Origin of the sequence: Alicyclobacillus tolerans (assembly GCF_900142255.1) — a bacterium.
In the GTDB taxonomy this organism is placed as follows: Bacteria; Bacillota; Bacilli; order Alicyclobacillales; family Alicyclobacillaceae; genus Alicyclobacillus_I; species Alicyclobacillus_I tolerans.
Genome location: NZ_FRAF01000006.1, coordinates 57,672 through 115,342, shown reverse-complemented (window position 1 = coordinate 115,342; position 57,671 = coordinate 57,672). Strand labels below are relative to the sequence as shown.

At 43.8% G+C, this 57,671-nt stretch carries 48 protein-coding genes, 3 tRNA genes and 1 pseudogene (2 of these 52 cut by a window edge); 33 read left to right on the top strand and 19 right to left on the bottom strand.

Annotated features, from left to right (window positions below):
• On the bottom strand, positions 1–168 hold the 5' portion of the coding sequence (locus BUA75_RS04865) for a hypothetical protein (protein WP_072873452.1). It extends 135 nt beyond the left edge of the window; only the first 168 of its 303 coding nucleotides appear in the window; the start codon lies at positions 166–168; its stop codon lies off the left edge, out of view.
• A 38-nt stretch (positions 169–206) separates the two neighbouring features.
• On the opposite strand from BUA75_RS04865, the gene BUA75_RS04860 reads away from it, so the two are divergent.
• Positions 207–677 (top strand): NUDIX domain-containing protein, encoded by a 471-nt coding sequence (locus BUA75_RS04860; protein ID WP_072873451.1) that lies wholly within the window; start codon positions 207–209, stop codon positions 675–677.
• A 3-nt stretch (positions 678–680) separates the two neighbouring features.
• Here the strand turns inward: BUA75_RS04860 and BUA75_RS04855 are convergent, their stop codons facing one another.
• Positions 681–1,547 (bottom strand): 2-oxoacid:ferredoxin oxidoreductase subunit beta, encoded by an 867-nt coding sequence (locus BUA75_RS04855; protein ID WP_072873450.1) that lies wholly within the window; start codon positions 1,545–1,547, stop codon positions 681–683.
• Positions 1,535–3,277, bottom strand: a complete 1,743-nt coding sequence (locus tag BUA75_RS04850; protein ID WP_072873449.1) for a 2-oxoacid:acceptor oxidoreductase subunit alpha — start codon at positions 3,275–3,277, stop codon at positions 1,535–1,537. The genes BUA75_RS04855 and BUA75_RS04850 overlap by 13 nt, the downstream gene beginning before the upstream one ends.
• A 198-nt stretch (positions 3,278–3,475) precedes the next feature.
• Between BUA75_RS04850 and BUA75_RS16510 the strand changes: the two are divergent.
• Positions 3,476–3,817: pseudogene (locus BUA75_RS16510) on the top strand (DUF86 domain-containing protein); the annotation flags it as partial.
• Here the strand turns inward: BUA75_RS16510 and BUA75_RS16505 are convergent.
• Positions 3,746–4,177, bottom strand: coding sequence for a 3D domain-containing protein (locus BUA75_RS16505; protein ID WP_370541571.1), 432 nt, complete (start codon positions 4,175–4,177; stop codon positions 3,746–3,748). The pseudogene BUA75_RS16510 and the gene BUA75_RS16505 sit on opposite strands and share 72 nt — an antisense overlap.
• 453 nt (positions 4,178–4,630) lie before the next feature.
• Between BUA75_RS16505 and BUA75_RS04835 the strand changes: the two genes are divergently transcribed.
• Positions 4,631–5,644: an EAL domain-containing protein gene (locus tag BUA75_RS04835; RefSeq protein WP_207549707.1), complete on the top strand. Its 1,014-nt coding sequence runs from the start codon at positions 4,631–4,633 to the stop codon at positions 5,642–5,644.
• A 32-nt stretch (positions 5,645–5,676) separates the two neighbouring features.
• On the opposite strand, the gene BUA75_RS04830 is transcribed toward BUA75_RS04835, so the two are convergent.
• The 3 genes from BUA75_RS04830 to BUA75_RS04820 form a co-directional block, all read right to left on the bottom strand.
• A tRNA-Lys gene (locus BUA75_RS04830) sits at positions 5,677–5,752 on the bottom strand.
• 290 nt (positions 5,753–6,042) lie between these two features.
• Positions 6,043–7,290, bottom strand: coding sequence for a glycosyltransferase (locus tag BUA75_RS04825; RefSeq protein ID WP_072873445.1), 1,248 nt, complete (start codon positions 7,288–7,290; stop codon positions 6,043–6,045).
• Between the two features lie 15 nt (positions 7,291–7,305).
• On the bottom strand, positions 7,306–8,457 hold the full coding sequence (locus BUA75_RS04820; RefSeq protein WP_072873444.1) for an MGDG synthase family glycosyltransferase: 1,152 nt from the start codon (positions 8,455–8,457) through the stop codon (positions 7,306–7,308).
• A 332-nt stretch (positions 8,458–8,789) separates the two neighbouring features.
• Here BUA75_RS04820 and BUA75_RS04815 point away from each other — a divergent pair, with 332 nt between their 5' ends.
• The 9 genes from BUA75_RS04815 to hpnE all read left to right on the top strand — a co-directional run bounded on the left by BUA75_RS04815 (position 8,790) and on the right by hpnE (position 20,139).
• Positions 8,790–11,186, top strand: coding sequence for an MFS transporter (locus BUA75_RS04815; protein ID WP_072873443.1), 2,397 nt, complete (start codon positions 8,790–8,792; stop codon positions 11,184–11,186).
• Between the two features lie 111 nt (positions 11,187–11,297).
• Positions 11,298–12,386 (top strand): type 2 isopentenyl-diphosphate Delta-isomerase, encoded by a 1,089-nt coding sequence (gene fni, locus BUA75_RS04810; RefSeq protein WP_083574083.1) that lies wholly within the window; start codon positions 11,298–11,300, stop codon positions 12,384–12,386.
• A 114-nt stretch (positions 12,387–12,500) separates the two neighbouring features.
• On the top strand, positions 12,501–13,508 hold the full coding sequence (gene hpnH / locus BUA75_RS04805; protein WP_072873442.1) for an adenosyl-hopene transferase HpnH: 1,008 nt from the start codon (positions 12,501–12,503) through the stop codon (positions 13,506–13,508).
• A gap of 53 nt (positions 13,509–13,561) precedes the next feature.
• A complete protein-coding gene (locus BUA75_RS04800; protein WP_072873441.1) occupies positions 13,562–14,155 on the top strand; it encodes a phosphorylase family protein in 594 nt (197 codons plus the stop codon).
• Entirely contained in the window at positions 14,140–15,153 is a 1,014-nt protein-coding gene (hpnA, locus tag BUA75_RS04795; RefSeq protein ID WP_072873440.1) for a hopanoid-associated sugar epimerase, read from the top strand. The genes BUA75_RS04800 and hpnA overlap by 16 nt, the downstream gene beginning before the upstream one ends.
• A complete protein-coding gene (gene shc, locus BUA75_RS04790; RefSeq protein ID WP_072873439.1) occupies positions 15,150–17,045 on the top strand; it encodes a squalene--hopene cyclase in 1,896 nt (631 codons plus the stop codon). Before hpnA ends, shc begins: the two co-directional genes overlap by 4 nt.
• Positions 17,046–17,057: 12 nt before the next feature.
• Positions 17,058–17,930 (top strand): squalene synthase HpnC, encoded by an 873-nt coding sequence (gene hpnC / locus BUA75_RS04785; protein ID WP_072873438.1) that lies wholly within the window; start codon positions 17,058–17,060, stop codon positions 17,928–17,930.
• A complete protein-coding gene (locus tag BUA75_RS04780) occupies positions 17,927–18,784 on the top strand; it encodes a phytoene/squalene synthase family protein (protein WP_072873437.1) in 858 nt (285 codons plus the stop codon). Before hpnC ends, BUA75_RS04780 begins: the two co-directional genes overlap by 4 nt.
• On the top strand, positions 18,763–20,139 hold the full coding sequence (hpnE, locus tag BUA75_RS04775) for a hydroxysqualene dehydroxylase HpnE (RefSeq protein WP_072873436.1): 1,377 nt from the start codon (positions 18,763–18,765) through the stop codon (positions 20,137–20,139). The genes BUA75_RS04780 and hpnE overlap by 22 nt, the downstream gene beginning before the upstream one ends.
• Before the next feature lie 45 nt (positions 20,140–20,184).
• On the opposite strand, the gene BUA75_RS04770 is transcribed toward hpnE, so the two are convergent.
• Entirely contained in the window at positions 20,185–21,696 is a 1,512-nt protein-coding gene (locus BUA75_RS04770; RefSeq protein WP_072873435.1) for an L-fucose/L-arabinose isomerase family protein, read from the bottom strand.
• A gap of 235 nt (positions 21,697–21,931) precedes the next feature.
• On the opposite strand from BUA75_RS04770, the gene BUA75_RS04765 reads away from it, so the two are divergent.
• The 6 genes from BUA75_RS04765 (at position 21,932) to BUA75_RS04740 (ending at position 29,481) form a co-directional block, all read left to right on the top strand.
• Positions 21,932–23,272, top strand: coding sequence for an MFS transporter (locus BUA75_RS04765; protein WP_083574091.1), 1,341 nt, complete (start codon positions 21,932–21,934; stop codon positions 23,270–23,272).
• A gap of 73 nt (positions 23,273–23,345) precedes the next feature.
• Positions 23,346–23,657, top strand: a complete 312-nt coding sequence (locus BUA75_RS04760; RefSeq protein WP_072873434.1) for an L-rhamnose mutarotase — start codon at positions 23,346–23,348, stop codon at positions 23,655–23,657.
• A 188-nt stretch (positions 23,658–23,845) separates the two neighbouring features.
• Positions 23,846–25,351, top strand: a complete 1,506-nt coding sequence (locus BUA75_RS04755; RefSeq protein ID WP_072873433.1) for a rhamnulokinase — start codon at positions 23,846–23,848, stop codon at positions 25,349–25,351.
• A gap of 16 nt (positions 25,352–25,367) precedes the next feature.
• Positions 25,368–27,416: a bifunctional aldolase/short-chain dehydrogenase gene (locus BUA75_RS04750; RefSeq protein WP_072873432.1), complete on the top strand. Its 2,049-nt coding sequence runs from the start codon at positions 25,368–25,370 to the stop codon at positions 27,414–27,416.
• Positions 27,417–27,451: 35 nt separating this feature from the next.
• On the top strand, positions 27,452–28,672 hold the full coding sequence (rhaI, locus tag BUA75_RS04745; protein WP_072873431.1) for an L-rhamnose isomerase: 1,221 nt from the start codon (positions 27,452–27,454) through the stop codon (positions 28,670–28,672).
• A 50-nt stretch (positions 28,673–28,722) separates the two neighbouring features.
• The gene (locus BUA75_RS04740; protein WP_072873430.1) at positions 28,723–29,481 is read left to right on the top strand and encodes a DeoR/GlpR family DNA-binding transcription regulator; all 759 of its coding nucleotides are present in this window, start codon (positions 28,723–28,725) and stop codon (positions 29,479–29,481) included.
• Positions 29,482–29,511: 30 nt separating this feature from the next.
• On the opposite strand, the gene BUA75_RS04735 is transcribed toward BUA75_RS04740, so the two are convergent.
• The 5 genes from BUA75_RS04735 to BUA75_RS04715 all read right to left on the bottom strand — a co-directional run bounded on the left by BUA75_RS04735 (position 29,512) and on the right by BUA75_RS04715 (position 34,729).
• The gene (locus BUA75_RS04735; protein WP_072873429.1) at positions 29,512–30,177 is read right to left on the bottom strand and encodes a LutC/YkgG family protein; all 666 of its coding nucleotides are present in this window, start codon (positions 30,175–30,177) and stop codon (positions 29,512–29,514) included.
• Positions 30,178–30,217: 40 nt separating this feature from the next.
• Positions 30,218–31,639: a LutB/LldF family L-lactate oxidation iron-sulfur protein gene (locus tag BUA75_RS04730; RefSeq protein ID WP_072873428.1), complete on the bottom strand. Its 1,422-nt coding sequence runs from the start codon at positions 31,637–31,639 to the stop codon at positions 30,218–30,220.
• Positions 31,636–32,385: a (Fe-S)-binding protein gene (locus BUA75_RS04725; RefSeq protein WP_072873427.1), complete on the bottom strand. Its 750-nt coding sequence runs from the start codon at positions 32,383–32,385 to the stop codon at positions 31,636–31,638. Before BUA75_RS04725 ends, BUA75_RS04730 begins: the two co-directional genes overlap by 4 nt.
• Positions 32,382–33,092 carry a FadR/GntR family transcriptional regulator gene (locus BUA75_RS04720; RefSeq protein ID WP_072873426.1) on the bottom strand — a complete coding sequence of 237 codons (711 nt, stop codon included), beginning with the start codon at positions 33,090–33,092 and terminating at the stop codon, positions 32,382–32,384. The genes BUA75_RS04725 and BUA75_RS04720 overlap by 4 nt, the downstream gene beginning before the upstream one ends.
• A gap of 272 nt (positions 33,093–33,364) precedes the next feature.
• A complete protein-coding gene (locus BUA75_RS04715) occupies positions 33,365–34,729 on the bottom strand; it encodes an APC family permease (protein WP_072873425.1) in 1,365 nt (454 codons plus the stop codon).
• Positions 34,730–35,119: 390 nt separating this feature from the next.
• On the opposite strand from BUA75_RS04715, the gene BUA75_RS04710 reads away from it, so the two are divergent.
• From BUA75_RS04710 to BUA75_RS04645, 14 genes are all read left to right on the top strand, one after another.
• Positions 35,120–36,556: an NAD-dependent succinate-semialdehyde dehydrogenase gene (locus BUA75_RS04710; RefSeq protein ID WP_072873424.1), complete on the top strand. Its 1,437-nt coding sequence runs from the start codon at positions 35,120–35,122 to the stop codon at positions 36,554–36,556.
• Between the two features lie 138 nt (positions 36,557–36,694).
• Positions 36,695–37,327: a trimeric intracellular cation channel family protein gene (locus BUA75_RS04705; RefSeq protein WP_072873477.1), complete on the top strand. Its 633-nt coding sequence runs from the start codon at positions 36,695–36,697 to the stop codon at positions 37,325–37,327.
• A 135-nt stretch (positions 37,328–37,462) separates the two neighbouring features.
• Complete coding sequence (locus tag BUA75_RS04700; RefSeq protein ID WP_370541529.1) at positions 37,463–38,425, top strand: NAD(P)H-dependent flavin oxidoreductase; 963 nt, start codon at positions 37,463–37,465, stop codon at positions 38,423–38,425.
• Between the two features lie 115 nt (positions 38,426–38,540).
• The gene (locus tag BUA75_RS04695; protein WP_072873422.1) at positions 38,541–39,932 is read left to right on the top strand and encodes an APC family permease; all 1,392 of its coding nucleotides are present in this window, start codon (positions 38,541–38,543) and stop codon (positions 39,930–39,932) included.
• A 226-nt stretch (positions 39,933–40,158) separates the two neighbouring features.
• Entirely contained in the window at positions 40,159–43,206 is a 3,048-nt protein-coding gene (locus BUA75_RS04690; protein WP_072873421.1) for a glucodextranase DOMON-like domain-containing protein, read from the top strand.
• Between the two features lie 360 nt (positions 43,207–43,566).
• Positions 43,567–44,121 carry a DUF4912 domain-containing protein gene (locus BUA75_RS04685; RefSeq protein ID WP_072873420.1) on the top strand — a complete coding sequence of 185 codons (555 nt, stop codon included), beginning with the start codon at positions 43,567–43,569 and terminating at the stop codon, positions 44,119–44,121.
• Entirely contained in the window at positions 44,114–47,002 is a 2,889-nt protein-coding gene (locus BUA75_RS04680) for a 1,4-alpha-glucan branching protein domain-containing protein (RefSeq protein WP_072873419.1), read from the top strand. Before BUA75_RS04685 ends, BUA75_RS04680 begins: the two co-directional genes overlap by 8 nt.
• A complete protein-coding gene (locus BUA75_RS04675) occupies positions 46,899–48,035 on the top strand; it encodes a nucleotidyltransferase family protein (protein WP_072873418.1) in 1,137 nt (378 codons plus the stop codon). The genes BUA75_RS04680 and BUA75_RS04675 overlap by 104 nt, the downstream gene beginning before the upstream one ends.
• A gap of 214 nt (positions 48,036–48,249) precedes the next feature.
• On the top strand, positions 48,250–49,005 hold the full coding sequence (locus BUA75_RS04670) for an IclR family transcriptional regulator (RefSeq protein WP_072873476.1): 756 nt from the start codon (positions 48,250–48,252) through the stop codon (positions 49,003–49,005).
• Positions 49,006–49,062: 57 nt separating this feature from the next.
• Positions 49,063–49,776: a DUF969 domain-containing protein gene (locus BUA75_RS04665; protein WP_072873417.1), complete on the top strand. Its 714-nt coding sequence runs from the start codon at positions 49,063–49,065 to the stop codon at positions 49,774–49,776.
• On the top strand, positions 49,773–50,729 hold the full coding sequence (locus BUA75_RS04660) for a DUF979 domain-containing protein (protein ID WP_072873416.1): 957 nt from the start codon (positions 49,773–49,775) through the stop codon (positions 50,727–50,729). Before BUA75_RS04665 ends, BUA75_RS04660 begins: the two co-directional genes overlap by 4 nt.
• Positions 50,730–50,754: 25 nt before the next feature.
• Entirely contained in the window at positions 50,755–51,438 is a 684-nt protein-coding gene (pxpB, locus tag BUA75_RS04655; RefSeq protein WP_072873415.1) for a 5-oxoprolinase subunit PxpB, read from the top strand.
• Positions 51,439–52,419 (top strand): 5-oxoprolinase subunit C family protein, encoded by a 981-nt coding sequence (locus tag BUA75_RS04650; RefSeq protein ID WP_072873414.1) that lies wholly within the window; start codon positions 51,439–51,441, stop codon positions 52,417–52,419.
• A gap of 357 nt (positions 52,420–52,776) precedes the next feature.
• Positions 52,777–54,000, top strand: coding sequence for an MFS transporter (locus BUA75_RS04645; RefSeq protein WP_072873413.1), 1,224 nt, complete (start codon positions 52,777–52,779; stop codon positions 53,998–54,000).
• Between the two features lie 148 nt (positions 54,001–54,148).
• Here BUA75_RS04645 and BUA75_RS04640 read toward each other — a convergent pair.
• The 6 genes from BUA75_RS04640 to BUA75_RS04615 all read right to left on the bottom strand — a co-directional run bounded on the left by BUA75_RS04640 (position 54,149) and on the right by BUA75_RS04615 (position 57,307).
• Positions 54,149–54,238 (bottom strand) — tRNA-Ser (locus BUA75_RS04640).
• Between the two features lie 48 nt (positions 54,239–54,286).
• A tRNA-Gly gene (locus tag BUA75_RS04635) sits at positions 54,287–54,361 on the bottom strand.
• Between the two features lie 109 nt (positions 54,362–54,470).
• Positions 54,471–55,250 carry a thiazole synthase gene (locus tag BUA75_RS04630; protein WP_242650246.1) on the bottom strand — a complete coding sequence of 260 codons (780 nt, stop codon included), beginning with the start codon at positions 55,248–55,250 and terminating at the stop codon, positions 54,471–54,473.
• Between the two features lie 52 nt (positions 55,251–55,302).
• Positions 55,303–55,503 carry a sulfur carrier protein ThiS gene (gene thiS / locus BUA75_RS04625; protein WP_072873411.1) on the bottom strand — a complete coding sequence of 67 codons (201 nt, stop codon included), beginning with the start codon at positions 55,501–55,503 and terminating at the stop codon, positions 55,303–55,305.
• Positions 55,504–55,505: 2 nt separating this feature from the next.
• Positions 55,506–56,636 carry a glycine oxidase ThiO gene (thiO, locus tag BUA75_RS04620; RefSeq protein WP_072873410.1) on the bottom strand — a complete coding sequence of 377 codons (1,131 nt, stop codon included), beginning with the start codon at positions 56,634–56,636 and terminating at the stop codon, positions 55,506–55,508.
• On the bottom strand, positions 56,633–57,307 hold the full coding sequence (locus BUA75_RS04615; RefSeq protein ID WP_072873409.1) for a thiamine phosphate synthase: 675 nt from the start codon (positions 57,305–57,307) through the stop codon (positions 56,633–56,635). The genes thiO and BUA75_RS04615 overlap by 4 nt, the downstream gene beginning before the upstream one ends.
• 203 nt (positions 57,308–57,510) lie before the next feature.
• Between BUA75_RS04615 and BUA75_RS04610 the strand changes: the two genes are divergently transcribed.
• A protein-coding gene (locus BUA75_RS04610) for a ThiF family adenylyltransferase (RefSeq protein ID WP_278247837.1) crosses the window boundary here: on the top strand, positions 57,511–57,671 show its beginning. The gene runs 865 nt beyond the window's last position; 161 of the gene's 1,026 nt are visible here — the first part of the coding sequence; it begins with the start codon at positions 57,511–57,513; its stop codon lies beyond the right edge, outside the window.

The following is a 57,671-nucleotide window of genomic DNA, read 5'->3' as shown; positions in this document are numbered from 1 at the left end:
TCCGTCTTGAGGAATACCCACAGCATAATAGGGTCCGTTTATTTCTGAATACAACTCAATCTCATAAGATGTTTTTTCTGTAGTGTACACAAAAAATTCTTTATGAGTTAATCTGTGCCCATCTGGTAATGATTTGAGTAGTTCATCTTCTGTTTTTTTATCTCGCAAATTCTTTCATCCTTTCCTTAATGAATGGAGCATCGGATATGTTCAGTAGAGCCATTGAATGGGAATGGTTCCCGTTTAGTGCAGCTAGAGAACCTGCGGCAATATTGGCTGTTATCCCTTTTTCCGGAGGCTGGATTTGGGTGAAGCATCCTCAGCGTGGCTGGGAATTGCCTGGGGGAAAAAGAGAATCCAATGAGCCTCCAGAACAAGCCTTACGCCGCGAAGTTTTTGAAGAAGCGGGTGCGCTTATTACGAATCCACAATTAATCATGCAGTATTTAGTACCCGTGGAGAAAGATTCTTTTCATGTGAAATGGGTTTATCTCTGTGAACTGGAAGATATACAAAAAAGACCTGCCAGCAGTGAAATTGTTGATGTACGCTGTTTTCGGCCGACTCCTTCACCGGATATGGTAAAGGATCGGCCTGATATGTCTTTTGTAGTCAAAGATGGCGTGTATACTGAACTTTACAGAAAATTGGCGAAGAATTTTTTTGAAAAAAATTAAAGTTTAGGCAAATTCCTTAACAGCTTCTTCAAACAAGGATGCATCTAGTTGCAGTTCACTTGCGGCCAGAGGTGTCGTGGCATAGTTGTGAATCATATCTTCATATGCTGGCCGAGTCGCATCACGATAAATGAGACCCGTTACAAGTCCATGGTGTTCACGTACAAGATTCATGGCGCGACCATAATCAGCAGCATCATAGTCAGGGAGATCGTCTACAGATATCAAATTTTCTTTATACCACTCATAAGTATTCACCTTATTATAAGTGACGCATGGACTGAAGACATTAATCAACGCAAAACCTCTATGTTGAATACCTGCAGCAATCAGATCTACCAGTTTGCCTACCTCACTCGAAAATCCTTGCGCTAAAAAGGAGATGCCTGCTGCCAAAGCCAATTGTGCTGGCATCAGTGGGTATTCAATATTTCCATGCGGTGTTGTTTTGACTTGAAAACCATGCGCAGATGTTGGAGAATGTTGCCCTTTCGTCAGACCATAAATCTGGTTATCCATAACAATATAAGTAATATCCATATTGCGTCTAGCCGCATGGATGAAGTGGTTGAGCCCAATGCCAAATCCATCTCCATCTCCCCCAGCGGCTATGACTGTTAAATTACGGTTAGCTAGCTTGACTCCTTGAGCTGTTGGTAAAGCTCGACCATGAACGGCATGAAATCCGTAAGCATTGATGTAGCCTGAGATTCTCCCAGAGCATCCAATGCCAGAGATAACAGCGACCTCATGCGGTTCTTTATCCAATTGCCCAAGGGCGCGTTGAATAGCTGCTTGTACAGAAAAATCTCCGCAACCGGGACACCAGTTGGGTCTGACTTCGTTTCGAAAATCTTTCATGCTTGCCATACGCTCACCTTCCTCGCGACTTCTTCGGCGATCTCTTTTGGTAAAAATGGGCTACCATCGAATTTTAAAATTGAGTGTAGGGCGCCATTCGTCGAAACGTTAAAAAATCCGAGTAAATGACGAATTTGTCCAGTTGCGTTGTTTTCTACCACAAAAATTTCTTCTTTATGAGCAAATGCTTCTTGAAGGGCTTGAACAGGAAAGGGTAAAAGTTTATGAATATGAACATGAGTGGCGGAGATACCTTGTTTTTCTAATATTTCAACCGCTTCTTCCAGAGCGCCAAAATTAGAACCAATTCCAAGCAACACAGTCTTTGCGTTTGGATTGCCGTGACAGGATACACTGTGATTGAGTTCAACACCCTGCAGTTTTCGCATGCGTTTTTCCATCATTTTTTGCCGATTCAGCGAGGTTTCGTTAGGGCGTCCAATTTCACTGTGTTCTACACCCGTTACGTGATGTAATCCACCTTTCGTGCCAGGCAAAACTCGAGGTGACACGCCATTGGCAGTCAGTTCATACCGCTTGAATTGGTCATGGATGTTTTCAGAAGGTATTTCGTTCATCAAGGTGGAACCTCTTTGTATGGAAATATCGGACAACTTGAGCGGTTCTGTTGTTTGTTTGCTTAATGAAAGTTGCAAATCAGTCATGACAATGACCGGACACTGGTATTGTTCAGCTAAATTAAACGCTTCACCCATCGCTTGAAAACACTCTTCAGGAGTGGCTGGGGTTAGCACAATTTTAGGAATTTCGCCGTGAGTGCCAAAGAGCGCTGCGAGAAAATCAGATTGTTCTTGTTTAGTAGGTAGACCAGTAGAAGGGCCGCCGCGTTGTGTATCAATAATCACAGTTGGCGTTTCAGTCATTCCAGAAAGTCCAATAGCTTCCATCATCAATGCTAACCCCGGACCAGATGTGCAAGTGAAAGCTCGCGCTCCGCCATAGTTTGCGCCTATAGTCATGGTCATAGCAGCAATTTCATCCTCTGTTTGAACCACTGCGCCGCCCACTTTAGGCATCTTTTTAATGAGGTATTCCATCACGTCAGAAGCAGGAGTGATAGGATAAGCAGCCATCACTCTAGCACCAGCAGCTAAGGCGCCAAGACCAAGAGCATCATTGCCCATCATAAAAAGTCGTGGCACACCATCAGCGGGAGCTAGTGGCATGAGCATATCAGGTGTGGCTTGCTCTTTGATGGCATCGTATCCGCTTTGTAGCGCCCGCATGTTTTGCTCAACAACCGCTGCACCTTTGCGGGAAAACTTTTCTTCTATCACGGATCGAAATACATCGAGAGACAACCCGAGTAGATAACAGGAGGCACCGAGTGACACCATATTTTTCATAATGGCCGATCCGTTTTCTTCAGCAAGCTGTGTCAGCGGAATACTGACAAGTTGAACATGTTGGGGAGCAGTGGGCTTAAATTTAGCATCGGCAATCACTATGCCGCCTTCTCTTACATCAGAAGCGTTCAGATCAATGGTTTCTTGGTCAAATGCCAATAAAATATCCGTATAACTAGCAATAGCTCGATGAGGGATAAGACTTACGCGCACTTTGTCGTTAGAATGCCCGCCTTTAATTCTTGAAGAAAAATGACGAAAAGAATAGATATAATACCCTTGACGATTGAGTGCTACGGCAAACGTTTCACCAGTACTCTCAACACCTTCACCTTGTTGACCGCCAACTTTCCAGGACAGTTCAGTTAGCAAGCAGCTTCACTTCCTTAATGAGGTTGTCAAATACAAAGTTTGAAAGGAAAGGTCTTAAAACTTATCTAAATCATCATACAGTCGATAGATTTAGACTATTCTACAAAAACAAGTCTGTGTCCTCCTTTCCATTTGTCGATTTTATTGGGTTTCATTATACTTTACGCGAGTGAACCGAGAAACGGGAGGCTGGAATGAATGTATTTGACGGATGTAATGAAGAAAAAAATCGAAGCTCAATTGGATGATTTAGAACAAATGATTGAGTGGATGGACTCGCAAGTCGAGCAAGGCGAGAAGGAGGAGGATTGGACACAGAAACTTGCTGCCGAGCGAGCCCTCTATATCGCAGTAGAATTAATGACCAACGCAGCTTCAGACATTATTGATGCTATGGTTATGCGTGATCCTGGAGGATACTCAGATATTCTGCTTGTGCTGGTTGAGGAAAAAATTTTGAGTCAATCGTTATTTGAACAACTCCTCCCGCTTATCGATTTGAGAACTCGTTTGCTCAGAGAGCTCGCGCGTATTCCCAATGCGGATATCTTTTTCGCTTTGCAGAGTCAGCGTGGATATTTGCGAAACTTTTGCAAACAACTCCGGAGCTATATGGAGCATCCTTATTGAAGAAACATTTTCTTTCGATGGTTCGGTTGCAATATGAAACCATCTTACTTTTTGATGATGTTTAACTCCAAACTCAATAGCCGCTTGATGGGAGGGCAACAGGACATCGATATGTCTGCCGCGGATAGCGCCACCTGTATCCTCCGCAATACGCCAACCAAGTCCTTCAATATAGACAAGGGTTCCATAAGGAATATAGCGCGGATCAACAGCGATGGTTCTGCCTACGGTTGCCCTAGCTCCTGTTGAGGTTACTCCAAACCCTGGCATGCCAGGAGCTTTGCCCGTACACCCTGCATCTAGAGCGTAAGCGGTGAGTGTAAAATCTCCCTGCCCTTCTTCTTTCAATAAAATTTTTTCCTTTTGTAATGCAGGATGTTTAGGAACTGTACTTTGTAAATGGACATCTGGAGTTGCTTTTAAACTCGTTGCTTGTTTCTCCTGCTTCAGTTTTCCAGCTTCATGAAGTGGATGGGTTTCAAGCGAAGCAGGACAAGCCAATCCACTGCACAAACTGATGATACATGCAATGATGGAATGCATTTTATGAGAAATAATCATGCTTGTACCTTGCCAAAATTAGATGAAGTTTATACATGGTATGAAATAAATTGATTTTAATCGGAATGAATGAGGAAAATGGAGACAAGAGACGAATGATCGACATGAATGAAATTCTGCTTATTTGGGGGGAAGTTCATGCTAGATAATTGTCCGTTATGTATGGGAACTGTAAAGGGATATATGATTGAGGTAGATCGTCCGTCCGTCTTGCAAGAAGTGATTCAATCGCTCTCTCAGCACTCGCAAAAAGAATGGCAGCCTGTTAATCATTCGCAATTATGGGTAGGAAATCGATTATTTTTCGACTGTTTGTCGTTTTGGAGTGAATATTACTCCTTAGAAAATTGGGATTTTTACGAAGCCGTGAAATTAGGCAGTGAAATAGAAAAAATGAATCATGTGACTTTCCATGAGGTGGTAGCCAGAAGACCGGTGCTGTGGGTTGATGAGATTATCCAACGCGATCAAATTCATATGATGTATCAACCGATTGTTCATGTTGAGCATAAGCAAACGATTGGCTATGAAATGCTTGCTCGAGCTCTGAAGCCAGATGGGTCTTTGATTTCACCAGCACTCTTATTTGAATCTGCCCGCAATCAAAGTGAGCTTTTTCGTTTAGATCGAACATGCCGCATCAAGGGTATTCAAGCAGGGCAACAACTGAGTCAAGAACAGTTGATTTTTGTAAATTTTATACCTACGTCTATTTACATACCAGAACACTGCTTACAAACAACAATGAAAGCGGCTTACGAGAACGGAATTGATAATTCACGCATCGTATTTGAAGTTGTGGAGACAGAAAGAGTAGACAATTTGGAACACCTGAAACGTATTCTCCTTTATTATAGAAGAGAAGGTTTTCGATATGCGCTCGACGATGTGGGTGAGGGTTTTAATGATCTATCTACCTTACTCGCCTTAGAGCCAGATGTTGTCAAATTGGATCGAAAATTTGTTAAAAATATACATTTGGATAAAGAAAAACGCGATCGAGCAGAGAAAATTTATCGACTGACTTCTTCTATGAATGCTATAGCTCTGGCGGAAGGGATTGAATCTGCTGAAGAGGCTCGAATTTTAAGGGAAATCGGATACGATTGGCAACAGGGATACTATTACGGTAAGCCGAGTTTCTCACCTTCATCAAATTCTGAAGTATTTTTATGAAAATAAAAAGCCGCATCAACTGTGCGGCTTTTTGGTGAGCCATCCGCGACTCGAACGCGGGACACCCTGATTAAAAGTCAGGTGCTCTGCCAACTGAGCTAATGGCTCGTATCGGGACAACGAGATATATCATATCATGAATGTTGAATGGTTGCAAGTGGTTTTTGCCCATAGTTGAAAAGAAAAATTTTCTTTTTTAATTACTCTGTTCAGAGAAAGGGTGGATGCATCATTCATCCTATATGTTTTAATTTTAATATAGAACAAGCCATGAAAGGTGTAAGTGGGATGGTTCTGTGGAACTCAGTATTACTTCGGAAAGGCGTGATTCCAACTCCAGGATGAGATTCAATCGCTGACGTAAGGGCTTATACTTTGTCGGGCATAGATGCTTCCTATTAAGGATGGCGAGTAGGTTTGTTTGGCATTGGCTGGAATGGTCTGCCTTTCCAAGCATCCGCATGTTGTTGCCAGAAGCGACGCGCTGAATCTATTGTCATGCATGTATAGAAGAAACCACACAGAGGTAATAGAGCCGCCCGCCATGTTTGGACTCGATACCAGCGTAAAATGGGAATAAAACTGATGGACATCAATACCCATGCGCTTACATTTAGAGCGGCGCTAAGCAACAGTTGTGTTCCTGGAATATGTAAAAAATTTTCTGTTGCTGGTAATATCAGCTTTTCTACTATGCGAAACAATGACGTACAAGCTAACACAACCGGACAAACATAGAGTAGCAGCATACCAAGCACCGTACCCAATAAAAGCCAGAGTGAATAACGCAATTGGACAAAGGCTGAACGGGTTACCATTTTCCAAACAGCACCAAGCCCAGGGTAGGCGCGTAGACTTGTTACCTCATTACCCAATCCAAGCCAAAGTTTTCCTCTTCGAGATTGAACGAGTCGCGCTAGTGAGCAATCATCAATCAGTGCTCCGGCTATGGGAGCCAATCCGTCCTCTGTTCCAATGAACGAATGTCGGACCAATATACTGCCACCTGCAGCCGCCGCTTTGGGGTGATGATCACGAGATACCCAACGAAAAGGATATAGTTTAGCAAAAAAGTACACGAAGGCTGGAATCATAAGGGAGCCCCAAAACCCAGTAAAGTGGAGGCGAACCATGATGGAAACGAGATCAAACGACTCGCGACATGCTTTATCCACTAGACGTTCCAGGGAGTGAGGAGGGTGAAAAATATCGGCGTCTGTAAACCATAGAAAATCAGTGTCCACGGGCACATGCAGCAGTCCTGTTTGCATAGCCCACACTTTTCCTGCCCAACCTTCTGGTAAAGGGGGAGCCGATACAATCGTCAGTCGCTCTGGATGTTTTGACAAAACGGCCGTCTTTTTTGCTTCCTGAACAGTCTCATCATGACTTTGGTCGTCCACTAAAATGACTGAAAAGTGTCCTTGATAGGATTGATTGAGCAGAGCACCTAACGTTTGAGGAATCATGTCAGCCTCATTTCGTGCAGGTACAATCGCACATACGCTGGGCCAATTAAACGTCTGATGCTTTTTTGACAATGGCTGCGCGGTCAACTGTAAATGGGTTTGCCAAAATCGTCCGCGAAAGAACAGCAGCCAAAACCAGGCTAGGCATGTAAGCGCTCCTATAGCGATCGTCCACATCTTTGCCCCACCATCCTAGTTACGAGTCATACGATTTATTTTTCCCGCTGCTTCACAAGCGTCGCTGGCAATGCGTCTGGCTGCATGAGGTTTTGCCAAATGTCCAGCGCGTGTGGATAAAGTTATCCGTAGAGCATCATTGGCAAGTAATGTTTCTATTTGCTCGCAAAGCGTCTCCGGTGTTTTGGCTATCACCACTGCGCCACGCTGGGCAGCCCAGCGAGAATTGCCGGATTCTTGCCCTGGAATCGGACGATATATGACGATGGTTCGCTGTAAAGATAAGGCTTCCGACAACGTGATGCCGCCGGCTTTGGTGACAATGATGTCGGAGGCACGCATATAGTCAGCAATATTGTGGACATAGCCTAAAACTTCAATGGGGTGGAATGTGTCTTTTGCAATTAATTGACGAAGTTTCTCGGCTAATGTCGTGTCTCGACCGCAGATGACCACAAGGCGAAAATACTCGCGTGAGAGAAGAAGTTCTTGACAAGCTTCTACCACTCCTCCCAAAGTTCCGAGGGCACTCGACAGAAAAAGCACAGTGGGTACGTCTGGCCAGTTGAGCGCGGCTCGAGCAGCATGTGTATCGATGGTTTCAGAAAATGCCTCCCGTACAGGAATACCGCTGACAATGATTCGTTTGCTGTCGATTCCATGTTCCGATAGTTGTTGTTGCATCCGGCGTGTAGGAACGTAGTAGCGGTCTAAATCCGATTGGATCCATTCTCCATGTAGAACATAGTCTGTAACGACACCAAAGACCGGCGGCACCTTCTCATTTTGACGTCGCATTGTAGAGAGAACTGCCATCGGAAGCGGGTGTGTGCAGATGATAACTTTGGGATAAACCGTCTGGATGAGATGGCGCAAATGACGGCGTCCGAGACTGTATTCAATATGGCTCCACCCCCACATGCCTGCAATTTGGGAAGTCAAGTGATAAACGCCAGCGTACATCCATGGTGAATGTTTCGACATGGCTTTGTAGAGCCCAACAGTAGCTTGACCGATAAAATCAGGTATGTACTCCAGATAATCCATCATGGTAATTTGGCAACCGGGCCAGATTCGTTGTAAATTTTCCTGAATGGCGCGAGCTGCTTGATGATGGCCTTCACCGTATCCGGCACTCAGCAATAGGACGTCAAGTTGCTGTTCCATATTGAAGCGCGCCTCCCATTTACTCTGTCTCCAGTTAGAAACTTATGCCCTTATTGCAGGTGTCAGGCATATTTGATGCAATAAAATCAACATGGATAAGATGAGTCGGAGACCGAAAAGAGGGATATTTCTCTGCTTTTTGTAATTGTTTTTGATGAAATAGACTTTGTCTGAGAGATTTATGTTTATCATATTCAATTCTCTATAATCGTCGCAAATGGTGTTTAAAAAGTGGGAATGGAGAATCAAGAATAGAGTAAGGAATACTTATAACGGTCTTTACATATTTGTCATTCGTCTTTCAGCAGTTTGCCAATGAGAGGAGTGAGGATGTGAAGAAGCACATCTCCCTTGCTGCCTTTTGGTTTACGCTGAGTTTTCAACAAGCCGCACTTCTAACCATTGTAATTCCCGCTACCGTAGCACGGTTGACCCATGCTGGACATATCGTTTTTTTGTCGCAACTCATCACGCTAGGTGATTTCATAGCAATGGTAACTTTGCCGTTGATAGGGGCTTTGTCCGATCGCGTTCGTGCAAAAGGTGGTCAGCGGCGTCAGATGATTGTCCTTGGGTCGGCTGCCAATGTTTTAGGGTTAGCAGTTGGAGGTTCTACACTTCATGTTTGGGTATTTGCTTGCGGCTTTTTATTTGCAATTCTTGGGTTAAGTGCTGCGGGGGCATCTTTTCAGGCTATCATGCCAGAACTTGTCAGACCAGCAGAGTGGGGAAAGGCATCAGGATATATAGGCGTAGCGACATTGCTTGGCAATGCCCTCGGTTTGGCTCTAACAGGCTTTCTCCCAATCTTTGCAGCGTATGTGGCCATGATTTTGGTGACTATCGTTGGCGCTCTCTATACTTTTTTCGGAATTCATGAATCTCCATCGTCAGCCATGCTCTTCAATGTTCGTCCCAGACAAAAACCCACAGCTTTTTATTGGGTCTTCATAGCCCGGTTTTTGGTTATGTTTGGGCAAACTTTGTTGATGACCTATGTTCTTTACTACTTCCAGGATGTGTTGCACACACCTCGTCCTACAGCTAGTACAGCCGAGCTTTCCCTGTTGGCCCTTGTTGGCGCTGCACTCTCATCATTCGTTGTCGGTTCACTTTCCGATCGTCTTCATCGCGCCCATATTGTAGCTGTCGCTACTCTTCCTATGGCAGTAGCGACTATCGCTTTCGCATATACATCTTCTGTCGCTTGGATGCTTGCTTTTGCGGTACTTTATGGTGCTGGATATGGGGCCTTTTTATCCGTTGACTGGGCGTTGGCTCTGGATACCATGCCAAGTTTAGAAAATATTGCCCGACAATTGGGGATTTGGGGAATTGCCGCAACACTTCCAACAGTCATTGCGCCAGCAGTAGGAGGTTTTATGCTTCATCGACCAGTGCCGCTCGCTCATTCTTATTTCTATCTCTTTTGGCTGGCTGGCTTGACCATACTTGCAGGTGCAGTGGTTGTTTGGTTTGCAGGAGGGATTCAGGAGGATAGTTGGTTCACCGTTATACTCAGCCTTACAGTAGCTTCTGTTTTATGTCTTGTTGTAACTCTGCGTTGTCGAGTCCGTCTCACGGGTCATCTGCCCAAGCAGGGTGCTTTGCTCATTGTGTCCAATCATGTGCACGATCTCGATGGTGCTTTTATTCCGCCGCGACTCTATTTGCGTGGAAACTGGCGCTATCCCATTTATACGGTGGCATCGCAAAGGCTTTTTGAGTCGGGCTTCTTGGCTGTGCGCAGTCCCCGCTGGTTAAAAGGATGGATGCGTAGTTTCAATGCCGGACCCATCTTGCGTCTCATTGGCATTCGTCCAATTGAAGATACTCCACGCACGCGACCCTTCTACAGTTGGGCATCGGAAATTCGCAGGATGCAGGGAAATCTTCCACTCGAAGAAGTGTTTGAACATACATTTTTGCATCAAGTTGGCGCAAAAGGTCTTTACCTCTCTCATCTCTATCAACCTCGTTGGCTTCATCTTGCCAATCAACCGGTTTCTTTGCGTGCGATTCAGGAACCGATTCGACAACAACTACGCTCAAAAGTAAGAGATCGAATCAATGAGCAGATATCGTCTGTCTGTCGTTTGCTTGAACAGAAACGAAAAGTATTTGTGACACCAGAAGGACGATTAACGCCAGATGGGCTTATTGGACTGTTTCGCTTTGTGCTCGAACCTTTGCGAGATAAGGCGGATGCTGTTTTTTTATCAGCGGTCGCTTACGACCCTCTTTGTCCAGGGAGGCTTGGCATTGATGCTTCACTTGTTTCATATACCCATACTGTAGACCTGACAACCGCATTGGCTGCCATTCGCCCTATCAATGCCAGTCATACGATAGCCCACGCATTGGCTGTTCTTGGTGGTAAAGGTACAGAGCAAGAAGTTGTCAAACAGGCTATAGCTGAACTTGCCCATTTGCCGTCAGGGGTCCATCTAGCTTTCAAATTGCAACGAGATCGGGAGAAAATACTCACACGTGTTTTTCGTAGACTTGTCCAATTGCAGTGGTTAGAACAGGTTGAAAGTCATGTGGATGTCAAAGCCACCACATTATCTTGGGAGAGTCGCTATCAGGTAGCAACTCCATGGAAAGACAAACGATTTTCGCATGTGAAAGATTTATACAGTTATTTAATTAACCAATGGGAAGAGACCGTAACAGCTCATCGACAATTGGAGAGGTTTGACAAAAAAACTCACGTTGACGTAAACTGAAATCAATCTTGGACAATTCATGACAATTTGCCAAACAACGTTGCGAGTTGTAGTGCTGATCGCAGACTGTTGACTGCACTCTGCTTGCTACTGCGAGGAGGTGAATAGCATTTGCTTGTCCATTCGGATATTCGTAGCAGACGTAAAGCAGAACATCTTGAGGCAGTCAAACAATTGGGAGACACAGGAGGTAGTTCGTGGTTTGAAGATATATCCCTGTTATCCAATTGCGCCCCTGAATTGGCTTGGGAAGATGTAGCATTGGAAACGCATCTCTGTGGCATTCGCCTACCTTCACCCATTCTGATTAACGCTATGACAGGCGGTACCGAAGAAGCTTATGAAATTAATAAAAAATTAGCGGCTGCTGCGCGTCGTCACGGGCTGGCTATGGCTGTAGGGTCAGAAACGGCAGGTCTGAGTAACGATAGGTGGGCGCGTACTTACACCGTTGTCCGTGAAGAGAATCCGGATGGGGTCGTTATTGCCAATGTAGGTATGAACACTGACCCAGATGTTGCCAAACGGGCTGTTCAACTGATTGGCGCACAATTGCTTCAGGTACATTGGAATGTAGCGCAAGAATTATTTATGCCAGAGGGAGATCGCAATTTTCACGGTGCGTTAGTGCGTCTTCATCAAACGGTGCAGAGTGTGGGTGTCCCGGTCATTGCTAAAGAGGTGGGGCAAGGTATAGCTTCCGAGCAAGCGGAGCGTTTTGTTGCTGCGGGAGTTTCAGCTATTGATGTAGGTGGGCGCGGAGGAACCAATTTTATCGCTGTAGAGGCATGGCGCAGGAATCATTTATTGAGTGATCAGTGGCAACAATGGGGATTACCTACACCTGTTACGTTGTGTGAAGTTCTTGGCGCAGTTGGCGGCAAAATTGATGTTGTGGCTTCAGGAGGAATTAGAAACGGTCATGATATCGCCAAATCCATTTCTTTAGGAGCTTCAGCAGTAGGTATTGCTGGGCCTTTTTTGCGACTTCTCAGTCAACCTGAGGGTGAGAAAGCGCTTGATGCTTATATAGAGGAATTGCATTGGACTTTGCATGCTCTTCTTGTCATGACAGGCAGTAAAAATTGGCATGCATTGCGCCAACGGCCCATCGTGATAGGAGGGCGCGTTCGAGAGTGGTTATCCATACGTGGACTGGACAAATGGGTGAGGCGACTGGGGAGACGTGGACAACCATAAATCTTTCAATAAATGGTGATACTTGGAGTGCATCTACATACATTTCGGTTGTAGACCTACTGCCGCTTTCTCTTTCGACAATTCGCCTACAAACGATTTACGGAGGGATGGAGAATGGGTCAGCCGCTCAGCCTGACTATAGATATGGCTAAGTATGTCATGCGCCAGAAACTGCGTGGGCGCAAACGCTATCCAATGGTCCTCATGCTTGAACCTACTGAGTTGTGCAATCTTACTTGTACAGGGTGTGGAAAAATTCGCCAAAGCGAAGAGATTCTAAAGATGAGACTCACAGCTCAGGACTGTTTTGATGCGATTGACGAATGTGGTGCGCCTGGAGTTTCAATTGCTGGTGGGGAACCTTTGGTACATCCTGAAATTGTAGATATTGTAAAAGGAATGCTGGCGCGTGGTAAATTGACAATGCTTTGCACCAACGGCATTTTACTGCATCGAATTCTGGACAAAATCGAACCTCATCCAAGATTCACCTTCGTTTTTCATTTAGACGGACCACGCGAGCATCACGATCGCATGGTGGAGCGCAAAGGTGTTTTTGACATTGTTATGAAAGGTATAGAGGAATCCAAACGTCGAGGATTTCGGGTGACTACAAATACCACGCTTTACAAGGGAGTCAATCCTCAGGAAATTGCCACTTTACTCCAACAGCTTACGGAAATGGGTGTGGATAATTGTCTGCTCTCTCCCGCATTTACTTATGAAGAAGTCAATGGGGCAAATTCGGAAATCTTTTTGCACCGCCGAGAAGTAATAGCCATGGTTAGTGAGATTGTTCGTCTGGCGGGTCCTAAAGTGCGTTATTACAATACACCCATGTTTCTTGATTTTCTTCAGGGAAAACGTGATTTGCGTTGTACACCATGGAGTATGCCCAACCGCAATCCTAAAGGCTGGAAAGGGCCTTGCTACCTACTGACGGACGGACACTACGATACGTTTGAAGAACTTATGCAAAAAACAAATTGGGATGATTATGGATATGGAAAAAATCCGCGTTGTGCGAGTTGCATGATGCATAGTGGCTATGAAGCGTCTGCCGTCGAAAAAATGTCACCTGTCGACATGTGGCGCATGATGCGTTGGATGTTTGCCTCTTAACGTGCTTTCTTGGCAAAGTGAATCATCATTATGGCAAGAGAGCAGGGGAAAAGATGCGTGTTTTGCTTTTGGCCGCCATGCCGTTTGAAATTGCCCCGTTTCGTCGTATGGAGTGGCCCAAACATTTGCAGGTGCAGTTTGCTGTGACAGGAATCGGCCCTAAAGCCGCCCTTTATCAAATAAAGTCATTGATGACTCATCATCAGCCGGATTGGATTGTTGGGGTTGGTGTCTGTGGGGCGCTGGATGGAGAGTATAGACCGGGAGATATCGCAATTCCTTTAGAATTTGTATCTGATGAAGGAAGTGTGTTGTTGAAGGCAGGTCTCCATAAATCCTATGAAACCAGTGGACGCATGCTTTCTGTACGACGAGTTGCAGCGACTCCCATCAGCAAACGCAGTTTACAGGAAGCATATACAGCACATTGGGTGGATCAAGAAAGTTACAGTTGGGCGCTAGCCGCTTCTGATGTCGGTGTACCTTTTTTGGCTATCCGTTCAGTGCTTGATACTGCGGAAGATTATTTGCCCGACTGGCGCCAGCCTTTTTCTTGGCGACACGCTGTTAAGTTGCCTTTGCGTGTTTGGATGGCACAAAAAAATCTCGCCAATGTTGGGAGGCAATGGATATGCGGGCTTTCGTAACTGGCGCATCAGGATTCATAGGTTATCATGTTGCCCGCCTTCTGCTTCGAGATGGTCATGAAGTGCGCGCTTTGGTTCGCCCCGGCACATCCACCCAACGTCTGGAGAGACTCGGAATGGATAAGGTTTATGGAGATTTGACAGATGTTGATAGCTTTAGTGAAGCAATGAGAACTTGCGATGTTCTTTTTCATGTGGCAGCCCACTATTCATTATATCGACGCGATCGTGACAAAATGATGGCTGTGAATGTGGAAGCAACGCGTCGTCTGCTTGAAGCAACACGTAAAACGAAGATTGAACGCATCGTTTATACAAGCAGCACAGCTACAGTGGGACTTATGGAAGATGGCAGAGCGGCCGACGAAACGTTGTTTGCGAATCCCCGGGAAGTAAAGAGCGATTACAAGCGTTCTAAAATATTAGCTGAGGAATTAGTGCTCGATGCTTGCAGAGAAGGAATGGATATAGTCATTGTCAATCCTTCCACTCCTGTCGGTCCGGGGGATATCAAGCCGACTCCGACGGGCCGCATCGTCCTTGATACCATGACTGGGAAAATGCCAGCTTATGTGGAAACAGGTCTGAATCTGGTGGCTGTGGAGGATGTTGCAGAAGGGCATCTCTTAGCCTGGAAACGAGGTAAGACGGGAGAACGTTACATACTGGGCAATGAAAATCTAACATTTGGCGATCTCGTTGGGCGTATCGCTCGAATTGCTGGTTGCGCTGCTCCGCGCTTGCGCATTCCGTTGTGGGTGGCATGGACGGCGGCAGTCATGGATGAGTTTGTCCTATCAGCTTTGTCGGGACACACGCCGCGTGTGCCGCTTGCTGGCGTACAACTCGCCAGACGTCCAATGTATTTTACAGCGCAAAAAGCTGTTCGAGAATTGGGGTTGCCGCAGACATCGATTGATATAGCACTGAAAAATGCAGTGGAATGGTTCCGTAGCGAAGTATTACAGGATATTCCGGAAAGGATGATGAACCTTTGAGCGTTCAACTGTCAGATTCGCTGCTTGCCGAAGAAGTGATACAGGCCGCCAGTCGTTATTTACTCCATCTGCAACATGCAGAAGGATACTGGATGGCGTGGCTTGAAACCAACGTGACGATGGAAGCTGAATATGTATTTTTATTACACTGTATGGGACGGTGCAATCGCGATCGGGAACAAAAACTGGTTCGTCATATCCTGGCTGGTCAGACAGAGGAAGGGGCTTGGACGTTATTTCCTGGTGGACCAGGGGATTTGAATTGTACAGTGGAAGCTTATCTCGCTTTAAAAATGTTGGGTATGCAGGAGCAACATGAACCCCTTGCCAAGGCACGTAATTTTATTCAAAATCACGGTGGCGTAGAGTGTACAAGAGTTTTTACACGTATGTGGTTAGCTTTGCTTGGGTTGTATCCTTGGAAATCCATTCCTGTTGTGCCCGTAGAAATGATGTTTCTTCCGCGTTGGGCACCATTAAATATATACGATTTTGCCAGTTGGGCTCGTTCTACAATGGTCCCGCTTTCGATTGTCATGTCACGACGCCCTGTCTTTCCATTGGAGAACGGGCTTTCTATTGATGAATTGTTTGTCAGGGAACAACCATCACCTCCATTGAGAGGGGAGGACGGATGGGAAAGATTTTTTCGTGGAATCGATGAGTTATTGCACCTTTATCAAAGGTTTCCTTTTCATATAGGTCGAAAGTCGGCTGAACAAAAAGCCATCGACTGGATTCTCCGTCATCAAGAACGGGATGGAAACTGGGCGGGAATTCAACCAGCATGGTTTTATTCTTTACTGGCTTTAAAAGTTGTTGGTATGGAGAAAAGTGAAGCGTTTCGCAAAGGTTGGGAGGCTTTGGAGACTTTTGGGGTGGAAACGGATGATGGTCGCTGGTGGTTTCATGCCTGTATTTCCCCAACCTGGGATACAGGATTGTCCGTACTGGCGCTGACATCTGCTGGACTACCTAGCAATCATCCATCTCTGCTAAATACTGGAAATTGGCTGCTTCAGCAACAAATTTTCGTGCATGGGGATTGGAAAATACGACGCCCCAAAGCGCAGGGAGGCGGTTGGGCCTTCGAGTTTATGAATGATTGCTATCCCGATTTGGACGATACGGCTGTTATTTTGATGGCGCTGAGTAAGCTTCGTCTGCCGGATGAGGAACGCCGCAAAAAGTCCCTCACGGCCGGTTTTCAGTGGATGACTGCTATGCAAAGCAAAAATGGCGGTTGGGCAGCGTTTGACGCTGATAATATAACGAGTTTGCCTTGTCGTATACCGTTTTGCGATTTTGGCGCTGTAACCGATCCGCCTTCAGAAGATGTGACTGCGCATGTCCTGGAGTGCTACGGCATGTTCGGTTACGATGAAGCTTGGCATGTCGTTCGACGAGGCGTAGACTATTTAAAACGGACGCAACAGACAGATGGTTCCTGGTTTGGGCGTTGGGGTGTCAATTACATCTATGGTACAGGCGCTGTATTGCCCGCGTTAGCGTCTGTTGGAGTGAATATGAAAGAACCATGGGTACAAAGGGCACTGGATTGGTTGACAGGGCATCAGAATGAAGATGGCGGTTGGGGAGAGTCCTGTCTCTCTTATGCAGATCCGGCCTGGATTGGACGCGGCGAAAGTACGCCATCACAGACAGCTTGGGCGCTCATCGGGCTTGTGGCAGGAGGGCGGGCTAATACTCCAGCAGCAACGCGGGCTGTAGCTTATCTTCGAAATACACAGAGATCAGATGGCGGATGGGATGAGACATTATACACAGGTACCGGTTTCCCACAAGATTTCTTCATTGGTTACCGGCTGTATGCGCATGTTTTTCCGCTCATTGCACTTGGCCGTTACAAGCAGGCGTTAGAAAAGCGTTAGGAGTTGTGCACCATGCAGGCGTTGACAGCAGGATTGGAAAAGGAATTTGCTTATTGCGCAGATGTGACTGCACAACATTACGAAAATTTTTCAGTCATTTCCTGGTTCATTCCTAAAGATTTGCGACCCCATTTCTGTGCTCTCTATGCTTACTGTAGAGGTGTGGACGATCTCGGTGATGAATGGACGGGGAATAGGCTGGAGGCGCTGGATCAATGGGAGCAACAGCTCGATCTTTGCTACAATGGAAGGCCAACCCATCCAATTTTTCGCGCTTTGCAGATAAGCATTCAAACCTATCATCTTGAAAAGCGTGATTTTCTGGCGTTGATTGAAGCCAATCGCATGGATCAAAGTATCTCCAGCTATGAAACTTTTTCGGATCTGGCCGCTTACTGTGCTTGTTCGGCTAATCCTGTAGGACGTCTGGTATTGCAACTTTTTGGTTATCGAGATGACAGACGTCAGAAGCTTTCTGATGATATTTGTACAGCTCTTCAATTGGCTAATTTTCTTCAGGATCTCAGTGTTGATATTCCACGTGGCAGACTGTATATTCCGCTTGAAGATTTGCGGCAGTTTGACGTTGACCTGACTGATTTACAAGCGGGGCGTTTTAATCGTCAAATTTCTTGCTTGATGGATTTTGAAATACAGAGAACCGAACAGTTTTTTCGTTCTGGGCAGCCACTTGAACATATGGTTCCGACTCGACTTGGAAAGCAATTGCGTCTTTATCGGCTCGGGGGACAGGCCATCTTGGAAGCTTTGCGTCGCAGAGGTGGCAACCCTTTTCCCAGACCTACTGTCAGTGCGCTGGCGAAGGCGATGCTTATTGTGAAACTGTTCATTAGTCCTCGGCACATTGGAGGTGAATCCCATTGACGCTGGATGAAGCCTATTCTGTATGCAAAAGCATTGCTCGCCAGTCAGGCACCAGTTTTTACTATGGTCTTCAATTGCTACCGGTTGTCAAACGTCGTTCCATGTACGCTGTTTATGCTTGGAGCCGATTGTGTGACGATGCCGTTGATGAATTTAGCGGTGAAGAAGCGATGAGCCAGTTAAATCGTATTCAAGAGGTATTGGAACGCGCGCTTGCAGACGATTATGAACAGCAAACAGATGCTATCGTCTATGCGCTTGGAGATTCAATTCGTCGATTTCAATTACCTATCGCACCTTTTTATGGATTGCTGGAAGGCATGCGAATGGACATTCAACCACAAATATATAGAACGTTTGATGAATTAAAAGAATATCTCAAACGAGTGGCTGGAACGATTGGCGAGATGTGCATCGGAATTTTTGGAATTCGTGAAGGAGACGCTTCAGAAATGGCTGTTGATATGGGTATTGCATTGCAACTTACCAATATCCTACGCGATCTGAAAGAAGATGTGGAACGTGGTCGTATCTATCTTCCCCAGGAAGACTTTGAACGGTTTGGGTACTCGATGGGAGATCTTAAAGCATTGCGTCATACACCAGCGTTTATTGAATTGATGTCTTTTCAGGTTTCGCGAGCATACCAATTTTATCATCGTGTACGTCCTCTTTTCTCTATGGTTGAACCTGATTCTCTGCGTTGTATGCGTGTTTTGTATATGGTCTATTTTAATTTGCTGAAACGAATTGAGGAAGATGGCTATAATGTGTTAGCGCGTAGAATTCGCATTTCAACGCCACGTAAATTATGGTTGGTAGGAGAAACGTTATGGCGACCCAAAATGGTATAAACCGCCATATCCTCATTATTGGAGCAGGCTTTTCTGGGTTGGCAGCTGCTTGGCAACTCAGCGAAACTGTAGACCAAGATGTCTCCATTACATTGGTAGACAGCAGGCCTTACGCAGGTGGGCGGGCGTTTTCATTCATTGATTCAAATGGTCTGCATCATCTTGACAATGGACAGCACATCTTGCTAGGTTGTTGTAACCGTTTCTTAGAATTCCTTGCGGCCATGGGTATGCCAGAAGCCGTTCGATTCCAACCCTTGTTGCGCGTACCTGTTTACTGTCAGGGACGCTGGTCTACCATTTCTAGTCTTTCATTGCCTGGTATTTTTCATTTGCTGCCTACCCTCACCAACTATCGCCATCTTTCCTTTCGTGAACGTTTGCAAATGATCAATATGATACGTGCTCTAGAAGAAAATCCGAACGAAATGGAAGACATTTCATTTTTTGAATGGTTACGGATGCACGGTCAAAGTGAACGGTCCATCCATCGGCTATGGGATCTGGTTGGTGTGTCGGTTCTCAATACTAGAGCGGAGCATGCGAGTGCTCGGCAGGCGATACGCGCTTTTCAAACTGGCATTATTAATGGATGGAAGGCTGCAAGGCTCGGTTTTTTTCAGGTACCACTTGGCGATATTGGCAGACAGGCAGTCTGTGCTTTACGTAAACGAGATGTGACTATTCGTTTAAACTGCCCGGTTCAATCACTCATTGTACGGAATGACATAGTTGAGGGTGTCCAATTTAAGGATGGCAGCTATCAACAGGCTGATGATATCATTGCTGCTCTACCACCTGACGCATTGTTGCGTGTATTACCAGAAAATATACGTTCAATTTCATATTTTCATGAACTTCACCATCTATCCTGGAGTCCAATCGTTAACGTTTATTTACATTTTAATCGTCCCATTATCAAGGGAGATGTGATAGCTTTTGCTGAAGGCGTCTGCCAATTTCTATTTAATCGAGGACGGTTGTTAGGAATAGCAGAAGAAGATGGAAAACTCATTGGAGTATCCATTAGTGCAGCTGACCATTTACGACAAGTAACTGCTGACAATTTAATAGAAATGGTCATACATGAGCTTTGTTCAGCAGTGCCTGAGGCAAGAGACGCCACTTTAATCTCGGCAAAAGTTGTTTGGCAGCCCCAGGCAACCTTTTTGCAGTCTGTTGGAACAGGAGCGTTTCGTCGCTCAAGTCAGACACCTGTGAAAGGTTTATGGCTCGCCGGTGATTGGACAGACACAGGTTGGCCAGCTTGCCTTGAGGGTGCCGTCCGAAGTGGTGAATCTGCTGCACGAGCAGTTTCTCAATCTTTTTTTGAAGAAAATGGAAGTCAAAATTGAAAAATTTATTTCCAGATGTACATTTTATTGATTTTTTAACCATTACTATTCCTTATCTAAAATAATATATTGACATCCAAGCAGTTCCGACGTTTTCTGTAATACAGAAGAATGGTGACCAATAGCTAAAGAACAGTGATGGGTAGGGGATTCTTTAAACCATTTTTCCATATATATGTCTGGATGTGATCGAAAACGAATAGGAGTTTGTGTATTACCAATTTTCATAATGGGGCCGTTTATTGACTCACCTTCACCCATAATCATTTTGATATCTCCGTTATGGGTTTGGGTTACATTGAGAGTAGTAATAGGTCCGGTTTTTACTTTTGCTTCAACTGAAATTCCTGATCCCTGCTTACCGTGGTATAGTCCCATACCTCGCAATATAGGTTTTCCATCTGATATGGCTATATGAAATGGTCCATCATGTCCAAGCAAAATGGTTTCATTTACATAATCTACAACAACAATTTCCGAGAAACTTCCCCCAATACCAAGAATATCGCAAATTTTCATGGCAATCGCAGTTTTCAAATCTCCTTCACCCGCACAAGGAATGCCTCGTGCTGTTAACAAAGAATGACCTAAGATGGAACCACTTTGAATTTTTTCATAAGTATTTTCTGGTGACCCGTGGTAGTAATAGGATAAGGCGTCCAAATGGTACTCATCCACCAATTTTTCTTCTGCTGCTGCAACTCTGCATGCCCAGTTCAACTGTTCCATAGTGGGTTTTCTGGCAATTGGATCAGACGGCGAATCATCAGGAATTGTAAACATTTCTAATGTTTCTTCCAGTTTCCTGGCTACTTCGTTTTCAGTAACCGTTTGCAGTAAGCGGTGCAAATCACACATTTCAAGAATTTCTATGTGTATGCCAAACTTGCTTTGCAGAAGAGTAAAATCACTGTACATGTCAAGCATGCCACTATATGTGTTACCTAAAAAACCAAAACGGCAATGTTGAAGCGTGCGTAAGACTGAAGCGGCTTGTAACCATTCTTCAATTTGAAGCCAAGCACGTTTAGCTTGCGAGTGATTGCAGGTTACTTCATTTGACATAGAGATGGCAGAAGTTTCTTCTAAACCAAGTAATCCATTGACTACCCGAAACGGGATTTTAGCGCGGTGAAAAGCGTTAGAGATTTCTGGTACAGGACAAGCTCCACAGTTAGCTAACCATTCTCCAGTTGTCGTATTTTCATATTGAAGTTGATCAGTGGGCTGCAGGTTTAATACGATAACAGGTTTTTTGCAAATTTGATGGATAGGTAAGATTGTTGTGCTCGTTGCATAGGTAGCCGAGTGACAGAAGATTAAATCCACATTTTTCTGGTTAAACCATTCACCAGCTCTTCTTCCTTCTTCTTCAGTGTCAACCATGCCGTAGTTGTGTACTTCCCCGTAACTACTCATTTTTTGTTCAATAAATTGTCCATAACCAAGCAAACGTTCTTTGAGACCATCAAATTGCTTCCAGTATGTTTGGAGTCCGATGGAATATAAGCCAATTCTAACTTTTTTTATGGATTTTTTTTGAAAATGGTTTGCCAATACAGTTCGCCTCCTAATTGAATAGCGTCAACAATCTTCTGAAAAACAACATAAAAAAAGAATAACAAAAATATAATATAAATAATATCAAATAAACAGTAGACAGTATGGGTGAATTAACATACAATTCAAACATGAAAGCCCTTGCAAGATGGTTATCCTTCCGAATGTAGCGTATGGAAGGGAGAAAACTTTCATGAAAAGTCCAGAAATCAATAAAAGAGGAGGAAAAAATATGACACAGCTGGCTACACAATCGGCTATGGTCGCCATAGACGATGTGCCATTATCGCGATCACATTGGAAATGGACAGTTTTGTCAGGGATGGGGGATTTTCTGGATGCAGGTTCCATTGTGGCAGGTGGAACTGCGCTTTTGACTTGGATTCATGCCTTTCACATGAGTACATCGATTGTTGGTATTATCTCTGCATTTAGTTCAAATGGCATTTCTACAGCTGTTGGTGCGCTGGTTGCTGGTTTTCTCGGGGATAAGTTTGGACGAAAGTTTATTTATAATGTTGATTTGCTGCTTTACATGTTAGGAGCGCTCATTATTATTTTTGCCGCTAACGCTCCTATGTTGATTACTGGATATATGGTGCTTGGTTTTGCAGTTGGTGCTGATGTGCCTACTTCCTGGTCATTGATTGCGGAGTATGCACCCAAGAGAAGTAGGGGAAAGCTTATGGGAATGACCAATATATTTTGGTACATTGGACCGATTGTTATTCTGCTTTTAGCACTTGCTTTTAATCCTCTTGGAATTTTTGGTATGCGTCTTTTGTTCGTTGCTTTGTTTATAGCTGCTTTTATTACGTATATCCTTCGCCGTTCATTAGTTGAGTCACCACGTTGGTCAGCAGCTCATGGTAAAAGCGAAGAAATAGAAAAAATGGAACATGCCATTGGGGGGCATATTGACGTTAACTCGACGATTGTGAGTAAGCATTACGGTTTGCGCGATTTATTGAGAGGGAAAAATTTGCGCAAATTGTTTTTTATCATGCCGATTTATGTACTTTGGGGAATACCAGCTGGAACTTACGGCTTCTTTTTTCCTTACATTTTCAAAACGGTTGGTGCTTCAAGCACAGTAACAAGTGATTTAATGGAGATTCTTTATTTTGGTCTTGCCATTCTCAGTGTCGTATTTGTTTTTATGCCGTTAAATGATCGCGTGAATCGACGTGTTCTCTATGCTACCAGTGCTTTTTGCTGTGGTTTGGCCTTTGTTATACCGCTTTTTGCTCCTATTTCTAATCCTGTAGTTGCACTTGCTAATGTTGTGCTTTTTGGTTTTGGGCAAGGTATTGGTTTGTGGCCATTGCAACGTGTATGGTCGGTTGAACTTTTCCCTACGGAAATTCGCAATACTTCACAGGGAGTTCTCTGGGGAGCTATGCGTGTCATACTTGGTTTATGGAGTCTTTTTACACCGTTGATTCTGGGAGCATTAGGCGGTTTCAAGGCGGTAGCACTGCTTATGGCATTGATGTTTGCCTACAATTTCATTGTGGGTGGATTGTTTGGCCCCAAGACTGGAGGAAAATCGCTAGAAGAGATAACTCAGTAACTAATCAGTCGTTTTGATCTCATCTATTCTTCGGGACATATTTCTGTTGGTGAGATAGAAAGGAGAGTTTGGTTTGGCTCGTTTGGGTTTCAAATTGCAAATTCGCCCCGGTGCTGAGGAAGAATATAAGCGCCGCCATCAAGTAGTTTATCCAGAATTAATTGAAGCTTTTCAAGAAAACGGAATTCAAACATACAGCATATTTATGGATGGAACAACACTGTTTGCTTATCTGGAAGCCGAGGATATTGAACAATCGATGCAAGCCATTGAAAGACATCCTGCTAACATACGTTGGCAGAAGTATATGGAAGATATCCTGATTGCTGATATGGAAGGGAAGACAGTTCATATTTTGTCAGAAGTATTCCATTGTAAGTTTTAAATTGGATATCTTCTATATGTAATGTAGTAAAAACTCCCACACAATCTTTGAGTTGGTTGTGTGGGAGATATCTTCTCTAATCATGTTTTACTTGAAGAGAATTGACATTTCAAAAAAATATGGCCATATTTATCAAATAAAAAAATATAAAACAACATAAACAAAAATAAGAGGAAGGAGGGGCACTGTTGTTTCATTCTGCTGCTATCGATATTGGCGCATCTAGTGGCCGAGTAATAAGAGGGAGTTTTGATGGTAATCAATTACAAGTGTGCGAGTTATATCGTTTTTCCAATCAACCAGTTACTGTTCATGGCAGAATGTATTGGGATATCTACCGTCTCTATGCAGAAATCAAAGACGGTCTTCGTCGCTTGGCTGCAGAAAGCAAGAGTGTGAAGAGTGTGGGTATCGACACCTGGGCTGTAGATTATGGGTTGTTAGATAAAGATGGTTTATTGATGAACCTGCCTCGTCATTATAGGGATAGTCGCACTCTAGGTATGATGGAACGAGTCGAAGAACGAATTCATCGCAATCAATTATTTGCAAGAACAGGCATTCAACGTATGCCTATTAACACGCTCTATCAGTTAATGGCCGAACAGGTTGAGAGCCCTGAACGTTTATCTCGAGCTACTCATTTGTTGCTGATTCCTGATTTATTAAATTATTTTCTGACTGGTCAAAAATGGACGGAATTTACCAATGCGACTACAACACAATTACTTTGCGCAGGTACGAAGCATTGGGATATGGATCTATTACAGCAACTTGACTTGCCTTCACACTATTTAGGAAAGATAGTGTCCCCTGGAACTCCGCTTGGTCATTTGTCCGATCTCGATTTACTTCAGGATAGTCGGGTTGCAGCAGCTTCAGTGATTCATGTTGCTTCCCATGACACCGCTTCAGCAGTTCTTGGTATTCCTGTACAAAGCGAATCATTTGCCTATATTAGCTCTGGTACTTGGTCTCTATTTGGCACGCTTGTATCAGAGCCGATCATCAATGAACGGACCGCCGAAATGAATTTTACCAATGAAGGTGGTTATCAAAACTATCGACTCTTAAAAAATATTATGGGACTTTGGTTGCTCCAGCAAACAGAATTATCCGAACAAAAACGTGGAAATATTTGTAGTATCCCAGATATGCTCCGCTTGGCCCAAAATGGGGAACCATTCGCTTTTTACTTTGATACTGAGGACACTCGATTGCTTCCTCCTGGAGATATACCTTCAAGGATCTATGAAATTTGTCGAGAGAATAGTCAAAACCCACCTGTTGATTTAGGTACGCTGGTGCGCGGCATTTTAGAAAATTTAGCTTTTCAATATCGTTATGTACTCGACCAACTCGAAGAAATTTTACAAAGAAGAATTCAAGTCATCCATATTGTGGGGGGTGGAGCACAAAACGAATTACTTTGTCAATTTACTGCTGACGCAACGGGTCGACCTGTTATAGCAGGACCTATAGAAGCGAGCGCAATAGGTAATCTAGGTATGCAATTACTAGCGCAAGATGAACTTCGCAGCAGTTCAGAGTTGCAAGAACTTGTCAAAAGGTCTGTAATCACAAAACTCTATGAGCCTTTATTGGAAAAAAGATGGGAAGAAGCATACAAATTATATCTCGAAAGTACAGGGAAACGCCTGTCAAATCGTGCTCGACAAAATATTTGTTCATAGAAAAGGGGATAGTGATATGCAAATAACAGAAGCCAAAAAGCACACTTTAGCGCAACTCGTAGAGCGTTCCAATCAGTTGGGTGCCGATCGTAGCGTTTGCAACTGGGGAGGTGGAAACACCTCGATGAAAAGTAAAGAAATAGACTTTCGCGGTAAGCTGGTGGATGTTTTATGGGTCAAAGGTAGCGGTTCAGATCTGGCTGAAGCGACAGATCAAAATTTTACTGCATTGCGTTTGGAAGATATTTTGCCGCTAATGGACAGAGAAAACATGACCGATGAGGAAATGGTAGATTATCTTTCTCACTGCATGATGGATAGTCGTCATCCTCGTTCTTCCATCGAAACTCTGCTACATGCCTTTCTGCCATTTACTCATATCGATCATACCCATCCAGATAGTATCATTTCGCTTTGCTGCACTGATCATGGCAGAGTGATAGCGGAGCAAATCTTTGGCGAACGGATGGTATGGGTACCCTATATTCGACCAGGATTTGAACTATCCAAGAAAATTGCTTTGGCTGTGCAGGCTAATCCTTCTTGCGAATTGGTCCTTATGGAAAAACACGGTTTGATTACTTGGGGTGAAACTTCTGAAATTTGTTATCAACATACTCTGAGCGTCATTCAGGAAGTTAGAGATTATATTGCAAAGCGTATCCATCCAGAAAAGGTATTTGGTGGTCAACGCTATACGCCACTCGCTGCAGAAGAACGTATGCAAATAGCTGTAAAAATATTGCCTGTCATTCGTGGCATTGTCTCAGAATATCAGCGTATGATCCTTACTTTTGATGACTCTCCAGATTTTTTGGAGTTTGTAGGCAGTCATGTTGGACCCGCTTTATCGCAGGTAGGAGCAGCTTGTCCAGATCATCTCGTGCATACGAAAAGAGTACCTTTGTTTATAGACTGGAATCCACAGTGTGAAAATGTTGAGCATTTGATTCAAAAATTAAAAGCTGGTCTTGCTGATTATAAAGAAAACTATCAAGTCTATTTTGAAAAAAACAAAAACTTTGGCGATACAATGCATGATCCTTATCCGCGAGTCATTTTAATCCCAGGTATTGGTGCAATTGGAACTGGAAAAAACAAAAAAATGTCTAGTATTGCTTTAGCACTCTATCATCGAGCCGTTGCTGTCATGAAAGGAGCAACGACACTAGGAGAATTTGTCTCTCTGAATGAGAAAGAATCTTTTAACGTAGAGTATTGGCCGCTTGAACTGTACAAGTTGTCTTTGGCTCCGCCAGAGCTTGATATGGCTCGTAAAGTTGCGTTTGTCACTGGTGGAGCGGGGGGGATTGGCAGTTCTACATGCCGTCGCTTTGTTCAAGCGGGGGGTCATGTTGTAGTGGCCGATCTCGCTTTTGAGAATGCGCAAAAATTAGCTGCCGAACTTGTGGAAACACATGGTGAGGGTGTTGCTACGGCTGTAGCACTCGATGTCACACAAGAGGAAAAAGTACAACAAGCTATGGAACAGGCCATCTTAGAGTATGGAGGCATCGATTTACTGGTTTCTAATGCAGGTTTAGCAAGTTCTGCTCCTATCAGTGAAACCAGTCTGGCTGAGTGGAATAAGAATGTGGCTGTGCTAGGTACGGGCTACTTTCTTGCTGCACGTGCGGCATTCACTGTCATGCAAGACCAGGGAATTGGCGGCAACATGGTCTTTATTACATCGAAAAATGCGGTATACGCTGGTGCTAATGCAGCAGCATACAGTGCAGCTAAAGCCATGGAATCCCACCTTGCGCGCTGTCTGGCTGTTGAAGGTGGTCCCTATGGGATTCGAGTGAACTCAGTCATGCCGGATGCTGTATTGCAGGGTTCTGCCATTTGGAACTCGCAGTGGCGTGAGGAACGAGCTCGTACTTACGGTATCGAACCGCACCAACTGGAAGATTATTATCGCCGGCGCACTTTGCTGAAAGTCAATGTATTTCCCGATGACATTGCCGAGGCCATACTCTTCTTTGCCTCTGAAAAATCTGCAAAAACGACTGGTTGCAGTTTGACAGTAGATGGTGGTGTTGCGGCTGCATTTACACGTTAAAAAGAGATCAGACTATATGGGAAAGGATGAAGCAGGTGAGTGATAAAGCCTATTATTTGTTTGAAGAAATACAAACTAATCGAGGTATTCGTATAGATAAGGTAAAGGAGAAAATCAAAAAACTTGCAATAGAGACGCCTTCTTGGGGGTATGGAGATTCAGGGACTCGATTTAAAGTATTCCAAAAAGCTGGGATTCCGCGTAATGCGTTTGAAAAAATCGACGATGCCGCCATGGTGCATCGACTGACGGGTGTTTGCCCGTCAGTTGCCATCCATATACCATGGGATAAAGTGGAGGATTATGGCCAGTTGGCCGAACATGCCCATCATCAGGGTCTACGTATTGGTGCAGTCAATCCGAATTTGTTTCAAGACAATGATTATATGCTTGGCAGTGTCTGTAATGTTGATCCGATTGTGCGTAAAAAAGCGCTCGCCCATCTTCTCGAATGTGTTCAAGTCGCAAAAGAAGTTCAGTCAGATAACATAAGTTTGTGGTTAGCAGACGGTACAAATTATCCTGGTCAAGCCAATTTGCGTCAGCGCAAACATTGGCTCTATGAGTCTTTAGCGGAATTATACTCATCGCTTTTACCTCAAATGCGCTTATTCATTGAGTATAAGTTTTTTGAACCGGCCTTCTATCATACAGACTTGGCAGATTGGGGTATGGCATTTCACCTGGCCAATCAGCTTGGTCAACAGGCACAAGTATTAGTGGATACAGGCCATCATGCACAGGGAACGAATGTAGAACATATTGTTTCCTACTTGCTGGATGAGCAGAAGCTGGGCGGATTTCATTTTAACAGTCGTAAATATGCAGATGATGACTTAATTGTTGGAACCATGAATCCATATGAATTGTTTTTGATATTTTATCAGATTCTTGATGCTGAACAAGATGTTGACGCAGGGGTTCGGAAAACAGCAGAGAATATTGCCTATATGATCGATCAGAGTCATGTAATTGAGCCTAAAATACCAGCTATGATTCGGTCTGTCATGAATGTACAAACACAATATGCCAAGGCACTTTGTATTGATTTTGTCAAAGTACGCCAGGCACAATTGGAAAATGATGTACTTGGTGCAGAAAATGCTGTGCGAGAAGCGTTTGAGTTCGATGTGTCGCCCTTGCTTCGTGTTGTTCGTGAAGAAATGGGTGTTCCTGTCGATCCGTTGCAAGCTTATGAGGCAAGTGGTTATCCTAAGCAGATTCTTGAGCGTGGTGTTGGCGGGGCAAGTTGGTAAATCCATGACCCTGGCAAAGCCTGCGTTTGAGTAAGGAAGGATGTCATCCTATGTTGCCTGCTGAAAGACAGAGGGCAATTGTGCAATTGGTGAACACAAGAGGCAGCGTTCGTGTCAAAGAGTTGAGTCAAATATTTGAAGTCACTGAGGAAACGGTCCGACGAGACTTGGACAGTTTAGAGATGGATGGGAAATTGCGCCGCAGTCATGGCGGCGCGGTTCGCATATACGAAGAACAGAGCGAAATACCATATCTGGAACGTGAAATTGCTCATGTAGCAGAAAAACAGGCCATCGCTAGAGAAGCTGTACGACACATTTTTCCTGGAGATCGAATTATACTGGATGCCAGTACCACAGCTTGGCATTTGGCTGCCGCTTTGCCTGATATTCAACTTACCGTTCTTACCAATTCTTTGAAAGTCGCTTTCGAACTGAGTCAGCGTGATAAAATAGAAGTCATTTCAACGGGTGGCATTTTGCGAACCAGTTCGTTGTCTTATGTAGGCCCTATGGCAGAAGAAGCACTCGATCAATTTCATGTGGGGAAGGCATTTCTATCCTGTAAAGGACTGCATTCTCATTATGGCATCAGCGAATCCAATGCTTTGCAAGCATTGGTTAAGCGCAAAATGATTGAAATTGCCGAGCGTGTTTATATTCTTGCCGATCACAGTAAAATTCAAGTGCGCGATTTCACAAGTATTGCTAGTCTTGATGAAGTAGATGTACTGATTACAGATTTACAAGTTCGTGAAGAACAGATAGAAGACATTCGCAAGTTTGGTGTTGAAGTATTTCAAGTCTAGTCAGGGCTGCCTGTATAGAAGGGCAGCTTTTTAATCTTCTTGTAAAATAAATGCAATAACTCTTGCTGGTCCATGTACACCAATACTTAAATCGTTTTCAATATCCGAAGAACGGCTTGGTCCACTGACAAAATGCACAGCGGCAGGTAGCATGGCTTCCTGTTGCAATGCTGAGAATACTTCTCCAAGACGCAAACAAATTTGTCGACTACGGAGTATAACAATATGCACTTGGGGCATCAGATGAGTGCCACGACCTTCTGCTTTCCCGCTTTTCATGACCAAAGTCCCAGTATCAGCAATTGCCCAGAAACATCCCGTAATGCCAACCTGAACATGAGAAAATTTTTCGGGCCAAGTCTCATCCCAACGCAAGGCTTTCCATTTATCTAATATATTTTCGATATCAATAGGCCAAGCTGCCGTTTTTCCCCAGGCTCCCACACTTTGTACAGATAGTTCTGTAAGTAGACAATCTAAACTTTCGGTTAAATCTTGTTTGGAATCGAATCGTTTAGCTTCGCCGCCTTGCGATGTGAAATTTTCTATCCATTTCTCTAAACATTCTCTAGGCGTTAAGGAACGCTCTGCCCAAAATTCTGGGACTCCCGCCATTTCTTTGCGAATATGCGGCGGTTGTCCGAGCGAGCGGCCCAGTCGTTGGGCTATATTCTCAAGAAAATGATTTTTGTCCAAGCTTACCTTCCTTTCGTAATTTATTGAGATCGTTAGAATCCTATTCTCTTTTCAGAGAGGGCCATATTTCACGAAAAGATTGTTTGGGAAGCATAGGGAAGTCACGACTTTTTGTCCAGCCTGCTAAAGGGCCAAAAGAGGAACGGATTTTTCCTTCTTTCGCAAGTGGTGAGAGAAACTTCCGAGCCATTTTAATAGAGAGTCGATATCTTCCGGGTTTTGCAAATATATTTTCGTATCCCTTAAATGCCATACGTTCTGAGGGGTTTCCGTGACCTGAGGCAACAAGTTTTTGACGGTGTTGAACTAACATATCATGCAATGGAATTCGTACAGGACATGCTTCAAAACAAGCACCACAAAGGCTTGATGCATAGGGTAAATCGCTGTATTGTTCTCCTTTTTCCAGAAGGGGTGAAAGCACCGCTCCAATAGGTCCAGGATAGACAGAACCGTAGGCATGACCACCCATATGTCGATATACGGGGCAGACATTTAAGCAGGCTCCACAGCGGATACAGTGAAGGACAGCTTGAAATTGTTCGTCTCCAAGTTGACGAGATCGGCCATTATCCAAGATGACTACGTGCATCTCTGTCGCACCATCGCGATCGGCCGAACGTTTAGGTCCTGTCAACATGGACATGTATGTAATCACATTTTGGCCTGTAGCGCTTTTCGGTAACAGATGAGCCATGACTTCTAAGTCGGCTAGAGTGGGCAAAATTCGCTCCATTCCCATGAGCACAATATGTGTGGGTGGTAAATTCATGACCATATCGGCATTGCCTTCGTTAGTAAAAAGTACAACTGAACCTGTTTCGGCAATACCAAAATTGCATCCAGTAATGCCGATCTCGGCTGAGAGAAATTCGGAGCGCAGTGTGCGACGAGCAAATGCTGTCAAATCTCGTGTTTCTGTAGTCAACTGAGTTGCTCCAGCATTTTCAAATAAATCTCGAATTTGTTCACGGCTTTTGTGTATAGAAGGAATAATGATATGCGAAGGTGTTTCTTTTGCGAGTTGAATGATATATTCACCAAGATCAGTTTCCACTACAGTAATACCATTGGCCTCAAGGTGTTGATTGATATGAATTTCTTCCGAAACCATGGATTTGGATTTGACAACTTTGCGGGCTTTTTTGGATTGAATAATGCTAAGAACTGCATCTGTTGCTTCACTGCTGTCAACTGCAAAATGGACATGTACTCCGACAGCTTCTAAACGTTCAATAAATTGAGCCAGGTAAGCATCTAAATTGGCAATCGTATGGGCACGAATTTGCTCTCCGCGTTCTCGCCATACCTCCCATTGCCCAAAAGACTCAGTGACAGCCTGCTTTCTGTTACGCAATCTATCAGTCGTAAATCGAACAGCATTGCGTAAAAATTCGTCCTGCACGGCGTTTTTGGCTCGTTCCTTCACTGACAGATGAGAAGTAGAGTTTGCATGTTTCACTGTGCGTCCACTCCCTTGGCAAGTTGCCTACCTTCATATAACAATTCGGCTAAATGCATAACTCGCACATTCGATCCCTTGCGGCTTAGTCGACCGCCAATATTCATAAGACAACCCATATCTGTTCCCACCAGAACAGATGCTCCGCTTTCTAATACATGTGATGTTTTTTCCTCTACCATAGCACCTGAAATTTCGCTCATTTTGACGGCAAACGTTCCGCCAAATCCGCAGCAATCTTGAGCGTAAGGCAATTCTATCAATTGCAGTTCCTCGACCTGTTTTAAAAGACGGATAGGTTCGTCTTCGATGCCAAGCAGGCGTGATCCGTGGCAAGAGGGGTGGTAGGTTACAGTGTAAGGGAAGCGAGCGCCTAATGTTTCCACTTTCAATATCTGAATGAGAAATTGTGAGAATTCGTAGGTTCGATTTGCAAGAGATAACGCTTTTTCATGCCATTCTGGAGAATCGGAAAATAACTCTGGATAAAAGTGTCTTATCATACCTACGCACGAACCTGACGGACTGACGATGACATCAGATTCTTGGAATGCGTTTATCATGCTGATGGCAACACTGCGTGCTTCTTTACTATATCCACTGTTAAAGGCGGGTTGACCACAACAGGTTTGCGAAGAAGGAAAAAGAACCTCACAACCTAGGGATTGAAGAATTTTCGTCATAGATACGCCTACTTGTGGAAAAATACTGTCAACCATACAAGTAATGAATAAGCTGACCTTCAAACTACTTCGCCTCCTGACAGTTGAATGGACACGTGCAAAAGATGTTGCTGCATGGCAAACATTGCCTTCTCCCCATCGCCGTCCTGAATCGCTTCGAAAATAGCTTGATGCTGCTCAATCAGTCGCCGTTCTTCGCCGGGAATTCGATACAGTGCTAGACGGCTTTTCAATAGCGCTGACTGAACTCGTTCTGCAATAGTTTCCATTAGAGATTGCATGTAGGGATTATGCGAAGCCTTACTAACTGCATAATGAAACTCCCAGTCTGAAGTTTCTCCTAATTCTGCATGACCAGCATCTTGCTCCATCTGCTCTAAGATGCGCTCCATTTCAAGCAAGTGTTGACGAGTTCGACGTAAAGCAGCGTAATGGGCGGCGCCCGTTTCAATCCAAATGCGAAGTTCAAGCAAGGATTGAATATCTTTTGCCGTACTTTCTTCTAACTGCTCAACACTTCTAGAAATCTCATTTGTATCAAGCGTAGCTACAAAAGTTCCATCTCCTTGGCGAACTTCTACCAATCGAATGGCACGCAGAGCACTGATGGCTTCCCGAACGGCTGCTTGACCAACACCAAGTGATTGGGCAAGAGTTTTTAAAGAAGGCAAACGGCTACCTGGAGGAAAGGTTCCATCCAGAATAGCGTTTTTTATCTGTTCGGTCACCAAATCATAAGCTTTCGATTGTTGAACAGGAGTGAGTGTCAAGGCGAAGAACTCCTTTCATGAATGGATTCAGTCAGGTAAAAGGCGAACTACAAATCCGGTCATTTAGTCATCTGATGACTGAAGGATAACATTGTAAAAGTAAGAATGCAATACAAGGATGTACAGACGGGTTGTCAAATCGATTTTTGTCAATCCACCTCTTTTATCATAGATAAGTGTTAGGAGAAGAAAGCCGACAGGACAACAAAAAACCCCCAATCCATGTGGAAAGTGGAATGGGGGGATTAAACATGAATCAGATGGATGAAAGTTTACAAATCAGCTAGAGGATTTGTATTTTCTTGGTTAAAGGAAGCTTGTTTGCGATTCATATATAGATAAAAAGGTACTCCTGAGAGCATAAGCAGAAAACCATACATGACAGTTTGTGCTCCCGATCCGTAAATAGCCCAAATCGTATAAATGAAGGCTAATAGAGGTGCAGCAAAACGCAGTATGAAACCTCCTATTTTTATTTTCTGTTGTGTTCTCTGTGCCAGCATAATTTCAGATGCTGCTGTAAAGGCGTAAACAGGCAAATATGAAAGTGTGGCTAGTAAGGTTACAAAATTAAAAGCTGAGCTGAGACTTTTGGTATAATTCATCAATAATAGCAAGTTGGCCAGCAGAGAACCAATGATGAGGGCCATATAAGGTGTATGGAAAGTAGGGTGCACTTTGGCAAAAATCTTTGGAAAAACACCATCTTCGCCAGCAGCATAGGCTACTCTTGCTGTGGAAAGCAGCCATCCTACAGTGGTCCCGAGTACACTGATGATAGCCCCAAATGTAATGATTTCACCCACTGTATGACCAAGAAATTTTTCCATAATATCTGCAATGGGAGCGCTACTATTGGCTAATTGTGTTTCATTCATAGCACCCATAGCAAATAGATTAATAGCCATATAAAGTAAAGTTGCAATGGCAATGCCAGCGATTGTGCTTCGAGCTACATTCTTTTTCGGATTGCGAATTTCACCTGCTGCAACAGTAGCGCTCTCTAAACCTATAAATGCCCATAAAGTATAGGATGCCGCGTTAGATGTGGTACTGAGTCCTTTGTGAACAGGGAACAAAGGTAAAAGATTGTTAGCGTTGAAATGAATTGATGCAACGGCAATAAAACCTAGGAACAATAGGACCTCGAAAATGGTAATCACCGTCTGTACTTTGCCGGCTAGACGTACACCAAGCAAATTAATGATAGTGAAAATCCATAGTATAGAACTTGTGAATAGAAAACCTAACCAATGAGACGTTTGTAAAGCTGGCCAGAAACTGCTTGTATAACTGGCAATGGCCAAAATGACTGCAACATTGCCAATCCAGGATCCATTCCAATAAAGCCAGGCATTAAGAAAGCCTGTAAATCCACCAAAAGCCTGTCGAGAAAACTCGTATGGACCGCCGCTGCGTGGATACCGAGTGCCTAATTTTGCAAAAGACAAAGCAAGCAATAGAGAACCTGCTCCTGTCAATATCCAAGCCAAAAGAATAGCACCAGGGCTGGATTTTTGTGCCAGTGTCGCTGGTAACATAAAAATCCCTGAACCCATCATGTTGCCCGTCACTAATGCTGTTGCTAAGACAATTCCCAGTCCTTGATACAATGTTTTAGATGATGGTTTGGACAATGTTTTCACTCCTTTCCGATTGAATAATTATGCATATATATGAAATCAAAATCAATGGATATGAAAGCACTATCACGTATTAAGGCTTTAAAAATCTAATAAAAACATAGGATTTTTGTCTTTATCTCCGTACTTCAGCTGTTTGATTTTTTTATTTTAATATAATTATGCAAATATTTGAATTTTTATTATATCGAATGCTGAAGCTTAGAAAGAATGGGAATCTTTCAATGCACATCAAACTGCTCAATTTTTACAAGCCCGATAATTGCGTTATCATGGAATGAGAGACATAAGCACTATATAACATCATCAATGTATTCTTTCATTTGAGCCCAGGAAAAACATAAAATCAACTTTCTATTTTTTTACAAGGCGAGGTGCTAACTCATGAAATCTACCTATTCATTATTTATTGGTGGCGAGTGGAAAGAATCTGTTTCGAAGCGTTGGATGAACGTAATCGACCCTGCAACAGAGGAAGTGATTGCACAAGTTCCAGATGCGGTTGCTGAAGATATTGCATTAGCTGTCAACGCTGCCGAGAAAGTGCAGCCTGAATGGGGAAATACTGTGGCTTCTGAACGCTCCAAAATCCTTCTGGAGGCGGCTCATTTGATGCGGCAGCGGATAGACAAGTTGGCTAAAATTTTAACCAGTGAGGAAGGTAAGCCGCTGGCTGAAGCGCGCGGAGAAATTGCTTATGCCGCATCATTTTTAGAATGGTTTTCTGAAGAAGCAAAAAGAATTTATGGCGATCTCGTTCCGTCCAGTTCGGCTAGCAAACGGATTTTGGTAATCAAACGTCCTGTCGGTATTTCTGCCGCCATTACACCATGGAATTTTCCTGCTGCTATGATTACACGGAAACTTGGACCTGCGCTTGCTGCTGGTTGTACGATGATTGTGAAACCTTCCGAACTGACCCCATTGACTGCTCTAGAAATGGCTAGCATTTTTGAGGAAGCCGGATTACCCAAAGGGGTACTTTCTGTAGTTGTTGGCAGCGACGCTTCTCAGCTAGGTGAAGCCATCATGAGTGATTTTCGAGTACGAAAAATTTCATTCACAGGGTCAACAGAAGTCGGGAAAATTTTAATGCGCCAAGCAGCCGATACCATGAAACGGATTTCACTTGAATTAGGTGGACATGCGCCGTTCATTGTTTTTCCCGATGCCGATCTCGACGCTGCAGTGGAAAACGCGGTACTTTGTAAAATGCGCGGTATGGGAGAAACATGTGTTTCAGCAAATCGATTTTACGTTCATCAGGACATTCTTGAGCAGTTTGTCAAAAAAATGGTAGAGAAAATGAGTCAGATGAAAGTGGGCAATGGCTTGCAGGAAGGAATATCTGTGGGGCCGCTCATCGAACCTGCTGCAGTGGAGAAAGTGGAACGGCATGTTCAAAACGCTGTTCAGAAAGGTGCACGTTTATGGCTTGGTGGGAAGCCTTTAGAAAATACTACTGGGTATTTTTATCCTCCAACGGTTTTATCAGAGGTAAAAGAAGATATGCTCATTATGCAGGAGGAAACCTTTGGACCTGTAGCCGCGATTACTTCTTTTGCGACCGAAGAAGAGGTTATAGCTCGTGCCAATGATAGTCGCTATGGACTGGCAGCTTACTTCTTTACTCGTGATGTTGGCCGCCTGTTTAGAATGGCTGAGCAATTGGAATATGGGATTATGGGAGCAAATGACGGCATGCCGTCTACTGCGCAAGCTCCGTTTGGTGGTGTCAAGGAATCAGGACTTGGAAGAGAAGGAAGTAAATATGGAATTGAAGAATATTTAGACATCAAATATTTGTCAGTCGGTTTATGATGGATCGATTGAAGAGTTAAAATTCGATAGGGATGTTCACCAATGGATGAAGAAGTTGTTGCGAACAGGCGGCTGAATCAAATGATAGTTGAGGCGGCATGAAAAGTGCTGCTTCTCTTTTATTGTGGGGGGATTTATATCGTCTGGGAAGTTTTGAATATCATAGGTACTATCTCATTTGCGATCAGTGGTTCAGTAGTAGCAATAGAAGAACAATTTGATCTACTGGGTGTGTTTGTACTCGGTTTTGTGACCGCCTTTGGCGGTGGCATGATACGAAATCTTATTATAGGTTTGCCTGTAGCGAATATATGGCATCAACCAGGACTGTTTCTTACGGCTACTCTGACTATTTTGTTGATTTTTTTCCTGCCTTATCACTGGTTACGCCACTGGAAAAGGATGGGCGGCTTTTTTGACGCTTTGGGTCTATCTGCTTTTGCTATAGAAGGAGCAATCTATGCGCATGACGCACACAGCACTTTGACGACAACATTGATTGCAGCAGTCATGACAGGAATTGGTGGAGGAATCTTGCGAGATGTCCTTGCCCGTCGCAAACCACTGATATTTCAATCGGAAATTTATGCTTTGTGGGCTTTGGCAGCCGGAGCTTGTGTAGGCTTGGGACTTGTACCGAATGCTGCCTTACAATATGTATTATTTGTTATAGTAGCTGTTTTACGCATTGTTTCGCTGCGTTTTGGCTGGCACTTGCCTCAGAAGTGGTTGTCCAATCCTCAAGACCAGGTTGAGAGTGGAATAGAGTAAAAAGTGGTTCAGAGTTTCATTGCAGAATGACTCTTTGCTGAGATGGAATAACATTTTTTCTTAATCTATGTTAATGATAGCTTGGAAATCAATTGATAACGTTAGAACCAATTCTATTCAAAAAGGATGAGACGGTTGAAAACGCGAGTGACAGAATTGCTTGGCATTCAAATTCCCATTATTCAAGGAGGGCTTGCCAATTTAGCCTATTCCGAATTGGCTGTTGCAGTTTCGAAGGCTGGAGGTCTGGGACAGATTACCGCAACCTCCTTGTCTTCCGCAGAAGATTTGAGGAGAGAAATACGCAAAACGAAGTCTGCCACGGAACGACCTTTTGGCGTAAATCTTGCCATTAGTCAGCACAAGTCAATCGATGCCATGGTTGAGGTTGTGATTGAGGAACAAGTAGCTGCAGTTTCTCTTACAGCAGGAAATCCAGAACCCATATTAAAAAGATTGGCAGATACGTCCATTAAAAGATTGGTTTTGGTTAGCTCAGTTCGTCAAGCTCAAAAAGCGGAAGCACTTGGTGCAGATGCTGTGATGGCGGTTGGGCAAGAAGGAGGAGGACACATTGGCCGTGTTGACACGGGAACCTTTGTGCTTATTCCTCGTGTAGTAGAATCAGTTCGTATTCCAGTTATCGCTAGCGGTGGTATTGCTGACGGGCGTGGTTTTCTGGCTGCACTTGCGCTTGGAGCGGATGGTATTGAAATGGGAACTCGATTTATTGCCACCCAAGAATGCATAGCTCATCATGCGTACAAGGAAGCTATTGTGCAGGGTGGCGAGGAAGATACTGTGATTATCAAACGTTCATTGAATATGCCTGGACGTGTACTGCCTTCATTATGGGTAGAAAAAATATTGGAAGAAGAAAGAAAGGGAACTACACAAGAAGATATTTATCCGCTGATTTCAGGGGAAAGAAATCGTAAAGCCATTATTGAAGGTCGATTGAATGAGGGATATGCATGGGCAGGACAATCTATGGGGTTAATTCATAACGTGCCAACAGTTGCAGAATTGTTTGAAGAGATGTTATCCACCGCTGGTTTCGCTTTGAAACGGATCGAGAAAATGAATTTTCCTGTCTAGGATAAAGGGTATATGAATTTTGTCCTTAGTTTTTTTCTTCAGCATATATATCCAAAAAGAGGAGGTGTAGTCATTTCAAAATCTTTCATGCCAGTGGATTAAGGGGAGGAGTAGAATGGCAAAACATGAATTAGATAGAAGTGCAGTTGGTTTTTGGCAATTAGCCTACCAATCTATCTCGCTCGTTTCTCCGGCTGGAGCTATGGCTGCTACAATGACAGGTGCAGCCGTATATGCACAAGGAGCCTTACCTCTGACTTACATTATTGGATTTATAGCAGCTGCTTTTTCTATTAACACAACTGTACAATTTTCTAGGAAATTGGCTAGTGCAGGTGGATTTTATGCCTACGCCAGTCATGGAGTAGGGCCACGCTACGGTATTTTGACAGGTTGGCTCTTCATACTTTCTTATTTTACAGTTGTGACGAATGGATCGCTGTTTGCTGGTGCTGTTTTTATCCCGGGGCTGATTCAGCTTCTCTTTCATATAGTTATGCCACAATGGATTGGCTATCTTATCACACTAGGTTTTATCGGTTTTACTTATTATTTTGCATGGGCCGGTATTAAACCTTCACTCAAGTACAGTTTATCCACCGGCACATTGGAAATTATTTATTTGCTCGTGATTGGCATAGGATTGATAATTGTAGCAGGCTCACATAACACAGGAACGGTCTTTATCACGCCGCATCTAGCTAAAAATGGTTGGAGTGGTGTGGGTATTGGTATGATTCTTGCCCTTTTTTCCATGTCGGGTTCGAGTGGTGCCGTCGCTCTTGGGGAAGAAACTCAATCACCGCAGCGTACCATTACTCGCGCGGTACTGACAAGTTTTGCGTTTGTAGGGGTACTTTTTGTACTTCTTGCTTATGCACAAACGGTTTCTTGGGGTCCTGATAAGATGACTTCGTTTGCCAATGCTTCCGTACCGGGCGTGGAATTAGTTATGGATCATTTTGGAATTGTTTGGGCTGTTATCCTGGCTCTTTTTGTGATTAACAGTTTTCTTGCGGGAGCTTTGGCACCAGCAAATTCTGCCGTACGGATGCTGTATGCTTATGCTCGTGATGGAGTGATTTTTCCGTCTTCGTTTTCACGAATTCATCAAAGAAATCGCTCTCCATATGTTGCAGTTCATTGGATGATGTTGGTTGCCACACTCGTCACAATTGTTTTTGCGGCTATTTTTGGTCCTTTCAACGGATTTTTAGTAATGGTTACGATTTCGAGTGTAGCACTCTATGTAGGGCATTTACTAGCAAATTTGGCGGTTACAATGTATTATCTGCGATTACGTGAATTTCGTTTGATTTGGCACGGCATTATCCCTAGCTTGGCGAGCATACTCGTTTTATTTGGTATTTATTTCACGCTCGTACCAATGGTTTATCCTGTCATCTTGGCTCCAATCGTCACTCTCGTTTGGCTCATCCTTGGCTGGATTTTTATTGTGCGTCAATCGCCAGACCAAATTGCTAAAGCTGGGAAATTTACAGTCTAATTCATTGTGGCGCTAAGTTTTATTAAAGTCTGTTGAAGAGCGATAGATTCGCTCTTTTTTTATTTGAAGCCATCAAGCAGGGGAGAATGGAATGATAAATGGTACAAGCCAGACTTCGCAGAATAGAGCGGAGTTGAATATGGATGACTAAACGCAAAAGATGAAAGGAAATCGCCACTCCAAAAGAACGGGTTTGATGTGAATGATGATGAGGGGTGATGGCGGCATGTGCAGTGAAGGACTGTCAAATTCTTTTATATTCAACGATCGAAATGTTCAGAGAACAGCGTTCAATTGGACTTCAGCGGCCAAAAACGGAATTGGAACGGCTATTCACCAGCCCGAAGACGGTCAATGTCCATCTCATGTATGGTTTACATTAACGGATGGAGTTTTAACTGAAGTATATTATCCAGATGTAGCCCATCCACAGTTACAGCAGCTTGAACTATGGGTAACGGACGGTTCCTCATTTATCGATCGAGAACTTGAAGATATGTATCATGAAACACGTCTCGTGAAAGAAGACGCACTTCTTTATGAGCAAATCAACACGGCAAAAAACGGAAAGTATAAGATAAGGAAAGAATGGATTGCCGATCCCGGTCGAGATACTGTGTTGGTGCACATTCATTTTGAGGCTTTAGTAGGTACAGTTCGGGACTATCAGCTCTGGGTTTGCGCCAAACCTATTTTAGGCGGGAATAGTCTGGATGATGTTGCTACTGTACAGTTAGCAAAGTGTGGGTCTATTCTTGCAGCTTGGGACTGTAACTTTTCCCTTACCATTGGTGCGACACCCTCTTTTCAACGTGTGACAGTCATGGATGGTAGAGCATGGGATACTTTTGCTTCTTCGCGGAGATTATTTGAGTTTCCATCTCAATGCGGTTTGATAGGTGGTAATGTAGTACATCTTGGTATGATTCAATGGGATGGGGACGGTTCTTTTTCTAGTCTTACACTTGCTCTTAGTTTTGCTCAGCAAATGGATATTGCCAAACAAATGTTAGACGAATCGTTGTCATATTCCTTTTCGGACTTGAAGAACCAATACGAACAAGGCTGGCGTGCATACGTTAAGAATTTACGACCGCCAATCGTCGCTCATCGTCAACAGTATTATGCGGCTGCCATGGTCATACGGGCGCATGAAGATAAGCAGCAACCGGGTGCTATTGTCGCTTCATTAAGCATTCTGTGGGGTACACATTTACCGGCAGATCGACCCATAGGAGGCTATCATCTGATTTGGCCGCGTGATTTGTGTGAAGTGGCGTCTGCACTGGTTTTAATTGGTGATTATCCAACAGCTCAACGAGTTCTGGCTTATTTGGATGAAGTTTTGCAAAGGCAAGACGGTTCTTTTCCACAGAATGCCTGGTTGGACGGGAGTCCTTACTGGACTGGTCAACAGTTAGATGAAACAGCTTTCCCCATTCTTCTAGCCTATCAACTGCAAGCGATGCATCGTTACGAATCGCTTGTGAAACCGGCTGCCGAATATCTACTAAAACATGGACCGATAACAGAACAAGAACGTTGGGAAGAAAATAGTGGATATTCGCCTTCTACTTTAGCTACGCTGATTGCTGCTTTGGTGGTTGCAGCAGAAATGGCCTATCAAGCTGATGATAAAGAGTTAGCGATTATCTGTCTGAAAAAAGCGGATGAGTGGGAGAATCATATAGAATCATGGACACTTTCCCGAAAGGGAACGTTGGCCAATCATCCCTATTATATTCGCATCAGTGATTCACCAAATCCAGATGATGGTCATTGGATTGAATTGAAAAATGGTGGTGGATGGCATGAAAAAACGGCTGTAGTAGATGCTGGTTTTCTTGAATTGGTGAGATTAGGGATTCGCCCTGCCGACGATCTTTCTATCGTTCAATCGCTCAACGTGATCGACCAAAAACTTATCTATCATTCGCCTTCTGGTCCATTATGGCGACGCTATAATGGGGATGGTTACGGAGAATATGAAGATGGCCGCCCTTATGATGGAGCTGGCAAAGGCAGGCCATGGCCACTTCTTTGCGGAGAACGTGGCGAGTATGAAATAGCATGGCTGTCGTCTCAACGACGTCATTCACCTCCAAATTTCTACACCCCAATGAAATTACTGCGAGTTATGGAGAACTCTGCGAATGAAGGTAATCTGATACCAGAACAAATTTGGGATCAGGATGAATTGCCATTACGCGGATTACGAAGAAATGCTGGCACAGGTTCAGCTACACCACTGATTTGGGCTATGGCGCAATATCTTCGACTTGCAGTTTGTATAGAAGAGGAACGGGTAGTAGAGATGCCTGAGGCTGTTAAAAAACGTTATATAGACCGTCAATATCCAGACTCTCAGATTCCACTCAGTCTGCACCCCATCTCCATAATAGATAGTGAAACGGAAAGTATATTTTTGATTCAAGGTAGAACTGAGGCAGGTGTTACGGTTGTTGTATTACATCATGATGAACGATTTTCAACAGTAGCAGATACGGAGGGAAACTTTAGTTTTCATGTCCCTGTGCGTATGATGGGGCAACACCAAATGGACATTATGGCTTGCAATCGGTCTTACTCGTTAGCAAGTCAACGTATGACTGCCTGGTATCGACCTACGCATTACTATACATGGACCAATCCTGACTCTCGCTTAGAAGTACCTATTCTTTATCCTACTCAGCCAGTATTTCACTCCGGTGATTTTCAATTACTCAGTGTGGCTGTTGGGGCAGATAAGCAAAGAGCGTATTTCGATGTAGAACTTGGGCATCTTGATAATCCTTGGTTGGGTCCAAGTGGAATCAGTAAACAAGTTATAGATATCTACATCGATATGGACGGTCAGAACGGCTCAGGACAAATATGGACGAAGGATTTGCAAGTATGTTTTGCGCCAGAATGCGGCTGGGAAAAAATGATCCGCGTCACTGGGAATTGGCATGCGGATAGTGGTCTTTACAATTGCGATTGGTCATATTCTTGCAAGGTTGATATTTGGGTAGAAGATACAAGTCGCACAATTCATATAGCCATTCCATTAGAAAAACTCGGTGGAGTTCCCAATAAGGGATGGGGCTTCATGGTTTTCATAGCCGGTGAAGAATATGGAAGGATTCGACCTGTGCGCAAAGTGCCAGGAGATTGGCATTTTGGCGGTGGGAAAGATGAGGTTTGGGGTCCTCAATTTGTTGATTGGCTCGTACCGACGAATTCCTTCTCTGGGTCAACCTTTTCTGCCTTGCCTATGTTGCGTATTGGATGAAACCAGGAAATCTTGAAAAGAAGCAAGCAGCCTTCGGCAACAAGGATAACCAGAGGGCTGCCCTCTTTATCTCTTAATTACATCTGAATATTTTTTTGTGTTAATAGAATAATTATTCATAATATCTGAAAAATATTCATAATGAAGTTTATGCTTGAACACCCAATAATATGAAAACGCATTCATGACATAATGTCTAAAAATGCTTTTCTTACAAGGTTTTTGACCAAACGGTCGGGAGATAGATCAGCCTCATCCATTAAAAAATATCTGCTATGCACCTCTAAACGAGAGTAAATAAACATGCATCTGCATATATAATCCCGTGACCAATTCATAGTTGATGTAGGAGTGAACCGAGTGCTTAAGGATCAAAGAGGATGTAAAGAAGAACAATGGAGGCGATTTTGGAACGTCGATCGTATTCGCTTGATGTGTAAAGATGCTTCGACATTATTTGTTTATTGGGAAGTTAGTTCACTGCGTAAACAAATTATCTCAGAACATTTCGAATCCCGATGGGATCAGCTTCCTTTTTACTTACTACTTCACGATGTCACCGATATGCTTTTTGAAAAAAATGTTCCGCATTCTACTCAAGTGATTGCCGTTCAACCCGACTCAGAAAACTGGTATATCCATCCTGTCCTTGCGAATCGTTCTTACTTGATACAGTTATGTACAGCGACTAAGGAAGGAGAATTTTTTTCTATACTTCAATCGAATTCTGTTACCACACCACGTGTTGCTTCAGTAAGCGATCAACCCTCAGTCTGTTTCCGGCGACCGATAAGGCAAGAGAGAACAGTTCAAGAGAATGCTATTACAGATGTTGGCCCATATTCCTTTCCGTATTTTGGTGAATTTGATGGATATACTGTCAATTTCGCAAGCCGGGGGTGCATACATGAGTAAAGGATATGTGGCCCTTGTATTGCATGCTCACTTGCCATTTGTTCGTCATCCTGAAAGTGAGACTTATTTAGAAGAGCGATGGTTATTTGAAGCCATTTCCGAAACCTATATCCCGCTGTTACAAGTGCTTCTGAAATTAGCTTCTGAAAGGGTTTCTTATCGAATTACCTTTTCGCTCTCGCCTACCCTTCTAACTATGTTGGATGATTCGCTTTTACAGAATCGTTATAACCAATATTTGCTAAATATGATGGAGTTGGCCGAAAAAGAAGTAAAACGCACACAGGGCGACACAGATTTTTATCCACTCGCCTTGCATTATCGTCAAAAACTTTACGATATCTACCAGTTTTATCACAAATGCAAAAAAGATTTAATTTCTGTGTTTCGATCGCTGCAAAATGGTGGATATCTTGAACTGATTACTTCGGCCGCAACACATGCTTTTTTACCTCTGCTAGCGACAGAAGAAGCGGTAAGAGCACAGGTAGTAACGGGAATTGAGGTCTATGAGCATTATTTCGGCTGTAAACCGCCGGGTATTTGGCTACCCGAATGTGGTTATTTTGAAAAGTTAGAGAATATCTTGAGTGATTTGGGTATCCGATATTTTATCACTGATACACACGGACTAATAAATGCAGAGCCGGTTCCGGTCTTGGGAACGCTCTCTCCGGTTTTAACACCGAGCGGTGTAGCGGTTTTTGCTCGTGACCGTTCCTCGTCTCAGCAAGTTTGGAGTTCTATAGACGGGTATCCAGGAGATTTCGATTATCGAGAATTCTATCGGGATATAGGGTTCGATCTCGATTTAGAAACTGTGAAACCTTACATTCATCCTGAAGGTATTCGTGTCGATACGGGTTTTAAGTATTATCGCATAACCGGAAATGGAGCAGAAAAAGCGCCTTATCGTCTCGATTGGGCAAGAGAAAAGGCAGCCCTACATGCCAAGGATTTTATAATGAATCGACAAAAACATGTTGAGAACGCGTTATACCATATGGGACGAAAGCCAATGATTGTTGCCCCGTTTGATGCAGAGTTGTTTGGCCATTGGTGGTATGAAGGGCCGCAATGGATCGATTTTTTGCTTCGTAAGATACATTTTGATCAAGATGTGTTGGAAACTGTTACACCCTCACAATATCTGGATTTTTATGATGACTTTCAAGAATGTCGATTGTCCATGTCTTCTTGGGGTCGTGGGGGATACGCAGATGTTTGGTTACGTGGGGAAAATGATTGGATTTATCCTGCACTCCATTTTGCTGAGGAAAGAATGGTACAGATGGCCAATCGGTTTTGGCAACCTACAGCAGAGGAGAGGCGCGTCTTACAGCAGGCTGCCCGGGAATTGATGCTGGCACAAAGCAGTGATTGGGCATTCATTATGGACAACAAAACCGTAGTGGATTATGCGGTTCGCCGCACAAAGCAGCATGTATCACGATTTCACCAACTTTGTGACATGCTTGCCTCAGGCACTTTCTCATCTGACGAGGTACTTCCATTGGAAAAGTTGGATGCCATTTTTCCCAATATAGACTATCGTCATTTTCAGTCTAAAAACAAATTTTTGGCAAAAGAGAAGTTGGAAGTCAAACGACTCAGAGTATTAGTCTTGTCGTGGGAGTTTCCACCATTGACTATTGGTGGACTATCCAGACACGTTTACGATTTAACGCGTCACTTGGTTCAAACAGGTTGGGAAGTTCACGTGGTAACTACAGAAGTTGACTCTTGTCCCAATGAGGAAAAAGTAGACGATGTTTATGTTCACCGTGTACGAGTGCAAAAACCGGATGGAGGTTCATTTTTACACTGGGTTTTCCAACTTAATCTAGCGATGCTTGATACGGTCTCTCACCTTGTTCAAAAAGGTTGGTCGTTTGATCTCGTTCATGCTCATGACTGGCTGGTTTGTCGAACTGCCTCAGCAATCAAATCACTTTACAATCTGCCACTCATTGTCACGATACATGCCACTGAACACGGGCGCAACCAGGGAATTCACAATGATGTCCAGCGACATATCCATCAACTTGAACTGCGGCTTGTCAATGAAGCAGAGAAAGTCATTGTATGTAGCGATGCAATGCGTTCAGAGGTCAGGTCGCTTTTTGGTCTGGAAGAAAATAGGGTGCAAGTTCTTCCTAATGGAATCGATCCATCATTGATTCAATGGGATATGCATCGAAAGAAGTTTTGTGAAAGGGAAGACGTTGTGTTTTTTGTAGGAAGACTGGTGCGTGAGAAAGGTGTGCACTTGTTGCTTCACGCAGCTTCACGATTGTTTGTTCAATTTCCTAAGATGCGCTTGGTCATAGCTGGACAGGGACCAATGCGCGAAGAATTAGAACAACTGGCCATTCAACTTAAAATTATCAATCGAGTGTCTTTTCTTGGATTTATCTCAGACGAAGAACGCAATCAAATGTACGCAAAATCAAAAGTTGCTGTTTTCCCAAGTCTCTATGAGCCATTTGGCATTGTAGCGTTAGAAGCTATGGCAGCGGGTACGCCAGTGATTGCAGCCTCAGTAGGAGGACTGCGCGATGTTGTCCAACACGAGATAAATGGATTAACAGTATTCCCTGATAATGTAGATTCACTGCACGATCAAATCGCTTTCCTTTGGTCCAATCCAGAATTAGCGGAGCAACTGAGTATGAACGCTAGTCTTCAAATACAAAAGTTTAACTGGGATCAAATTGCGAAGAGCACCTCAGATATATATTGCGAAGTATTGCGTGAGTGGAAAGGTTGGGTTGCTGATGAAAGCAGTAATCATGGCTGGTGGCAAAGGAACGAGATTACGTCCGTTGACGGCGCGATTTCCCAAACCCATGGTGCAATTATTGGGACGTCCCTGTATTGAATATACACTTCAGTTGTTAAAAGAGCATGGAATTACTGAGATTGCTATAACAATTCAATATCTGTCAAGTGTAATTCGGGATTATTTGGGGGACGGTTCGAAGTACGGCGTACGCCTGCACTATTTTGAAGAGCATAAACCTATGGGAACAGCTGGTGGCGTGCTGAATGCCAAAGAATTTCTCGACGAACGATTTCTTGTTATCAGCGGGGATGCTTTGACAGACTTCAATCTAAGCGAAGCTATGGCTTTTCATGAGAATAAGAGGGCACTGGCAACTATAATTTTGACGCAAGTCGAATCACCTTGTGATTTCGGTGTTGTTTTAACACAAAGCGATGGGAAAATTTTGCGTTTTCTTGAAAAACCAAAATCAAGCGAAATATTCACCAATACCGTAAATACTGGAATTTATGTGTTTGAAAAAGAAATTCTGAATTGGATACCGAACAATGTTTCTTACGACTTTGGAAAAGAATTATTTCCTCGTCTCGTTGCAGAAAATGTACCTTTTTATGGATATTCTTTAGACGGATATTGGTCAGATGTTGGTAGCCTTCATCAATACAGACAAACTCAGATTGACATGTTAAGCGGCAAAACTTCACTTCGAGTAGGTGGAGAATATTTGGGAAACGGCGTTTGGATGGGACAGAATGTTCAATTGCATACTGATGTCAAGTTGAATGGTCCAGCATTTATTGGTGATGGTACGATCATTCAGTCAAAAGGGCAAATTGGACCATATACCGTGATCGGACATAACACAATGATTGGAAAGAGTGTTCAAATTGCAAATAGCATCGTATGGAGTCAAGTGGAAATTGGTGATTCGTCCGTTATCTCCGGTTCTATGCTCGGGGATGGGACAAAAATTGAACCAGGTGTCATACTGTTGGGCGGCACAATTTGCGCGAGTGAAGGTAGTCGAGGAATAACGAGTACAGGGAAACGGGCAGGTTGGTCAAAGTCTTCCTTATCTGCAGATTCAAGTCAATTGCAAGAGTTCTGGCAAGTACCAAGTTCAGTTTAACACAGATAGAACTATGCATAGGAATCCATACTCGATAAAAATGCCTGGACAGTAGAGTCCAGGCGTTTTTGATGGATTGACAAGCTCTACTTGACAATCTTTTTTATGAATTCTAATATTTCTGATATCAGAACCGAATATCGGAATTTGTGTTCCGTATTTCGGAACGATTGGAGGGAGGGGCTTGCATCAAAATCAAACGCTTATCAAATCCATGGAGGTATTGCGACTCTTTGAACAGTACGAAAGTCTTACTCTGACAGAAATCGTAGAAATGTTGGGACAACCAAAAACAACTGTCTATCGTATGGTAAGTTCGTTGCAAAGTATGGGATGGATATCCCGACGTAAAGACAGTCGTTATGAACTTGGCTTGCTTTTTGTGCACTATGGGCAGCTTGTCTTGGAGAGACTGAATATTCGCGATTTGGTATTGCCAGTTATGCGTCAATTGAGTCATCAGTTAGGGGAGACGGTTAATTTAATTGTTCGAGAAGGATTAGAGGGTGTCTACATAGAGAAAGTGGAAGCAGTTCATCCAGTCCGAATTTATCATCAACGTCCGGGCGATCGCGTTCCACTTTACGCAGGTGCTTGCCCACGGGTTCTATTATCCTTTTTACCGGATGAAGAAGTGGCAGAATACTTGAGGCATGTTAAACTTCGCCCATTTGCTAGTGGCACTATCACAAAAATTCAAGACTTGCAAATGACCATTATAGAATCCCGACGAGTCGGCTATACCATCAGCCACGCTGAACTGGTAGATGATACCTCAGCGGTTGCTGCCCCAATTTTTAATCATTTGGGAGAAGTGGTAGCTGGATTAAGTATAGCAGGACTGACAAGTCATTTTTCTGACGAACGCTTACCTAATCTAACGATGAGTGTACGTCAAGCTGCCAAAGAATGTTCGTGCTTACTTGGCTATCCAGAAAGAGAGAGCCAGCTAGAACGTTTAAATGGGTAAAGCGTTGCCTCAATAGGATGTATGGTGTTTTCTGACAACTTGCGAGGGGGAAATAGGATGGTATTGATTGGAGTAGCCGTTGTCATGGTGGGATTCTTCATTCGGCTTAATCCGCTTCTGGTAGTGACAATTGCTGGAATTGTCACGGGATTTCTTGCACATCAGTCCTTATACAATATTTTAACTCAATTTGGTACCGCATTTGAAACCAACCGCTACATGGCTATTTTTATTGCAACTTTGCCTATCATTGGTCTATTGGAACGATTTGGTCTTCGCGAACAAGCAGAACGCCTAATTGCTAAAATTCGAGCAGCTACTACTGGCAGAATATTAATTCTATATATGCTATTGCGTGAATTGACAGCTGCACTTGGCATCACTGCTATTGGCGGGGCAGCTCAAACAGTTCGTCCACTCATAGCTCCCATGGCAGAAGGTGCGGCAGAAGCGCGAATCGGTCATATGGACGAAGATACACGACAAGAAATTCGTGCTCATTCTGCAGCTTCGGATAATATAGGACTGTTTTTTGGAGAAGACATTTTTATTGCTGTTGGAGCGGTCCTGTTAATGAAAGGATTTTTTGATCAGAATCATATTCACGCGACTCCGATTGACATGGGGTTATGGGCAATTCCTACAGCTTTGGCAGTCTTTATTTTGCACAGTATACGTCTCATCTTATTTGACAAGAAGTTAGCGCGTAAATTCGCATCTAACATTGATCAAACTTCATCTACAGTGCATGGAAAAGAGGTGGAGTTATGATTTTGTCTACACAGACGGTCTATGTATTTATTGGACTTATTACTTTGATAGGCAGCATTTTTACGTTTTTTGACAAACAGAATCTACGGCGTTGGACGACAGGTATGTTCTATCTCTTGTATGCGGTCACGTTGATTTCTGGTCATTGGATCCCCCCCTTCTATATTGGACTTATGGTTATTGGAATTGTTTTACTAGCTGGATTACAAATGGTTAAAACGGGAAGTTATGGTGAAGCTTCTGTACAAGAAAGATTGATGAATCGAAATCGATTCGGAAATAAACTGTTTCTACCAGCTCTTTTAATCCCGATATTAACGGTATTAGGAGTAGAATGGATTGGCCATCTGCGCATCGCAGGCCGCTTGTTTTACGATCCATCCAATGTGACGATGGTTGCGCTAGCAGTAGCGACGTTTATTGCTCTGTTGGTAGGACTTGGCATAACACGGAGCAATCCTATCACTTCATTGAGAGAGTCTCGTCGTCTACTTGAGTCGATTGGGTGGGCTGCCGTTCTTCCACAAATGCTGGCAACTTTAGGTACTCTATTTAACAGTGCGGGAGTTGGAGATGTGGTTGCTAAACTTTTGCATCACGTGATCCCATCTAATTCGCTTTTTTGGGCAGTTTTTGCTTATTGTGTGAGTATGGCACTGTTTACCATGATTATGGGAAATGCTTTTGCTGCTTTTCCGGTGATGACTGCTGGGATTGCTATTCCGTTTATTATTCAACATTTTGGCATTCAAGCTGACCGGATTGCTGCTATTGGCATGTTTGCTGGATATTGCGGAACTTTGATGACACCCATGGCTGCTAATTTTAATATCGTCCCTGCTACCTTACTGGATTTAAAAAATAAATATCAAGTGATTAAAGTACAATGGCCAACCGCTGTCATTCTTTTAGCAGTAAATATTGCTCTCATGTATTCTGTTGCGCGTATCTAGCCATCAAGTAAAGAGAGGAACTAAAATGGAAGTCAAGATTGAAGCGTATGGAGATTCCGCACTTCTGGTTAAATTTTCAAGCGACTTTCTTCATTCGCAAAATAGAGTGCGTTTTTTCAGACGGTGTATTGAACGTTCTCTACCGACAGGTTTTCTGGAGTGCGTACCAGGCATGACCGATTTAACCTTTTATTATCAGCCGCTTCAGTACTCCTTTTTTTCAGCACGGAAGGAGTTATTGAGGTGGCTTGCAGAAACGCCAGTCATAACAGAAGAGGATGTACGATTTATTGAGATACCCATATGTTATCATTCTTCTCTAGCGCCCGATCTCGATTTTGTTGCAGCTAGTCATCACCTTTCAACAGATCAGGTTATTGCTTTGCACTCCTCATCCGTGTATGAGGTGCAAATGATTGGATTTGCACCTGGTTTTCCTTATTTATCTGGGCTTCCGGGACAGCTTGCCACCCCTCGGCGTGCAACGCCACGATTAAGAATTTCACCTGGTTCTGTTGGTATTGCGGGAACTATGACAGGAATTTATACGTATGAAACACCTGGAGGATGGCAAATAATTGGCAGAACACCATGGGTACTCTTTGATACACAACGTAATCCTCCTTCTCTTTTACAATTAGGTGACCGTGTTCAATGGCGTCCGATATCGCTAGATGAGTTTATGTCATATATGGAAATGATGAAATAAATGAAAATCATTAAACCTGGTTTACTTACAACTATTCAAGATGCTGGACGGAACGGATGGCAACGTTATGGTGTTGTCGTCGGTGGCGTTATGGACAGTCTTTCTTTTCGGATTGCAAATCGTTTGCTTGGAAATCCTGAAGGCTTAGCTGTTTTGGAAATTACACTGCAAGGACCAACCATCCAATTTGAAGAGTTTACGTATTGTGTATTGACGGGTGCGGATTTGTCTCCTCGTTTAAACTGCCAAACCATTACCTTGTATCGTCCGTTTCCAGTCCATCCAGGAGATGAGTTATCTTTTAATTATCCAAATATCGGATGCCGCACCTATTTAGCGGTATCTGGAGGATTTGTTGTGACGGAAGTTCTAGGCAGTAGGAGTACATATTTACGCTCTGCTATGGGAGGTTATAAAGGGCGAAAATTACAAGAGGGAGATCGATTGCAAACTGGGACTCATGAAGGAATGGATCAGCTCTGTAATTTTTTTCAGTTCTCGCAAACGAAAAGATATCCTTTAGTCAGTCAAACTTTGAATCCTAGTTATCAAACCTACCGCTCCATTCGCTTTCTACCAGGTCCAGAGTGGCATTTATTCAATCACGATGCTCAAAAACAATGGCAGGAACAGAGCTTTTTAGTCATGCCACAATCAGATAGGATGGGTTATCGATTACAAGGACCGCCTATTCAATTAACCAAGGCTGAAGAAATGCTCTCTAGTGCTGTTACTATGGGAACTGTTCAAGTACCCTCTGATGGGCAACCGATTATCCTCATGGCGGACCGTCAGACTACGGGTGGTTATCCTCGCCTAGCCCAAATCATTACTGCAGATTTGCCCGTATTGGCTCAAGTTCGTCCCGGAGACAAGTTACGTTTTCAACTTTGTTCTTTAGAAGAAGCAAGAAGCGCTCTTATGGAGCAGGAACGTCAGTTAGCCAATCTTTTTTGGGCACTTGAGTGGTATAAGAAGTAACATTTTTGTGTTGTCAAATCATAAATCATTCATCCTCTAGCTCTCTCCTTCTAATTTCAATGCGTCCACAGTAAGAAAATGTTTGGTGAAAGTATTTTAAAACTTCCGTCCAAGAGAAAAGTGGATCATGCCAAAAGTACAATTTTGACTATTGAATTTGGGACATCATTCTTGAACTATTGGGGGCATAACGACAGAATCATTTGAATCGCAGTACAATAAATCCTAGTCATGTAGTTCATGGAGGTATAGCCGATGTTTAGAAAATTACCAATTTAATACATCTCGTTGGGGGTATCCCCATGTACTGAACATATGAGCTTCTGTCAAGGGGGCTCCTAACGAGGTGGAAGTTAAATGTTAACTTATTTAGGCTTATTTCGACAACGAAATTTTGCCTTTATGACATTGGCCGACGCTATTTCGGTGCTTGGTGATCAGATCGGCTGGGTCGCACTTCTTTGGTTCGCAATGGTCACGACCAAACATGCTGGATATTTGGGATTGCTAGGTCTTGCATTCGGACTCCCGGGTGTCTTTCTCGGTGCAGTTGTTGGAAACGTACTTGACCGCACATCCCATAAGAAAGTATTGGTCACTGCGAATGTGTTGCTTGGTATCGTGTTTATGGCTATTCCGCTGCTTTACCAAGTACACGCATTGCCGATGTTAGTGCTGTTTGCACTGGTCCTGGTTGCGGGTTGTTTAACTCCATATACAAGTGTTGGCTGGATGGTGGTTATCCCGAACCTTGTCAAAGAAGATGAGCTTGGTCCTGCTAACTCAATTGTTGAAACGATTTGGAACGGTGCTTCATTACTTGGTCCCCTTCTCGGTGGATTGTTGATTGCACGATTTGGTGCAACGGTCGCAGTGTTTGCTGATGGCGTGTCGTTTTGGGGAGCTGCCTTGTGTGTATTTGTTGTCAAAGGGTCAAAACAACACTTTGAATCCCGAGAGTCAGAAGAACCGAGTCAACGAAATTCGTTCCTCCATGATACTTGGGAAGGTGTTAAGACTTTGTACGGGTTAACCCCAGTTTTGTGGATTACACTCGGTGCGGTGGGTTTTCATCTTGCATACGGTCAATTGGAAGTGTCCCTGCCGTTGTTTACGCACAACGAATTGGCAAGCAGTGCAGTCGTTCTCGGAAGCTTTTGGACAACGTATTTCGTGGGTTCACTCATCGGTTCGGCTTTCAGTGGACTAACACTCAAAGGTAACCGAAGTGGGGTCATTATGGCAGTCATGGCGATGGGATGGGGATTGAGTTTTGTACCCATGCTTTGGGTTCACTCTTTATGGAACACGTATATCTCCATGGCTTTGGCAGGACTTCTCTTCGGAGGTTATCCACCACTAGCCAGAACAACCGTTCAGAAATTGGTCCCCAAAGAGTTTATGGGACGAATTTTGGGTATTCGTGGTTCAATTATTGCTTTAGGCATGCCTCTTGGTTCTTTTTTGGGGGGTGCGTTTGGACAATGGTTTCCTTCGTCAAGTGTCATCGGGGCTACAGGTTTCGCGGTGGTTGTACTCGGATTGCTGTTATTGTCTCGGCGTAGTTTTCGAACAATATAAGCACCTTTCATAAGGTAGCCTATGGGCAACCTTTTGCCTGAGTTTTCTTTATATTCATTCCAAAAAAGATTGTGAAACTGAGTTGAGATAAAGCAAATGCGGCTTCCCTAGAATACAGAGAAGCCGCACCTTTACAGAACGATTATGATGGCGGAGAGGGTGGGATTCGAACCCACGGTGCCCTTGCGAACACGGCGGTTTTCAAGACCGCTGCCTTAAACCACTCGACCACCTCTCCATATTGGAGAACATACGGGAGGCCGGGCAAAAAGCCCAGCCCCATTTTTGGAGCGGAAGACGGGATTCGAACCCGCGACCCTCGCCTTGGCAAGGCGATGCTCTACCCCTGAGCCACTTCCGCATACATCCACGCCTCTGATGGGCAAGACTGCAAGAGAAATTATATTCGCAGACACCCAGCTTGTCAACTCACTGTATCAAAGAACTGAAGTGTCCGCATTTTTCCAGAATTAGTTGCCAATTTTCTGTTCTTCTGGACTACTCGGTGATGCAACAGGCGATTTGGGTATGCGTCCAGCTAAGTAGGCTTGTCGGCCTGCTTCCACTCCTTTGGCCATTGCAGCAGCCATCTGTACCGGATTTTGTGCTTTAGCGATTGCCGTGTTGACAAGCACAGCATCCGCACCAAGCTCTAAAGCCAATGAAGCATCTGATGGCGATCCAATTCCAGCGTCTACAATCACCGGAACACGTCCGTTAGCTTCTTCAATAATACGCAAAATACGTTCTGGATTAGGCAGTCCTTGACCGGTTCCAATAGCCGAACCGAGTGGCATAACCGCAGCACATCCTATTTCAATCAGTCTTCGAGCAACAATATGATCGTCAGTTGTGTAAGGAAGTACAATAAAGCCTTCAGAAACCAATTGGTGTGCAGCTTCTACAGTAGCAATCGGATCGGGCAAAAGTGTTCCATCATTGGGAATAACCTCTAATTTAATCCAGTTAGAGAGACCGGCAGCACGTGCCAAGCGCGCTGTACGTACCGCTTCTTCCGCGGTGTGGCAACCTGCTGTGTTTGGAAGCAAAGTATAGCGATGGATATCAATGTAATGTAGCAGAGATTCCTCTGGTTGCTCTAAATTCACACGTCGAACCGCTACCGTAACGATTTCAGTTCCTGATGCTGCTAAAGATTCCTTCATCAATTCATTCGATGCGTACTTTCCGGTTCCTACCATTAATCTAGAATGAAACTTCTGTCCAGCAATATGTAGTAAGTCTGTCATAATCATGCTCCTTTTCTTCATACAGTGTAAGTTTGGAAATGATTAGCGATTTTCAACCTCCACCTACAAATCGTACAATTTCCAGTTCATCTCCATTTGACAAATGAATCATGGACCAATTTTCGCGAGGAACAATTTCTTGGTTTCGTTCTACTGCTATGCGTTCTTCTTGTAAACGTAAGCTATTTAAAAAATCGAGCAGCGTCCAGTTATCTTCAATGCTCATATCTTTGCCGTTGACACGGATCTGCATAGTTATCTCCTTCTCTCCAGTTGCCCTTGTCTTATATCAGTAGGGAAGAATGATTTCCAGTTTTCTTCAACATCACGACCTGTGAGCAGATGAGCAAGAATTTCAGATGTGATGGCTGAAAGTAAAATTCCGTTTCGAAAATGTCCGAGTGAGAGAAACAGTCCAGGAATTGTGGGCACGGGACCAATAAGTGGCGGACCGCTCCCTTCAGGTCGCAAACCTGTCCATGTATGAATGAATTCAGAATGGCCAAGACTGGGGGCAATCCGCTTCAGAGAATATAAAAGCCACGCAAGTGAATCGCTACTGGGAGATTTATCATATCCAGCTTCACGTTCTTCCGTTGCTCCCACTACAATTTTTCCATCGCGTTTGGGAACCAGGTAGGCGTGTTGTGAAAACACTGTATGTTGAAGTTGTAAATCGCGGGGGCGAATAGCCATCATTTGCCCCTTCACAGGATGAATGTCAATGGAAAGTTCAAGAGACCGTAACAGTGATGTAGCAAAAGCTCCAGCAGCTAAAACCAGTCGTTCAGCTTCAAAACTGGTATCTTGATGAGTGTAAACACGAAAACAATCGGCGGTCTTCTCCACACGTAAAATTTCAGTCTGTTCTAAAACCGAAACAAAATGGTGAACAGCTATGCTCAGGGCATCCATGAAACGGTGAGCATGCAAATTTCCGTCATCCGGCAAATATAGACCCCCCAGGCAAGGGGCAAGTGAAGGTTCACGACGGGCAACTTTCTCGCCAGACCACCATTCGCAACGAAGTCCAGCGGCTTCTTGCCATTGAGCTTCTTTCTCCAAAAAGGATTTCTCTTCATCATTAAAAGCGAGTTGTAAAATCCCATTTTGAGTGAGTTCAATGTCTATGCCGCTGTCTTTTCTTAGTTCTGCAGCAAATTCAGGGAAAATGGAGCGGCTCGATACACAGAGATCAAGCATAGGCCCGGGCCGATCCGCTTCTAGTTGAGCGCCAAGCATTCCAGCCGCAGCGCTTGAAGCTTCTTGACCTATTCTACCGCGTTCCACGAGTAGTACATTCAATCCTTTTTTGGCAGCTTGCCAGGCTATGGATGACCCAATCGCACCACCGCCAACGACAATAACATCATAGATGCGCCTCATCGTTCATTCTCCTCCTTGAAAAAGGGGGTTTTTGGAGCGATATGACAAGCAAGCATCGTTTGCTTGAGTCTGTATGCCGCCTCTTTTGGATTCTCGGCATCCAGCACAGCGCCAATCACAGCCACACCACTGCATCCTGTCGCAAGCACCGACTCAACATTTTTCTCGTCAATGCCGCCAATTGCTAAAACCGGAATGGAGAGTTTTTCGACCACAAGTGATAAGGCGGCAAGTCCGCGAGGTGCCAGCTGAGGGTGGGATGCACTTGGGAAAACGTGACCAAACGTAACGTAATCCGCTCCTGCGTTCTCAGCAAACATTGCCTCCTCCAAAGAATGTACGGAACAGCCAAGCATTCCTTGCCATTTGAGTTGATTGCGCAATGCATGCGCCGTGGCAACAGGCAATGATTGAGCCGCTAAATGTACGCCATCGAGTTTCTCAGCTAAAGCCAAATCCATTCTGTCGTTGACAAAAATTTTTGTGGCGAGATGGAGTCTGTTTAAATTTTCTTTTAGGTTTTTTACTAACTCAAGTGTACGAAGTACAGGCATTTTTTTATCGCGAATTTGAATAACATCCGCTCCACCTTCAGCAGCTTCCGAAAGAGCTTCAATTAACGGCAATTGGTGACGATCGCGATCGCTAATCATATGTAAAACTGGAGTCATCATGCACCTCACATAAAAAAGCCGCACCTGAAGAAACAGGTACGGCGGGATTCCATTCTTAACCCAGCAAACGCAACCTTGCCATAAATTGTTCAGCTTCAAGTATCTCATTCACACAACTTTGCGTCAAGAAGGTGAAGGGATGCTCTTCGTCCTGAGGTCCATGCTATGATGAAAAAAGTAAGGTTGGGGAGTGAGGAATGGTGGACTTTACAGAACGGTATTCTCGCCAGATTCGTTTTCAACCCATTGGCAAAGAAGGGCAACAAATGCTGTCCGCTGCTCGTGTCGCCATTGTTGGGCTTGGAGCGCTCGGTACCGTATTGTCCAGTCAATTAGCTCGAGCTGGTGTGGGTTATTTACG

Coding starts and splice junctions, on each gene's coding strand:
- BUA75_RS04690 (WP_072873421.1), top strand. CDS start 40,159: ATGTGCAGTGAAGGACTGTCAAATTCTTTTATATTCAACGATCGAAAT.
- hpnA (WP_072873440.1), top strand. CDS start 14,140: ATGCGGGCTTTCGTAACTGGCGCATCAGGATTCATAGGTTATCATGTT.
- BUA75_RS04645 (WP_072873413.1), top strand. CDS start 52,777: ATGTTAACTTATTTAGGCTTATTTCGACAACGAAATTTTGCCTTTATG.
- BUA75_RS04855 (WP_072873450.1), bottom strand. CDS start 1,547: ATGGCAAGCATGAAAGATTTTCGAAACGAAGTCAGACCCAACTGGTGT.
- BUA75_RS04630 (WP_242650246.1), bottom strand. CDS start 55,250: ATGACAGACTTACTACATATTGCTGGACAGAAGTTTCATTCTAGATTA.
- BUA75_RS04710 (WP_072873424.1), top strand. CDS start 35,120: ATGAAATCTACCTATTCATTATTTATTGGTGGCGAGTGGAAAGAATCT.
- BUA75_RS04670 (WP_072873476.1), top strand. CDS start 48,250: ATGGAGGTATTGCGACTCTTTGAACAGTACGAAAGTCTTACTCTGACA.
- BUA75_RS04660 (WP_072873416.1), top strand. CDS start 49,773: ATGATTTTGTCTACACAGACGGTCTATGTATTTATTGGACTTATTACT.
- BUA75_RS04650 (WP_072873414.1), top strand. CDS start 51,439: ATGAAAATCATTAAACCTGGTTTACTTACAACTATTCAAGATGCTGGA.
- BUA75_RS04800 (WP_072873441.1), top strand. CDS start 13,562: ATGCGTGTTTTGCTTTTGGCCGCCATGCCGTTTGAAATTGCCCCGTTT.
- hpnH (WP_072873442.1), top strand. CDS start 12,501: ATGGGTCAGCCGCTCAGCCTGACTATAGATATGGCTAAGTATGTCATG.
- BUA75_RS04680 (WP_072873419.1), top strand. CDS start 44,114: ATGAGTAAAGGATATGTGGCCCTTGTATTGCATGCTCACTTGCCATTT.
- thiS (WP_072873411.1), bottom strand. CDS start 55,503: ATGCAGATCCGTGTCAACGGCAAAGATATGAGCATTGAAGATAACTGG.
- hpnE (WP_072873436.1), top strand. CDS start 18,763: ATGGCGACCCAAAATGGTATAAACCGCCATATCCTCATTATTGGAGCA.
- BUA75_RS16505 (WP_370541571.1), bottom strand. CDS start 4,177: ATGCCAGGGTTTGGAGTAACCTCAACAGGAGCTAGGGCAACCGTAGGC.
- pxpB (WP_072873415.1), top strand. CDS start 50,755: ATGGAAGTCAAGATTGAAGCGTATGGAGATTCCGCACTTCTGGTTAAA.
- thiO (WP_072873410.1), bottom strand. CDS start 56,636: ATGAGGCGCATCTATGATGTTATTGTCGTTGGCGGTGGTGCGATTGGG.
- BUA75_RS04615 (WP_072873409.1), bottom strand. CDS start 57,307: ATGACTCCAGTTTTACATATGATTAGCGATCGCGATCGTCACCAATTG.
- hpnC (WP_072873438.1), top strand. CDS start 17,058: ATGCAGGCGTTGACAGCAGGATTGGAAAAGGAATTTGCTTATTGCGCA.
- BUA75_RS04860 (WP_072873451.1), top strand. CDS start 207: ATGTTCAGTAGAGCCATTGAATGGGAATGGTTCCCGTTTAGTGCAGCT.
- BUA75_RS04820 (WP_072873444.1), bottom strand. CDS start 8,457: ATGGAACAGCAACTTGACGTCCTATTGCTGAGTGCCGGATACGGTGAA.
- BUA75_RS04665 (WP_072873417.1), top strand. CDS start 49,063: ATGGTATTGATTGGAGTAGCCGTTGTCATGGTGGGATTCTTCATTCGG.
- BUA75_RS04675 (WP_072873418.1), top strand. CDS start 46,899: ATGAAAGCAGTAATCATGGCTGGTGGCAAAGGAACGAGATTACGTCCG.
- BUA75_RS04750 (WP_072873432.1), top strand. CDS start 25,368: ATGCAAATAACAGAAGCCAAAAAGCACACTTTAGCGCAACTCGTAGAG.
- BUA75_RS04825 (WP_072873445.1), bottom strand. CDS start 7,290: ATGTGGACGATCGCTATAGGAGCGCTTACATGCCTAGCCTGGTTTTGG.
- BUA75_RS04765 (WP_083574091.1), top strand. CDS start 21,932: ATGACACAGCTGGCTACACAATCGGCTATGGTCGCCATAGACGATGTG.
- BUA75_RS04695 (WP_072873422.1), top strand. CDS start 38,541: ATGGCAAAACATGAATTAGATAGAAGTGCAGTTGGTTTTTGGCAATTA.
- BUA75_RS04740 (WP_072873430.1), top strand. CDS start 28,723: ATGTTGCCTGCTGAAAGACAGAGGGCAATTGTGCAATTGGTGAACACA.
- BUA75_RS04835 (WP_207549707.1), top strand. CDS start 4,631: ATGGGAACTGTAAAGGGATATATGATTGAGGTAGATCGTCCGTCCGTC.